The 56,049-nt window shown below is 40.5% G+C and carries 66 protein-coding genes and 1 tRNA gene (1 of these 67 only partly in view); 55 read left to right on the top strand and 12 right to left on the bottom strand.

Annotation, left to right across the window (positions count from 1 at the left end):
* The 31 genes from rplV to AACZ73_RS00185 form a co-directional block, all read left to right on the top strand.
* Positions 1–236, top strand: the 3' portion of a protein-coding gene (gene rplV, locus AACZ73_RS00335) for a 50S ribosomal protein L22 (protein ID WP_339874419.1). It extends 157 nt beyond the left edge of the window; 236 of the gene's 393 nt are visible here — the last part of the coding sequence; the start codon falls outside the window, past its left edge; the stop codon is at positions 234–236.
* 9 nt (positions 237–245) lie between these two features.
* A complete protein-coding gene (rpsC, locus tag AACZ73_RS00330) occupies positions 246–977 on the top strand; it encodes a 30S ribosomal protein S3 (protein WP_057939453.1) in 732 nt (243 codons plus the stop codon).
* A gap of 23 nt (positions 978–1,000) precedes the next feature.
* Positions 1,001–1,423: a 50S ribosomal protein L16 gene (gene rplP / locus AACZ73_RS00325; RefSeq protein WP_086500277.1), complete on the top strand. Its 423-nt coding sequence runs from the start codon at positions 1,001–1,003 to the stop codon at positions 1,421–1,423.
* 5 nt (positions 1,424–1,428) lie between these two features.
* On the top strand, positions 1,429–1,611 hold the full coding sequence (gene rpmC / locus AACZ73_RS00320) for a 50S ribosomal protein L29 (RefSeq protein WP_086500279.1): 183 nt from the start codon (positions 1,429–1,431) through the stop codon (positions 1,609–1,611).
* 18 nt (positions 1,612–1,629) lie between these two features.
* A complete protein-coding gene (gene rpsQ, locus AACZ73_RS00315) occupies positions 1,630–1,893 on the top strand; it encodes a 30S ribosomal protein S17 (protein ID WP_339874417.1) in 264 nt (87 codons plus the stop codon).
* Positions 1,894–1,895: 2 nt separating this feature from the next.
* The gene (rplN, locus tag AACZ73_RS00310; protein ID WP_086500285.1) at positions 1,896–2,264 is read left to right on the top strand and encodes a 50S ribosomal protein L14; all 369 of its coding nucleotides are present in this window, start codon (positions 1,896–1,898) and stop codon (positions 2,262–2,264) included.
* 2 nt (positions 2,265–2,266) lie between these two features.
* Positions 2,267–2,611 (top strand): 50S ribosomal protein L24, encoded by a 345-nt coding sequence (gene rplX / locus AACZ73_RS00305; RefSeq protein WP_339874416.1) that lies wholly within the window; start codon positions 2,267–2,269, stop codon positions 2,609–2,611.
* The gene (gene rplE, locus AACZ73_RS00300; protein WP_339874414.1) at positions 2,604–3,164 is read left to right on the top strand and encodes a 50S ribosomal protein L5; all 561 of its coding nucleotides are present in this window, start codon (positions 2,604–2,606) and stop codon (positions 3,162–3,164) included. Before rplX ends, rplE begins: the two co-directional genes overlap by 8 nt.
* 2 nt (positions 3,165–3,166) lie before the next feature.
* Entirely contained in the window at positions 3,167–3,436 is a 270-nt protein-coding gene (gene rpsN / locus AACZ73_RS00295) for a 30S ribosomal protein S14 (protein WP_086539683.1), read from the top strand.
* A gap of 81 nt (positions 3,437–3,517) precedes the next feature.
* A complete protein-coding gene (rpsH, locus tag AACZ73_RS00290) occupies positions 3,518–3,913 on the top strand; it encodes a 30S ribosomal protein S8 (RefSeq protein ID WP_057939445.1) in 396 nt (131 codons plus the stop codon).
* Positions 3,914–3,922: 9 nt separating this feature from the next.
* On the top strand, positions 3,923–4,480 hold the full coding sequence (gene rplF, locus AACZ73_RS00285; RefSeq protein WP_339874413.1) for a 50S ribosomal protein L6: 558 nt from the start codon (positions 3,923–3,925) through the stop codon (positions 4,478–4,480).
* Positions 4,481–4,486: 6 nt separating this feature from the next.
* Positions 4,487–4,837: a 50S ribosomal protein L18 gene (gene rplR / locus AACZ73_RS00280; RefSeq protein WP_310108608.1), complete on the top strand. Its 351-nt coding sequence runs from the start codon at positions 4,487–4,489 to the stop codon at positions 4,835–4,837.
* Positions 4,838–4,843: 6 nt separating this feature from the next.
* Positions 4,844–5,362: a 30S ribosomal protein S5 gene (gene rpsE, locus AACZ73_RS00275; protein WP_310108611.1), complete on the top strand. Its 519-nt coding sequence runs from the start codon at positions 4,844–4,846 to the stop codon at positions 5,360–5,362.
* Between the two features lie 5 nt (positions 5,363–5,367).
* Entirely contained in the window at positions 5,368–5,547 is a 180-nt protein-coding gene (rpmD, locus tag AACZ73_RS00270) for a 50S ribosomal protein L30 (RefSeq protein WP_057939441.1), read from the top strand.
* A 2-nt stretch (positions 5,548–5,549) separates the two neighbouring features.
* Positions 5,550–5,996 carry a 50S ribosomal protein L15 gene (rplO, locus tag AACZ73_RS00265; protein ID WP_339874410.1) on the top strand — a complete coding sequence of 149 codons (447 nt, stop codon included), beginning with the start codon at positions 5,550–5,552 and terminating at the stop codon, positions 5,994–5,996.
* Between the two features lie 4 nt (positions 5,997–6,000).
* Positions 6,001–7,320: a preprotein translocase subunit SecY gene (gene secY, locus AACZ73_RS00260; protein ID WP_339874409.1), complete on the top strand. Its 1,320-nt coding sequence runs from the start codon at positions 6,001–6,003 to the stop codon at positions 7,318–7,320.
* Position 7,321: 1 nt separating this feature from the next.
* Positions 7,322–8,095: a type I methionyl aminopeptidase gene (gene map, locus AACZ73_RS00255; RefSeq protein WP_339874408.1), complete on the top strand. Its 774-nt coding sequence runs from the start codon at positions 7,322–7,324 to the stop codon at positions 8,093–8,095.
* Between the two features lies 1 nt (position 8,096).
* Positions 8,097–8,315 carry a translation initiation factor IF-1 gene (gene infA / locus AACZ73_RS00250; protein WP_057939437.1) on the top strand — a complete coding sequence of 73 codons (219 nt, stop codon included), beginning with the start codon at positions 8,097–8,099 and terminating at the stop codon, positions 8,313–8,315.
* 7 nt (positions 8,316–8,322) lie between these two features.
* Positions 8,323–8,439, top strand: coding sequence for a 50S ribosomal protein L36 (rpmJ, locus tag AACZ73_RS00245; RefSeq protein ID WP_082632371.1), 117 nt, complete (start codon positions 8,323–8,325; stop codon positions 8,437–8,439).
* Positions 8,440–8,442: 3 nt separating this feature from the next.
* On the top strand, positions 8,443–8,820 hold the full coding sequence (gene rpsM / locus AACZ73_RS00240) for a 30S ribosomal protein S13 (protein WP_091692107.1): 378 nt from the start codon (positions 8,443–8,445) through the stop codon (positions 8,818–8,820).
* Positions 8,821–8,835: 15 nt separating this feature from the next.
* Positions 8,836–9,234: a 30S ribosomal protein S11 gene (gene rpsK / locus AACZ73_RS00235; RefSeq protein WP_057939435.1), complete on the top strand. Its 399-nt coding sequence runs from the start codon at positions 8,836–8,838 to the stop codon at positions 9,232–9,234.
* An 18-nt stretch (positions 9,235–9,252) separates the two neighbouring features.
* Complete coding sequence (gene rpsD, locus AACZ73_RS00230) at positions 9,253–9,858, top strand: 30S ribosomal protein S4 (RefSeq protein ID WP_339874406.1); 606 nt, start codon at positions 9,253–9,255, stop codon at positions 9,856–9,858.
* A gap of 39 nt (positions 9,859–9,897) precedes the next feature.
* Positions 9,898–10,887, top strand: a complete 990-nt coding sequence (locus AACZ73_RS00225; protein WP_339874405.1) for a DNA-directed RNA polymerase subunit alpha — start codon at positions 9,898–9,900, stop codon at positions 10,885–10,887.
* Between the two features lie 6 nt (positions 10,888–10,893).
* Positions 10,894–11,451 carry a 50S ribosomal protein L17 gene (gene rplQ / locus AACZ73_RS00220; protein ID WP_339874403.1) on the top strand — a complete coding sequence of 186 codons (558 nt, stop codon included), beginning with the start codon at positions 10,894–10,896 and terminating at the stop codon, positions 11,449–11,451.
* Positions 11,452–11,570: 119 nt separating this feature from the next.
* Positions 11,571–12,668: a glutamine-hydrolyzing carbamoyl-phosphate synthase small subunit gene (carA, locus tag AACZ73_RS00215; RefSeq protein ID WP_339874402.1), complete on the top strand. Its 1,098-nt coding sequence runs from the start codon at positions 11,571–11,573 to the stop codon at positions 12,666–12,668.
* 22 nt (positions 12,669–12,690) lie between these two features.
* The gene (eno, locus tag AACZ73_RS00210) at positions 12,691–13,971 is read left to right on the top strand and encodes a phosphopyruvate hydratase (protein WP_339874400.1); all 1,281 of its coding nucleotides are present in this window, start codon (positions 12,691–12,693) and stop codon (positions 13,969–13,971) included.
* A gap of 104 nt (positions 13,972–14,075) precedes the next feature.
* The gene (locus AACZ73_RS00205) at positions 14,076–14,363 is read left to right on the top strand and encodes a septum formation initiator family protein (RefSeq protein ID WP_339874399.1); all 288 of its coding nucleotides are present in this window, start codon (positions 14,076–14,078) and stop codon (positions 14,361–14,363) included.
* Positions 14,344–14,895 (top strand): hypothetical protein, encoded by a 552-nt coding sequence (locus tag AACZ73_RS00200; RefSeq protein ID WP_339874398.1) that lies wholly within the window; start codon positions 14,344–14,346, stop codon positions 14,893–14,895. Before AACZ73_RS00205 ends, AACZ73_RS00200 begins: the two co-directional genes overlap by 20 nt.
* Before the next feature lie 19 nt (positions 14,896–14,914).
* Positions 14,915–15,760: a serine O-acetyltransferase gene (locus AACZ73_RS00195; protein WP_339874397.1), complete on the top strand. Its 846-nt coding sequence runs from the start codon at positions 14,915–14,917 to the stop codon at positions 15,758–15,760.
* A complete protein-coding gene (cysM, locus tag AACZ73_RS00190) occupies positions 15,747–16,622 on the top strand; it encodes a cysteine synthase CysM (protein ID WP_339874396.1) in 876 nt (291 codons plus the stop codon). The genes AACZ73_RS00195 and cysM overlap by 14 nt, the downstream gene beginning before the upstream one ends.
* Before the next feature lie 239 nt (positions 16,623–16,861).
* The gene (locus AACZ73_RS00185) at positions 16,862–17,398 is read left to right on the top strand and encodes a pyridoxamine 5'-phosphate oxidase family protein (RefSeq protein ID WP_339874394.1); all 537 of its coding nucleotides are present in this window, start codon (positions 16,862–16,864) and stop codon (positions 17,396–17,398) included.
* A 64-nt stretch (positions 17,399–17,462) separates the two neighbouring features.
* On the opposite strand, the gene AACZ73_RS00180 is transcribed toward AACZ73_RS00185, so the two are convergent.
* The 10 genes from AACZ73_RS00180 to AACZ73_RS00135 form a co-directional block, all read right to left on the bottom strand.
* Positions 17,463–18,569: a DUF5009 domain-containing protein gene (locus tag AACZ73_RS00180; protein WP_339874392.1), complete on the bottom strand. Its 1,107-nt coding sequence runs from the start codon at positions 18,567–18,569 to the stop codon at positions 17,463–17,465.
* A complete protein-coding gene (locus tag AACZ73_RS00175; protein ID WP_339874391.1) occupies positions 18,566–19,273 on the bottom strand; it encodes a class I SAM-dependent methyltransferase in 708 nt (235 codons plus the stop codon). Before AACZ73_RS00175 ends, AACZ73_RS00180 begins: the two co-directional genes overlap by 4 nt.
* Positions 19,274–19,326: 53 nt before the next feature.
* Positions 19,327–19,818, bottom strand: coding sequence for a VOC family protein (locus AACZ73_RS00170; RefSeq protein ID WP_339874390.1), 492 nt, complete (start codon positions 19,816–19,818; stop codon positions 19,327–19,329).
* Positions 19,819–19,835: 17 nt separating this feature from the next.
* The gene (locus AACZ73_RS00165; RefSeq protein ID WP_339874389.1) at positions 19,836–20,294 is read right to left on the bottom strand and encodes a DinB family protein; all 459 of its coding nucleotides are present in this window, start codon (positions 20,292–20,294) and stop codon (positions 19,836–19,838) included.
* A 23-nt stretch (positions 20,295–20,317) separates the two neighbouring features.
* Positions 20,318–20,617 carry a chaperone modulator CbpM gene (locus AACZ73_RS00160; RefSeq protein ID WP_339874388.1) on the bottom strand — a complete coding sequence of 100 codons (300 nt, stop codon included), beginning with the start codon at positions 20,615–20,617 and terminating at the stop codon, positions 20,318–20,320.
* A 1-nt stretch (position 20,618) separates the two neighbouring features.
* Positions 20,619–21,527 carry a DnaJ C-terminal domain-containing protein gene (locus AACZ73_RS00155; RefSeq protein ID WP_339874386.1) on the bottom strand — a complete coding sequence of 303 codons (909 nt, stop codon included), beginning with the start codon at positions 21,525–21,527 and terminating at the stop codon, positions 20,619–20,621.
* Positions 21,528–21,869: 342 nt separating this feature from the next.
* Positions 21,870–24,164 carry a BamA/TamA family outer membrane protein gene (locus AACZ73_RS00150; protein WP_339874384.1) on the bottom strand — a complete coding sequence of 765 codons (2,295 nt, stop codon included), beginning with the start codon at positions 24,162–24,164 and terminating at the stop codon, positions 21,870–21,872.
* Complete coding sequence (locus AACZ73_RS00145; protein ID WP_339874382.1) at positions 24,154–29,205, bottom strand: translocation/assembly module TamB domain-containing protein; 5,052 nt, start codon at positions 29,203–29,205, stop codon at positions 24,154–24,156. Before AACZ73_RS00145 ends, AACZ73_RS00150 begins: the two co-directional genes overlap by 11 nt.
* Positions 29,206–29,374: 169 nt before the next feature.
* Positions 29,375–30,742 (bottom strand): metallophosphoesterase family protein, encoded by a 1,368-nt coding sequence (locus AACZ73_RS00140; RefSeq protein ID WP_339874379.1) that lies wholly within the window; start codon positions 30,740–30,742, stop codon positions 29,375–29,377.
* 69 nt (positions 30,743–30,811) lie between these two features.
* A complete protein-coding gene (locus AACZ73_RS00135; protein WP_339874377.1) occupies positions 30,812–31,417 on the bottom strand; it encodes a hypothetical protein in 606 nt (201 codons plus the stop codon).
* Positions 31,418–31,642: 225 nt separating this feature from the next.
* Here AACZ73_RS00135 and AACZ73_RS00130 point away from each other — a divergent pair, with 225 nt between their 5' ends.
* From AACZ73_RS00130 to AACZ73_RS00075, 12 genes are all read left to right on the top strand, one after another.
* A complete protein-coding gene (locus tag AACZ73_RS00130; protein WP_339874375.1) occupies positions 31,643–34,021 on the top strand; it encodes a TonB-dependent receptor in 2,379 nt (792 codons plus the stop codon).
* Positions 34,021–35,187: a PepSY-associated TM helix domain-containing protein gene (locus AACZ73_RS00125; protein ID WP_339874373.1), complete on the top strand. Its 1,167-nt coding sequence runs from the start codon at positions 34,021–34,023 to the stop codon at positions 35,185–35,187. Before AACZ73_RS00130 ends, AACZ73_RS00125 begins: the two co-directional genes overlap by 1 nt.
* A gap of 343 nt (positions 35,188–35,530) precedes the next feature.
* Positions 35,531–37,903 carry a TonB-dependent receptor gene (locus tag AACZ73_RS00120; RefSeq protein ID WP_339874371.1) on the top strand — a complete coding sequence of 791 codons (2,373 nt, stop codon included), beginning with the start codon at positions 35,531–35,533 and terminating at the stop codon, positions 37,901–37,903.
* 61 nt (positions 37,904–37,964) lie between these two features.
* Positions 37,965–39,200 (top strand): DUF4374 domain-containing protein, encoded by a 1,236-nt coding sequence (locus AACZ73_RS00115; protein WP_339874369.1) that lies wholly within the window; start codon positions 37,965–37,967, stop codon positions 39,198–39,200.
* A gap of 102 nt (positions 39,201–39,302) precedes the next feature.
* On the top strand, positions 39,303–39,632 hold the full coding sequence (locus AACZ73_RS00110; RefSeq protein WP_339874368.1) for a DUF6686 family protein: 330 nt from the start codon (positions 39,303–39,305) through the stop codon (positions 39,630–39,632).
* A gap of 113 nt (positions 39,633–39,745) precedes the next feature.
* Complete coding sequence (locus AACZ73_RS00105; protein WP_339874366.1) at positions 39,746–40,438, top strand: nickel uptake transporter family protein; 693 nt, start codon at positions 39,746–39,748, stop codon at positions 40,436–40,438.
* Positions 40,439–40,588: 150 nt separating this feature from the next.
* Positions 40,589–40,915 carry a hypothetical protein gene (locus AACZ73_RS00100; protein ID WP_339874364.1) on the top strand — a complete coding sequence of 109 codons (327 nt, stop codon included), beginning with the start codon at positions 40,589–40,591 and terminating at the stop codon, positions 40,913–40,915.
* Between the two features lie 2 nt (positions 40,916–40,917).
* Complete coding sequence (locus AACZ73_RS00095; RefSeq protein WP_339874362.1) at positions 40,918–41,214, top strand: hypothetical protein; 297 nt, start codon at positions 40,918–40,920, stop codon at positions 41,212–41,214.
* A gap of 9 nt (positions 41,215–41,223) precedes the next feature.
* Positions 41,224–42,858: a PepSY-associated TM helix domain-containing protein gene (locus AACZ73_RS00090; RefSeq protein ID WP_339874360.1), complete on the top strand. Its 1,635-nt coding sequence runs from the start codon at positions 41,224–41,226 to the stop codon at positions 42,856–42,858.
* 177 nt (positions 42,859–43,035) lie between these two features.
* The gene (locus AACZ73_RS00085; RefSeq protein ID WP_339874358.1) at positions 43,036–43,413 is read left to right on the top strand and encodes a hypothetical protein; all 378 of its coding nucleotides are present in this window, start codon (positions 43,036–43,038) and stop codon (positions 43,411–43,413) included.
* A 106-nt stretch (positions 43,414–43,519) separates the two neighbouring features.
* Positions 43,520–43,993, top strand: a complete 474-nt coding sequence (locus tag AACZ73_RS00080) for a hypothetical protein (RefSeq protein ID WP_339874356.1) — start codon at positions 43,520–43,522, stop codon at positions 43,991–43,993.
* Positions 43,994–44,100: 107 nt separating this feature from the next.
* Complete coding sequence (locus AACZ73_RS00075) at positions 44,101–44,640, top strand: hypothetical protein (protein ID WP_339874355.1); 540 nt, start codon at positions 44,101–44,103, stop codon at positions 44,638–44,640.
* Between the two features lie 40 nt (positions 44,641–44,680).
* Here AACZ73_RS00075 and AACZ73_RS00070 read toward each other — a convergent pair whose 3' ends face one another.
* Positions 44,681–45,244, bottom strand: a complete 564-nt coding sequence (locus tag AACZ73_RS00070; RefSeq protein WP_339874353.1) for a Crp/Fnr family transcriptional regulator — start codon at positions 45,242–45,244, stop codon at positions 44,681–44,683.
* Positions 45,245–45,420: 176 nt separating this feature from the next.
* Between AACZ73_RS00070 and AACZ73_RS00065 the strand changes: the two genes are divergently transcribed.
* Positions 45,421–45,975, top strand: a complete 555-nt coding sequence (locus tag AACZ73_RS00065) for a porin family protein (RefSeq protein ID WP_339874352.1) — start codon at positions 45,421–45,423, stop codon at positions 45,973–45,975.
* Positions 45,976–46,029: 54 nt separating this feature from the next.
* Here the strand turns inward: AACZ73_RS00065 and ruvC are convergent, their stop codons facing one another.
* Entirely contained in the window at positions 46,030–46,605 is a 576-nt protein-coding gene (ruvC, locus tag AACZ73_RS00060) for a crossover junction endodeoxyribonuclease RuvC (RefSeq protein WP_339874351.1), read from the bottom strand.
* 21 nt (positions 46,606–46,626) lie between these two features.
* Here ruvC and AACZ73_RS00055 point away from each other — a divergent pair, with 21 nt between their 5' ends.
* The 11 genes from AACZ73_RS00055 (at position 46,627) to AACZ73_RS00005 (ending at position 56,003) form a co-directional block, all read left to right on the top strand.
* On the top strand, positions 46,627–47,727 hold the full coding sequence (locus tag AACZ73_RS00055; protein ID WP_339874349.1) for a glycosyltransferase: 1,101 nt from the start codon (positions 46,627–46,629) through the stop codon (positions 47,725–47,727).
* Between the two features lie 33 nt (positions 47,728–47,760).
* A complete protein-coding gene (locus tag AACZ73_RS00050) occupies positions 47,761–48,012 on the top strand; it encodes a hypothetical protein (RefSeq protein WP_339874347.1) in 252 nt (83 codons plus the stop codon).
* 2 nt (positions 48,013–48,014) lie between these two features.
* Positions 48,015–49,226: a PP2C family protein-serine/threonine phosphatase gene (locus AACZ73_RS00045; RefSeq protein WP_339874346.1), complete on the top strand. Its 1,212-nt coding sequence runs from the start codon at positions 48,015–48,017 to the stop codon at positions 49,224–49,226.
* Position 49,227: 1 nt separating this feature from the next.
* The gene (locus AACZ73_RS00040; protein WP_339874344.1) at positions 49,228–49,854 is read left to right on the top strand and encodes a polysaccharide deacetylase family protein; all 627 of its coding nucleotides are present in this window, start codon (positions 49,228–49,230) and stop codon (positions 49,852–49,854) included.
* A complete protein-coding gene (locus AACZ73_RS00035; protein WP_339874343.1) occupies positions 49,851–50,960 on the top strand; it encodes a glycosyltransferase in 1,110 nt (369 codons plus the stop codon). Before AACZ73_RS00040 ends, AACZ73_RS00035 begins: the two co-directional genes overlap by 4 nt.
* A complete protein-coding gene (locus tag AACZ73_RS00030; protein ID WP_339874341.1) occupies positions 50,957–51,733 on the top strand; it encodes a TatD family hydrolase in 777 nt (258 codons plus the stop codon). The genes AACZ73_RS00035 and AACZ73_RS00030 overlap by 4 nt, the downstream gene beginning before the upstream one ends.
* Complete coding sequence (locus AACZ73_RS00025) at positions 51,730–52,797, top strand: asparaginase (RefSeq protein WP_339874340.1); 1,068 nt, start codon at positions 51,730–51,732, stop codon at positions 52,795–52,797. The genes AACZ73_RS00030 and AACZ73_RS00025 overlap by 4 nt, the downstream gene beginning before the upstream one ends.
* A 99-nt stretch (positions 52,798–52,896) precedes the next feature.
* A tRNA-Ser gene (locus AACZ73_RS00020) sits at positions 52,897–52,983 on the top strand.
* 358 nt (positions 52,984–53,341) lie between these two features.
* Positions 53,342–54,556 carry a site-specific integrase gene (locus tag AACZ73_RS00015; RefSeq protein ID WP_233753818.1) on the top strand — a complete coding sequence of 405 codons (1,215 nt, stop codon included), beginning with the start codon at positions 53,342–53,344 and terminating at the stop codon, positions 54,554–54,556.
* A 69-nt stretch (positions 54,557–54,625) separates the two neighbouring features.
* Positions 54,626–55,597, top strand: a complete 972-nt coding sequence (gene rhuM / locus AACZ73_RS00010) for a RhuM family protein (RefSeq protein ID WP_339874339.1) — start codon at positions 54,626–54,628, stop codon at positions 55,595–55,597.
* Between the two features lie 130 nt (positions 55,598–55,727).
* Positions 55,728–56,003 (top strand): AbiEi antitoxin N-terminal domain-containing protein, encoded by a 276-nt coding sequence (locus AACZ73_RS00005; protein ID WP_339874338.1) that lies wholly within the window; start codon positions 55,728–55,730, stop codon positions 56,001–56,003.
* Positions 56,004–56,049: the final 46 nt, after the last annotated feature.

The following is a 56,049-nucleotide window of genomic DNA, read 5'->3' as shown; positions in this document are numbered from 1 at the left end:
CCGCTATAGCCAACTGGCAGGCGAAAAACCCTGATGCCAAATTGGAAGAAGCTGACCTTTTCATCAAAACTGTAATGGTGGATGAAGGAAGATCTCTTAAGAGATTAAGACCAGCTCCTCAAGGTAGAGGACACAGAATCCGCAAGAGATCAAATCATGTAACCCTAATTGTTGATTCTTTCAATGAAGAGGCTGTTACCGCTGATGTAGTAGAAACAAACGAAAAGGCAAATTAAGAACAGACTATGGGACAAAAGATCAACCCAATAGGATTTAGACTTGGTGTAGTCAAAGGCTGGGATTCCAACTGGTACGGTGGGAAAGACTTCGCTGAAAAACTGCACGAAGATCAAAAAATCCGTAAGTACGTCCTTGCCAGAATTCCTAAGGGAGGTATTTCTAAAGTGATTATTGAGCGTACGCTTAAAAGAATCACTCTTACGATACATACTGCCCGTCCAGGTGTTGTAATTGGTAAAGGTGGAGCCGAAGTAGATAAACTGAAAGAAGAGCTTAAGAATATCACCAATAAGGATATTCAGATTAATATCTTCGAGATCAAGCGTCCTGAGTTGGATGCGAAATTGGTAGGTGAATCAATCGCTCAGCAGCTTCAAGCAAGAATTTCTTTCAGAAGAGCTATGAAGCAAGCTATAGCAGCATCCATGAGAGTGGGAGCGGAGGGAATTAAAGTTAAACTTTCTGGACGTCTAGGCGGAGCCGAAATGGCCCGTTCTGAAATGTACAAAGAAGGAAGAATTCCTCTTCACACGTTGAGAGCAGATATTGATTACGCATTGTCAGAAGCCCTTACGGTTTACGGACTTATCGGAATCAAAGTATGGATCTTCAAAGGTGAAGTGTACGGTAAAAGAGACCTTTCTCCTAATCAAGGTGCAGCTAATGAGCCAAAAGGTGCTCGTAATGCAGGCCCTAAGAGAAATGACGGTCCAAGACGAAGAAAAAGAAATAACTAATTTTCACCCATAAGTGAGAACTCATGTTACAGCCAAAAAGAACTAAATATAGGAAAATGCAAAAGGGCCGTGTCAAAGGCATTGCACAAAGAGGGCACACGCTTTCTTTCGGCAACTTTGGCATCAAATCCCTTGAGCCAGGATGGATCACATCCCGTCAGATCGAGGCAGCTCGTATCGCTATGACGAGAGCAATGAAAAGAGAAGGACAGGTTTGGATCAGAATTTTCCCTGACAAGCCTATCACTAAAAAGCCCGCAGAGGTTCGTATGGGTAAAGGTAAAGGTGCTCCTGAGTATTGGGTGGCCGTTATCAAGCCAGGAACGATCCTTTTCGAAGCTACAGGCGTGAGCCTGGAGACAGCTCAGGAGGCGTTGAGACTTGCACAGCAGAAATTGCCTGTAAGCACCAGATTTGTTGTTCGTAGAGATTACGCTGAATTATAAGCACTATGAAAAATACTGAGATCAATTCACTTTCAAACAGTGAAATCGCCGAGCGACTAGTCGCTGAGCAGGAGAATCTAACCAAACTTAGGTTTGCGCACTCGATATCTCCTATAGAGAATCCGAACAGAATCCGCGAGACCAAGCGCTTTATCGCAAGATTAAAGACTGCATTGGCTGCCAAATAACTAGCTAAAAAAAAGATTATGGCTACGACAGAGAGAAATCTTCGAAAAGAAAGAGTTGGTAAGGTGGTAAGTAACAAGATGGATAAGTCCATTACTGTAGCAGTAGAACGTCGCGTTAAGCACGCTATCTATGGTAAGTTTGTTGCCAAAACAACCAAATTTATGGCTCATGACGAGACCAACGAGTGTAACCCAGGTGACCTCGTGAAAATAAGCGAAACTCGTCCGCTGAGTAAAAACAAGCGTTGGAGAGTAGTTGAAATTATTGAAAGGGCTAAGTAATTATGATCCAACAAGAATCAAGACTAAGCGTAGCGGATAACTCTGGTGCCAAAGAGGTACTAGTGATCCGCGTATTGGGAGGAACCAAAAAGCGATATGCTTCCATCGGCGATAAAGTCGTAGTGACAGTAAAATCAGCGCTTTCTTCCAGCAGCATGAAAAAGGGTACCGTGTCAAGAGCGGTTATCGTGCGTACTCGTAAAGAAATAAGAAGAAAAGACGGTTCTTATATTCGCTTCGAGGATAACGCAGCTGTGTTATTGAACAACAACGATGAGCCAAGAGGCACACGAATCTTCGGCCCAGTGGCTAGAGAGTTGAGAGAGAAGCAGTTTATGAAAATCGTTTCATTGGCTCCTGAAGTATTGTAATCATGGAAAGAAAAATGAACAAGCAAACAAAGCTTCATATCAAAACCGGTGACACCGTTAAGGTTATCGCAGGTGATGACAAAGGCAAAACAGGAAAAGTACTTTCCGTAGATAAGCAAAAAAGTAGAGCAATCGTTGAGGGTCTTAACATGATCACTAAACACGTAAAGCCTACTGCTGCTAAGCCACAAGGTGGCATTGATAAGAAAGAAGCTTCCGTGCATATTAGTAACCTTATGCTTGTAGATCCTAAATCTGGTGAAGCCACTAGAACAGGTCGCAAGGCAGGTGAAAATGGTAAATTAGTAAGATACTCTAAGAAAACTGGGGAGGTGATCAATGGCTAATCCAAGAATCAAGCAAAAATACGTGGACGAAATCGTCCCTGCCTTGAAAGAGAAATTCCAATACTCTTCAATAATGCAAGTTCCTAAGTTACAGAAGATCGTACTCAATAAAGGTATCGGTGCAGCTGTAGCGGATAAGAAATTGGTTGACCAAGGTGTAGAGGAGCTTTCTTTGATCACTGGTCAGAGAGCAGTATCTACTATTGCAAAGACTTCTGTATCCAACTTTAAGTTGAGAGAAGGAATGCCTATCGGAGCCAAAGTTACTTTGAGAGGACAGACAATGTATGAATTCCTAGACCGTTTGATCACAATCGCACTTCCACGTGTAAGAGATTTCAAAGGTATTTCTGATAAAGGTTTTGACGGAAGAGGTAATTACACACTAGGTGTGCAAGAGCAAATTATCTTCCCTGAGATCAGCATTGAGAAAGTAAACAGAATCTCTGGAATGGATATCACATTCGTCACTTCTGCTAAAACAGATGAGGAGAGTCTTGAATTGTTTAAGGCTTTCGGAATGCCTTTCGTTAAAAAAACTAAAGAAGAATAGTTATGGCAAAAGAGTCAATCAAAGCTCGTGAGAGAAAAAGAGAGCGTCTGGTAGCCAAGTATGCTGATAAAAGAGCCGCGCTGAAAGCAGCCGGAGATTATGAAGCACTTGATAAATTGCCAAAGAACGCATCACCGGTAAGACTGCACAACAGATGTAAACTTACTGGTCGCCCTAAAGGCTACATGAGAAAGTTCGGTATCAACAGGGTAACCTTCAGAGAAATGGCCTCAGCAGGCAAAATCCCTGGAGTCACTAAGTCCAGCTGGTAAAATAACGACAGTAGTTTTTATTATAAAAATCAATTCGTAACTTTGCACGCCCAAAACGGGTGTAGCTAGACTATAAATACAATGACTGATCCAATAGCTGATTATCTGACTAGGTTGAGAAATGCCATCAAGGCTTCTCACCGAATCGTAGAAATCCCTGCTTCTAACATCAAGAAAGAGATTACAAAAGTATTGCACGACAAAGGATACATTCAGAATTACAAGTTTGAAGAAAACGGTCCTCAGGGATCCATCAAAATTGCTCTGAAGTTCAACCCTGTTACAAAGCAAAACGCTATCGTAAGCTTGAAGAGAGTTAGTACGCCAGGTTTGAGAAAATATGTGAAACATACGGAGCTTCCAAGAGTAATCAACGGCCTTGGGATAGCAATCGTTTCCACCTCTAAGGGTGTGATGACAGACAAAGAAGCCCGCACTGAAGGTGTAGGTGGAGAAGTTCTTTGCTACGTATACTAATTTACTATCATGTCTAGAATAGGTAAAAAATCAATAAATATACCCGGCGGTGTTACTGTAGACGTCACAGCTCATGGAACTGTGACTGTTAAAGGTCCTAAGGGTACTCTGGTTCAGGATGTGAATCCCGATATTCAGGTGAAAGTAGAAAACAACGAAATAGTTGTTGCGCGTCCTACCGATTCCAAAAGACACAAGTCTATTCATGGTCTTTACAGATCTCTGATCAACAATATGGTGATCGGCGTTTCTGAAGGATATAAGAAAGATTTGGAGCTTGTGGGTGTAGGTTATAAGGCTTCTAACCAAGGTCAGATTCTCGAATTGAATCTTGGTTATTCTCACAATATCTACTTTGCGCTGCCTGAAGAGGTATCGTTGAAGACGGAAACTCCTAAAGGTAAAAATCCAATCATTACTTTGGAGTCAATTGATAAAGAATTGATTGGTCAAGTTGCTGCAAAAATCAAATCACTTCGTAAGGTTGAACCTTACAAAGGAAAAGGTGTGCGCTTCATTGGTGAACAAGTTAGACGTAAGGCTGGTAAGACTGCCGGTAAAAAATAATAGGTTATGGCATTTAACAAGAATTCCAGAAGACTTAGAATCAAGCAGGGTATCAGAAGGAAAATTTCCGGTACAGATTCCAGACCTCGTTTGTCAGTTTTCAAAAGCAATACTGGCATATATGCGCAGCTTATTGATGACCTTAAAGGTCAGACTGTAGCCCAGGCTTCTTCCAAAGAATTGGGAGCAAAGGCTAACACTAATGTATCAGTATCCAAAGAAGTAGGTAAGAAACTTGCGGAAAGAGCTGTTGCAAACGGAGTAGATTCCGTAGTATTTGACAGAAATGGCTACTTGTATCATGGGAATGTGAAAGCTTTGGCAGAAGGTGCCAGAGAAGGAGGCCTTAAATTTTAATAAGCTATGTCTCAACTAAGAAGAAAGCCTATCAGGGCTACAGATACAGATTTAAAAGAAAAAGTAGTAGCTATCAACCGAGTAGCCAAAGTGGTAAAAGGTGGTAGAAGATTCTCTTTTTCTGCAATAGTTGTAGTAGGAGATGGCCAAGGTGTTGTCGGTTACGGATTGGGTAAAGCCAATGAGGTAACAGATGCAATCACTAAGGGTATCGAAGATGCAAAAAAGAATTTGGTGAAAGTGCCAATCTTAAAGGGAACTATCCCTCACGAGCAAATTGGTAAATTCGGAGGAGGATTCGTTTTGATCAAGCCAGCAGCAGCAGGTACAGGCGTTATCGCAGGTGGTGCAATGCGGGCAGTTTTGGAGAGTGCAGGCGTAACAGACGTACTAGCTAAGTCCAAAGGATCATCCAACCCTCATAACGTGGTTAAAGCTACTATTGAAGCTTTGGTTCAGCTAAGAGATGCTATCGCTGTTTCACAACAGAGAGGCGTTAAAATGTCTAAAGTATTTAACGGATAATTATCATGGCTAAGATCAAAATCACGCAAACGAAAAGTACCATTGATAGACCAAAAGATCAAAAAGCAACTATTACTGCTCTTGGTCTGGGTCGCATCAGCAAATCAGTGACCGTAGAGAATACGCCACAGATTGCAGGTATGGTAAATAAAGTTAATCACCTTGTAAAAGTGGAGGAAGCTTAATTATGAAACTGCATACATTAACACCAGCTGAAGGATCTACCAAAAACCGCAAGAGAATTGGTAGAGGTACAGGTTCAGGTAGAGGTGGTACTTCTACAAGAGGTCACAAAGGAGCTAAATCAAGGTCAGGTTATAAGTCTAAACTAGGTTTTGAAGGTGGTCAAATGCCACTTCAGAGAAGAGTTCCTAAATTTGGATTCAAAAGCTTGAACCGTATTGAGTTCAAACCAGTAAATTTGGATACATTGCAAAGCCTTGCCGAGCAATACAATCTTGAAGTAGTAAACATGGAAGCTATGGTTTCTCATGGTATTGCTTCTAAGAATGACAAAATCAAAATCCTCGGTGGAGGTGAATTGAAGTCCAAATTAGACGTAACCGCTCACAAATTCTCCGCATCTGCTTCTGCAGCTATTGAGAAGGCGGGTGGAACGGTAAACACAATTTAATTTAATGAAAAAGTTTATTTCGACAGTTAAGAACATTTTCTCTATCGAAGACCTTAGAGTTAGAATCATGAATACGATCGGATTTTTGATCATATTCAGATTAGGGTCGTTCATAGTTCTTCCAGGTGTTGATCCTTCTCGTTTGGATGGGGCTCCTGAAGGAATATTTGGATTGATAGATACCTTCCTAGGTGGAGCGTTCAGTAACGCGTCTATCTTCGGTCTGGGCATTATGCCTTACATATCTGCTTCCATTGTGTTGCAGTTATTGACTGTCGGAGTACCATATTTTCAGAAGATGCAAAAAGAGGGTGAATCTGGTAGAAAAAGAATCAACCAGATCACTCGGGTTTTGACTATCCTAATTACAATAGCACAAGGTATTGGATATGTGTCCGCTACTATTATGCCTACTGGAGCAGTGATGGTTAGCTCAACCTTATTTATGTTTAGTTCTTTGGTTTTACTTTCTGCCGGCACCATGTTTTGCATGTGGCTAGGAGAGAAAATCACAGAAAAAGGTATAGGTAACGGTATCTCAATGCTTATTATGATTGGTATTATATCAAGATTCCCTGGAGCTATCATAGCGGAGGGGCTTGAGAAAGGTACCTCAGGAATGTTGCTTCTTCTTATCGAGGCTGCTGTATTGTTCTTTGTAGTGGTTGGGGTGATTGCCTTGACAGAAGCTACCAGAAGAATTCCTGTACAGTATGCTAAGCAAGTAGTAGGCGGTAAAGTGTATGGCGGTCAGCGACAGTACATACCTATCAAGGTAAATGCTTCCGGAGTTATGCCAATTATCTTTGCCCAATCTTTGATGTTCGTACCGGCTCTTATTGCGCAGATCTGGGCATCTGAGAATGACATTGCCAATTATATTGGTGCTACGTTCAGTGACTTCACATCATGGCAATACAATTTGCTTTTCGCACTGATGATCATTCTTTTCACTTTCTTCTATACTGCGATTACAGTTAACCCTGAGCAGATAGCTGAAGACATGAAGAGAAATGGAGGATTTGTTCCCGGTATTAAGCCAGGAGCACCTACATCGGAATTTATCGACGGAATCATTTCGAAGATTACACTTCCGGGATCTATTCTCTTAGCTGCGGTAGCTATTCTTCCTGCTCTTGCGATTATATCCGGCGTGGGTGGTGAGTTTGCTCAGTTCTATGGTGGTACTTCTTTACTAATTATGGTAGGGGTAATCATGGATACATTGAGACAAATCGAAAGTTACCTGTTAATGAGACACTACGAAGGTATGATGAAAAGTGGTAATGTGAAGAATAACCCTTCTAATTACCAAGTTGCCTAAGATGATTAATTACAAGACTTCGGAAGAAGTTAAGTTAATAAAAGAAAGTGCCGATATACTAGCGAAAGCCCACGGGGAAGTAGCGAAACATATCAAGGAAGGGGTAAAGACCTCTTTTCTAGACAAAGTTGCTGAGGAGTTTATCAGGGATCATCACGGCGTACCTTCATTTAAGGGTTACAATGGATTTCCTGCTTCACTATGTATTTCTGTGAATGAAGTAGTTGTACATGGTTTTCCCAGTGAATATGAATTGAAAGATGGCGATATAATCTCAGTAGATTGTGGAGTCTTTCACCAAGGTTTTCATAGCGATTCCGCTTATACGTACCCTATTGGTGAGGTCTCTCCTGCTTTAAAAGCATTATTAAAGGCCACCAAAGATTCACTTTACATTGGAATTGAGCAAGCTGTTTTTGGAAAGCGGATAGGTGATATAGGTAATTCCATCCAAAAGTTTGTAGAGGCTAAAGGCTACACGGTAGTCAGAGAGCTAGTCGGACATGGATTAGGTAGAAATCTACATGAAGGGCCAGAAGTTCCCAATTACGGAAAGAAGGGAAGCGGTCCATTACTGAAAGACGGAATGGTGATCGCCATTGAGCCCATGATCAATCTAGGTACACGAAATATTGTACAAGAGCGGGATGGTTGGACTATTCGTACTGCGGATAGAAAGCCTTCAGCACATTATGAGCATACAGTAGCGATATTTGAAGATAGAACAGAGGTGTTAACATCTCATAAATACATAGAAGAGAATTTTAAATTCTAATATGGCCAAGCAAACATCAATAGAGCAAGACGGTACGATTAAAGAGGCATTGTCTAATGCGATGTTCAAAGTGGAACTAGAGAATGGACATCAACTGATCGCCCACATATCTGGTAAGATGAGGATGAATTATATAAAAATTCTTCCTGGTGATCGAGTTAAATTGGAACTGTCTCCCTATGATTTGAGTAAAGGCAGAATTGTATATCGATATAAATAAGACTGAGATGAAAGTAAAAACATCTATCAAAAAAAGAAGTGCTGACTGCAAGCTTATCCGTAGAAAAGGGGTATTGTATGTCATCAATAAGAAGAATCCTAAGTTTAAACAAAGACAAGGTTAAATTATGGCTAGAATTGCAGGTGTAGACATACCAGACAATAAGCGTGGCGTAATCGGTCTTACCTATATCTTCGGAATAGGTAGATCTGCAGCCAAAGCTATCCTGACCAAGGCCGGTATCTCTTTCGATAAAAAAGCAGGTGAGTGGGACGACGATGAGTCAACTGCTATCCGTAACATTATTGCTGAAGAATTCAGAACCGAAGGTGTATTAAAGTCAGAGATCCAGTTGAACATCAAGCGACTACAGGATATTGGTTGCTATAGAGGTTTGAGACACAGAAAAGGACTTCCAGTTCGTGGTCAGCACACCAAGAACAACGCCAGAACAAGGAAGGGTAAGAGAAAAACAGTTGCTAACAAGAAGAAGGCAACTAAATAAAACCTGATTTAGATTATGGCTCAGAAAAGAAACGATAAAGCAAAGGGTAAAAAAAGAGTAGTAAAGGTTGAAGCTGTAGGTCAAGCTCACATCAGAGCATCCTTCAACAACATCATCATCTCTCTTACCAACAATGCAGGTCAAGTAATATCTTGGGCTTCTGCCGGTAAAATGGGTTTCAGAGGTTCAAAGAAAAATACTCCTTACGCAGCTCAAATGGCGGCGCAAAACTGTGGACAGGTAGCATATGACTTAGGTTTGAGAAAAATCGAAGTATTTGTAAAAGGTCCGGGATCTGGTCGTGAATCAGCGATCAGAACATTGCAAAATGTAGGATTGGACGTGACTACGATCATCGATGTGACTCCAATGCCGCACAACGGTTGTCGTCCTCCTAAGCGTAGAAGAGTTTAATTATAAAATTGTAATACAATGGCTAGATATACAGGTCCTAAAGCAAAGATTGCCAGAAAATTCGGCGAAGCTATAGAAGGACATAGCAAAGCACTTGCAAAGAAAAACTACCCTCCTGGCATGCACGGAAGAGGTAGAAGAAAAAAGCAATCTGAATACGCAATCCAACTTGCTGAGAAGCAAAAAGCAAAATACATCTACGGAGTATTGGAGAGACAATTCGCGAAGATGTTTGATATTGCTTCCAGAAAAACTGGAATCACCGGAGAGAACCTTCTTCAGCTTTTGGAAGCTAGATTGGACAACACGGTATATAGATTGGGAATTTCCCCTACCAGAAGAGGTGCTAGGCAACTAGTTTCCCACAAGCATGTGCTTGTAAACGGTGAGGTGGTTAATATTCCTTCGTTTACACTTAAGCCAGGTGATGTAGTTTCTGTAAGAGAAAGATCCAAGTCTCTAGAAGCAATCACTAGTAGCTTAGCAGGTAGAGGTGCTAATAAATATTCCTGGTTAGAGTGGGAAGGCACATCATTGACCGGCAAATTCGTCAGTGTTCCAGGCAGAGATGATATTCCTGAGAATATCAAGGAGCAACTCATTGTCGAACTTTACTCTAAGTAATATTTTAATATTTTCAGCTTTTAAAAAAGAACGAGATATATGTCCATACTAGCATTTCAAATGCCCGAGAAAGTGGTAATGGAAAAAGCCGATGATTTTCATGGCTTATTCACTTTCAAACCACTCGAAAAAGGCTATGGAGTTACAATCGGTAACGCCCTGAGAAGAATTTTGCTTTCTTCATTGGAAGGTTATGCCATCACTGCCATCAAGATTCCTGGTGTAGTGCATGAGTTTTCGACCATCGAAGGTGTAGTTGAAGACGTTACAGATATTATTTTGAACCTAAAGCAAGTGAGATTCAAAAAGGTGCATGAAGCATTTGACGGAAAAATCACTGTAGAGATTAAAAATCAGTCTGTATTCACTGCAGGGGACATTGCTAAGTTTACTTCTTCTTTTGAAATCTTAAATCCAGAGTTGGTGATTTGTCATATAGACGATACCAAAAACTTTGAGATCGAATTGACGATGGATAAAGGAAGAGGGTATCTACCAGCTGAAGAATCCAAACCAAAAGAGCAAGTTTTCGGTACTATCGCTATCGATGCAGTTTTCACACCTATTAAAAATGTGAAATACAGTGTTGAAAATACGCGTGTAGAGCAGAAGACTGACTTCGAAAAATTGATCTTGGAAGTATCTACTGACGGTTCTATCCACCCGGAGAAAGCCCTTCAGGAATCTGCCAAAATCCTTATCCAACACTTTATGTTGTTCTCTGACCAAACTATGGTTCTTGATTCAACTGGAGTAGCGGAGCCGGAGCCGATTGACGAAGAATTCTTGCATATGAGAAAGCTTCTTAAGACGTCTTTGAGTGATCTTGACTTATCAGTTAGAGCGTTCAATTGTCTTAAAGCTGCTGATGTGAAAACATTGGGTGACCTTGCCAAGCTTGAAATTTCTGATATGATGAAATTCAGAAACTTCGGTAAGAAATCCCTAGCTGAGCTAGAGCAACTTATCCAAGAAAAAAGCCTGACCTTCGGGATGGATATTTCTAAGTATAAACTTGATGAAGAATAAATAATAATGAGACACGGTAAGAAATTTAACCACCTTGGAAGGAAGGCCGCTCATAGAAAAGCAATGCTTTCTAATATGGCAACTTCGCTGATTCTTCACAAGCGTATCTCAACAACGCTTGCCAAGGCAAAAGAATTGAAGAAGTATTTGGAGCCACTGGTAACAAGAGCTAAAGAAGATACTACACATAATAGACGTATGGCTTTCGCTTATTTGAAAAATAAGGAAGCTATCATCGAACTGTTCGGTGAAGTAATCGCTAAAGTAGCTACTCGCCCAGGTGGATACACAAGAATTATTAAAACTGGTTTCAGATTAGGTGATAATGCAGAAATGTGTATCATCGAGTTGGTAGATTTCAACGAATTGATGTTGAAAGATGCTCAGCCAGCTAAGAAAACTACTAGAAGATCTCGTAGAGGTTCAGGTAAGTCTACTACAGCTGAGGAGACTAAATCAACTGCTGCACCTGCAGCAGAAAAAGCTCCTGCAAAAGATGCCGAGGAGCCAAAGTCTCCTGAAGCTTCTGCTGATTCCGCTGAAGAAGAAACTGATAACAAATAAGTTGATCGGTGGATTCACGATATTGAAAGGATTGGACATTTGTTCAATCCTTTTTTTATACCCTTTTCATTTAACTTCCTTCCCAATAAATATTTAACTTTGGGCAATTACTAAGCAAAATGATCAAACAAAAAGCAACTTTACTCTTGGCCGATGGAACGGTCTTTCACGGTTCTTTAATTGGTAATCCAGGGACAAATGGTGGTGAGATTTGCTTCAACACCGGAATGACTGGCTACCAGGAGATCTACACAGATCCTTCCTACACCGGACAAATCATTGTTACTACTACATCTCACATCGGTAATTACGGTGTGATCGATACAGAAGTAGAGTCTGATCATCCTACTATTGGTGGAATCGTCGTAAATACATTTTCAGACGTGTTTTCCCGACTGGATGCTTCAGGCTCGCTGCAGGATTATTTAGTAAAAAATGGCATTACTGGAATAGCAGATGTAGATACCAGAAAATTGGTAAGACATCTTCGTTCAAAAGGAGCTATGAATGCAATTATCAGCTCCGAATTTGAAGATGATCTCGATGGCCTTCAAGCGAAACTTAATCAGGTTCCTGACATGGACGGACTTGAGCTTTCTTCTACAGTTTGTACGCAAGAGCCTTATTTTTATGGTGATGAGAATTCATCAATAAAAGTAGCTTGCATGGATTTCGGGATTAAGAAAAACATACTCCGCAATCTTACTGACAGAGGAGTTTATTGCAAGGTTTTTCCAGCCAAAGCAACGCTCTCAGAAATGGAAGAATGGTCTCCAAATGCCTATTTCTTATCCAATGGCCCTGGAGATCCAGCAGTAATGGAATATGCGGTAAAAACTACTAAGGATATTTTAGAAACGGGAAAGCCGGTTTTTGGAATATGTCTAGGTCACCAGCTTTTGGCTGAAGCCTGCGGAATTTCTACCTATAAAATGCATCATGGACACCGTGGGCTAAATCATCCTATAAAGAATCTGTTGACTGGGAAAAGTGAAATTACTTCTCAGAACCACGGTTTTAACATAAACCGTGAGGATACGGAGCAGAATTCAGACGTGGAGATCACTCACGTACATTTGAATGATAACACTGTTGCCGGAATCCGTCTGAAAAACAAGCCAGCTTTTTCAGTACAATACCATCCGGAATCCTCTCCTGGACCACATGATTCCCGCTATTTGTTTGACAATTTTATTTCTTTAATCAATAAAAATTAATACCCTTAAACCTTTTAAAACTATGACGTTGATTCAATCAATTCATGCAAGACAAATCCTCGATTCAAGAGGAAACCCTACCATAGAAGTAGATGTTTACACGGAAAATGGCGCGTTTGGTCGTGCAGCTGTGCCAAGCGGTGCATCTACAGGTATCAATGAAGCAGTAGAGCTTCGTGACGGAGATAAAGGTGCTTACATGGGCAAAGGGGTGACTAAAGCAGTTGCAAATGTAAATGATATCATTGCATCCGAACTTGTTGGCTTCGATGTGTTTGAGCAAAATATGATCGATCAGATCATGATTGAGCTTGATGGCACTCCAAATAAAGGTAATCTGGGTGCGAACGCAATTTTAGGAGTTTCTTTGGCAGTTGCTAAAGCTGCAGCTATGGAATCAAATCAGCCTCTTTACAGATATGTAGGTGGTGTCAATGCAAATACTCTTCCTGTACCAATGATGAACATCATCAACGGTGGCTCTCACTCTGATGCGCCTATCGCATTCCAGGAATTTATGATCCGTCCAGTTGGTGCTCCTACTTTCTCAGAAGCGATGAGAATGGGAACTGAGATCTTCCACAATTTGAAGAAAATTCTTCATGACAAAGGTCTAAGCACTGCTGTAGGTGATGAAGGTGGGTTTGCACCTAATTTCTCTGGCGGAACTGAAGAAGCTCTTGGAAGCATCTTGGACGCAATCGCTAAGGCTGGATACAAAGCTGGTGAAGATGTTACAATCGCATTAGACTGCGCTGCTTCTGAATTCTTCGTTGATGGCAAATATGATTATACCAAATTTGAAGGCTCTACTGGAGTAGCAAGAAGCAGAGAAGAGCAAGTTACATACCTAGCTGAGCTTACTGAAAAATACCCTATCGACTCTATCGAAGATGGTTGTGCTGAGGAAGATTGGGAAGGTTGGGCTATGTTGACTGCCAAAATAGGTAACAAAGTTCAATTGGTTGGTGATGATCTTTTCGTTACCAATGTGAAATTCCTTCAGAGAGGAATTGAAGAGAAGTCCGCGAACTCGATCCTGATCAAAGTAAACCAAATCGGTACATTGACTGAGACAATAAATGCAGTTAATCTAGCGCACAAAGCGGGTTTCACAGCAGTGATGTCTCATAGATCAGGTGAAACTGAAGATTCAACTATCGCGGATCTTGCAGTAGCATTGAATTGTGGACAGATCAAAACTGGTTCTGCATCACGATCTGACCGTATGGCTAAATACAATCAATTGCTTAGAATTGAAGAGCAATTAGGAGACTCTGCTATTTTCAACGGCAAACTTTAAGCTGATATATTAGAACTACTTCTATTTAATGACAGCTTGCTCTAGGCAAGCTGTCTTTTTTTGTATCATTTTTGTACCTTGAGACTCAATTATCATCAATGCATATGAGTAAATACGTTAAGTATACCAAAAGCTTCTACTTTCTTGGACTTGTCTTTTTTATAGCTTGGATGGTTTTTATTGATTCTAACAATGTCGTTAATCAGGTTAAGTTGAGTAATAAGCTTGGACAGCTGGAGGATCAAAAGGATTTTTACCTGGAAAGAAAAGAGAAAATCAAGGCCGAGCGAGAGGAATTGATGAGCAATCCTGAACTCTTGGAGAAGTTTGCCCGTGAGAAGTACTTAATGAAGAAAAATACTGAAGATCTCTATGTCATTGTTGAAAAGTAAATACCTGCATTTATTTTTTCTGGGGTTTATCCTGTTTCAAACTTCCACATTTGCGCAGCGTACAATTTATGAGGGAGATTCTATTCCCCTCAAAGACAGATTGTATTATGGAGGAAACTTCGGGATGCAGTTTGGTACGCTTACTTTAATAGATTTTTCTCCTTTGGTGGGTGTAATGCTCACGCCTAAATTCTCTTCTGGCCTAGGAATAACCTACCAGTATTTTAATGACAAAAGGTATGCAGGAGGAGAGACCTCTTCTTATGGAGGTAGAATATTTAGCAGATACAATATTTTCCCGAATATTTTCGCTCATGCAGAATATGAATCTATCAACTTTGATAATTACAATCTGTTTACGGATCGTTTTGAAAGGATTTGGTCAAAATCTCTATTCTTAGGGGGAGGTTATTTTGCTCCTTTCGGCTCTAGAGGTGGAGCAAATTTCACTTTTCTCTACAATGTATTGCATGATAACCTTCGTTCACCATATAACGAACCTTATGTGATACGTGTGGGTTTTGTGCTATAGATATATTTAATTTACTTTCATGGATTCTTTTATTTCAAAACTTTATAAAGCACATCAGGACTGCTCCGAATGCCCATCACCCAAAGTCATCCAGCAGTTCTTTGAAGATGTTCTTGGGTTATTGTTTCCAGAATTTACAGTTGAGAAGATTAATGACAAAGCGCAGATAGAGGCTTCCCTTACTTTATTGAAAGGTGATCTATCCTCTATCCTAGAAAGAAACCCACATTTACATAGCGGAATCGGTTCGAAGCTGGCTGATAGTTTTTTTCTAAATCTTGAGCTGATCTTTGATTGGATAAATCAGGATGTGGATGCAATGTTTGCCGGAGATCCTGCAGCCAAATCCAGAATGGAGATTTTAAGAAGCTATCCAGGCTTTTACGCAATATCAGCCTATAGAATAGCTAATTCCCTGCATAAGCTTGGAATCAAATTAATTCCTCGGATGATTACTGAATTTGCTCACAGCCGCACGGGGATAGATATTCATCCTGCAGCAACCATAGGTCAATATTTCTGTATAGACCACGGCACAGGAGTAGTTATAGGAGAAACCACGAGAATCGGCAATAATGTGAAAATCTATCAAGGTGTTACTTTAGGCGCATTGAGCGTGGATAAAGCAGATGCTGATAATAAGAGACATCCGACAATTGAAGACGATGTGGTAATCTATTCCGGTGCAACAATTTTGGGTGGAAATACCATTATTGGTGAAGGGTCTGTGATAGGAGGGAATGTTTGGCTAACAAAAAGTGTAGCTCCAAAAAGTAAAGTATATTACCAAACCCAAATGTATCACGCAGATACCGCTGTTACTGATATGTATGTTTTCAAAAACGATCAAGATGAAACTATTTGAACTAATAGGAAATACTCCACTAATACAACTTGATCGAATTCCAGTAAATCCAAAGGTTAAAATTTTTTGTAAGCTTGAGGGGCAAAACCCTGGCGGAAGTGTAAAAGATCGTGCGGCCTACAATATGCTTAGAAGTGCTATGGATCGTGGAGAAATTAAACCAGGTGACAAGCTCGTAGAGGCGACAAGTGGAAATACAGGTATTGCATTGGCTATGGTTGCCAAGGTTCTGGGTCTGGAGATGAAGTTGATCATGCCTGATAATTCTACCAAAGAACGCGTCATTTCTATGGAAGCTTACGGTGCAGAAGTGATTTTGACTCCAGCTGCTAAGACAATTGAATATTCCCGAACTCTTGCGGAGGAGATGAGCAAAGAAGGTTACTTCATGCTGGATCAATTTGCAAATCCTGATAATTATCTCGCACATTATAAAACTACCGGTCCAGAAATATGGGAAGATACGGATGGCGAAGTCACCCATTTTGTTTCGGCGATGGGTACTACCGGGACGATCATGGGAGTTTCTAAATATTTAAAAGAAAGGAATCCAGACATTCAGATTGTCGGTACTCAGCCTACAGATGGATCGAGTATTCCCGGCATTAGAAGATGGTCCCCTGAATTCTTGCCTAAGATTTTTGATCCGAGCAGAGTGGATCAAGTAATCGATGTAAGCGAAGAACAGGCTACTGAGATGACTCGAAGAATGGCTCGGGAAGAAGGGATACTTGCAGGTATGAGTAGTGGCGGAGCACTTTACGCTGCCATTGAACTTTCCAAAACGCTCAAAGAAGGGGTAATTGTATGTATTACCTGTGATCGCGGAGATAGATATTTGAGCTCTGATCTCTTTGGATAATATTACATACTAGGAATCATTTTCCCCGATTGAGGTAAATTTGCTATAACAATCTGCAATGATTTTTTGCTTCTTATAAGGGGAGTTTTTTTGTAAATCGGCCTCCTTTGAGTTGTGAAGGCTATTTTTAAGAGCTTTGTGCCGATTTGAGTTTAAAGAATTTTCTTGGGCAGAGGGTTTGTAATATTTCAATCACACCTACGATAGGTTTTAGATTGAAAGATTAAACGAACTATACCATGAACTCAATAAACGAAAATCAAGAAGAAAATAATAGAGAGGATCTTGCCGGTCAAAAAGCTGTAGAGAAGATCCGCGATCTGATAGATAAATCAGGTTCATGTTTTTTTGTTACTTCCACTACTTTAAATAATTCTCATAAATCCCGACCTATGTCAGTTCAAAAAACTGATGATGAAGGCAACATATGGTTTTTGAGCGCAAAAGATAGCATGAAGAATATGGAGCTTGCTGCGGATACTGATGTAACTCTATATTTCCAAGGATCATCTTATTCAGATTTTCTTGAATTAAATGGTCATGCATATGTCACCGATGATCGTGCAAAAATTGAAGAACTTTGGGACCCGACTGTAAAAGCTTGGTTTACCGAAGGAAAAGACGATCCAAGAATATCAGTTATACAATTCGTGCCAGACAGTGGCTATTATTGGGACAACAAGCATGGAAATGCAATAGCAGGAATCAAGGTTCTAATTAGCGCCATGTCCGGAAAAACGATGGATGACTCCATTGAAGGAACTTTAAAAGTGTAAGGGGGCACTTTAAAGTTCTGAGGTGATCTGTAAAGCGGATCACCTTTTTTTATGTTTGGTGACACTATATCTTAAAGAAAATCTTCTTCTTATAGAGGGAATAACATAAATACCACATACTTGCCCAAGTTAAGCATGCCGTTATAAGGTGCATTATTTTTTCCCCAATGCCTAACGGAGATAATATCCCCCCACTAAATATTTCTACAAATCCGAAGAGCCAACTGTGCCCTAATAATTCTGCGAAGAGATAGATAAATATAGAGTTCATACCAACTACTATAATCGGGAAAATCCATGATTGGCTTTTTTTCACATCGACAAGCCAGTAGAAATATGCCAAGGACAAAATAGCCCAGCCTCCTGAAGCAAATGTAAAAGCAGTGGTAGCTATCCGCTTAACAATAGGAGTGATGCCCGATAAATCCATCCCATATCCGATCGCTAACGCAATACCTCCAGTAATAATAAGAATCCTGAGTTTTTTGCTGTCCAACTTAGAAGAAAGTAACAGATTGCCACACATTGCACCCCAGATGGTGTGTGCTGCTGTCGGGATACAGTTTATAGCCACCCATCCACCATTATTGATTTTTCCCATCAAAAGCATATCGGTATAATTCCCAAAGTTGCTTCCATGCTCGTAAGGCACTTCAGGATTGTATAGGCGGTAAATGAGTTCGGTAAGGATAAGCAAGCTGATGGAAACTCCAAGCTGTACTTTCCAAGGTTGTCTGATCAATAAAAAAGTAATAAGAATGGTAAATGAGAGCTGGGTTAATACATTCCAAAGCTCAAACACAAACTTACCGGCATATACGCAGTGGAGACCAGTTCCAAAAAGAAAAAGCAGTAAGCATCTCTTCAAAATATGTTGGGACACTTTTTTTCTATCCCCAGAATTTGTCATTCGTTTGTTAAGGGAAAATGGCATTGCAACTCCCACTATAAACATGAAAAATGGCTGGATCAAATCCCAAAACCGCAAGCCATGCCAAGGATGATGAGTGAACTGCATGAAAAACATATGAGCTAAACTTCCTTCGGCACTGGCTTCTAAAAGTGATTCATAGATTAGCGCAGCCTCGGCAACTAGCAGACACATTACAAGGCCTCTATAGACATCAAGCGATTGAAGTCTTTTTTGAAGGTTGGTTTCACTGCTTATCATTTTATTCCTCCAAAAGCTCCAAAACACATATTTTTATGAAGGATTTCTACCCGGCTAAAACCTACCTTCTTCATTAGATCCAACTGGTAATTCATGGATCTGGGCGAATCCTCTTTTTCTATATAAGCTAAAACTTTTTGCCTGTAATCTTTTCCGCCCACACTTTCCAAATAATCTCCATAACGTTCCCAAGTAAATTCATTTAAGGCATCAGTGTCTTGGGTGATTAGATCAGAAATCATTAAACAACCTCCAGGTTTAAGTAGCTTAAAGAGCTTAACGAAGGTGGTTTCCCAGTCTAGATCGTCCCGCAAATGATGCAAGACTGCACCTGCTAAAATAATATCAAAGGAAGCGTCCGGAAGTAAAATGTCCCGAATGTCATTTTGGAAAATTGAAACATTTCCACTGGTCGCTGCTGATACCCGCTCCATAGCTTTCTCCAGCATTTTGCCACTGAGATCCAAAAGCGTACAATTTAAATTAGGGATTTTATTGAGCATCATCAGCGAATAGTTGCCTGCTCCACATCCTACATCCAAGATTGATTCGGAATTTGGTACTATTCTTTTGGCAGCTTCGGTGATGAGTTCCAAAGATATTTTGGCATCAATGGTAGCCACTTGACCAGTGTCAAGATTTGAAAATCGTTCTACATCGTTATCGAATCTTTCACGAATGTCTGCGACACTGGACTTATTCATATACATAGTTTTTGGGCTTGAAAAATATTTCTAAGGTGATTTTGTTAGTTCTATTATAGATGTTGATCAAATAGAATCATATTTCCGTCAGGATCCTTAATCATAAAACTAGCCGGGCCTGTACTATTTTCATCTGCCGGATTTATAATTATTTCTCCAGTAGATTTAAGGTACTGCTGGATTGTCCTCACATCCTGATATCCCTCTACTTCTTCAGCATTTTCATCCCAGCCAGGGTTAAAGGTCAAAATGTTGTCCTCAAACATCCCCTGAAATAAACCGATCAAAGTACTCTCATTTTTCATGATGAGGTAATTGTTTTTTAGGTCACCTCCGAAAACCGAGAACCCGAGCTTTTCATAAAATTCTTTGGATTTACTAAGGTCTTTGACACTAAGGCTGACTGAAAATGCTCCTAATTTCATGTCGGGAAGATTTGGAATTTTTGCTGAAGTAATCTGGTCTTTTCTGAGTATAGAATTTAAGGAAAATCCCAGGCAGAATGATGTCATTACTGCAATTGTAAAAAGTGAAAGCCGGTTCATAGTAAAACGTTTTAAGGTTATCTAACAAATTTCAAAAGGCTTATCATTGTACCCAGATGCATCGCTTCGTGATAATTATTGAAGGTGATCGCATCCTCTGCGCTAGCCAAATGAAAACCTTTGGAGGTGGTGTAAGGTGAATATTGGTTTAGTTTCCCCGACTTAAGGTCGGACTTTGTCTGCTCAATCGGCTTGATCAACAGCTCTTTGAAAAGCTCCACGGTATCCTGGGGTTCTGGAATTGTCGGCTTGGTTCCAGGCTTATATTTTTGAAATAAATCATCTGAAATCCTCAAAGGCTGATTTGCTAATCCATAGACAAGGCGCTGTTGTACTGCGATGACATGACCAATATTCCAAAGCAGATTGTTGTTGAATCCTTTGGGTACAGTATTCAATTGCTCTAAGTCATTATGAATAAGAAATTTAAGGTAAATGTTACGGTTGTTTTCCCAGATGTGGAAGTCGTTGGTCATAAGTTAATTTGGGTTAGTAGGTATTAATTATTAAGCTCGTATCGTTTTAGGCGATTTTTGGTGGCTGCGAGTTCATTCTTCAGATTATCAACTTTGCGAAGCAAATTGAATATTACATCTATGCCCGCCGGGTTGACTTCAAGGTCTTGATGGATTCGTATCATTCTTTCCAAATCTCCCACTTTTTCCTCAGGGATAAAGCGACTATGTTCCACGGTATGAATCTCTATCAGACCCAGACTGTAAAGTGAATCTACAAATGACACTTCGATTTCATAATGTGTACAAAGCGTCTCTATTAAAATCAATTCTTGCTGTGCCATCTTATCTTAGTTTTTGGAGTTCTTCAAACAACTTCTTCTCTTCCGCTGTGAGGTTGGAAGGATTTTTTATGGAATAGGTAAGGATCAGATCACCGAACTGCCCTTCCATTTTATACACAGGAAATCCTTTGCCTTTCAGTCTGACTTTGGTTCCAGTTTGTGTTTCTGAGGAGACCTTAAGTTTTACTTTGCCATCGAAAGTATCAGCTATAATCTCTCCACCAAGCATTGCAGTATAGAGATCCAAATCCACTGTAGCGTATAAATTGTCTCCCTCACGGGCGAACTTCGTATTGTTTTTGATCACAAATTGGATGTATAAATCACCGTTGGGCCCACCATTTATTCCTGGCGCACCTTTGCCTTTGATTTTGATTGTCTGTCCGTCTTCTATTCCCGCAGCAATTGTGAGTCGGATATTTTCCCCGTTGACGGTGAGCACTTGCTTATGTGTTGTGTAAGCGTCGTGAATACTTAGCTCCAGTTGGGCATTAAAGTCCTGTCCTTTGAATCTAGTGCTTCGACTCCCTTGTCGGAAGCCACCACCCGATCCACCAAACATGGACTCGAAGAAATCCGAATAGTCAGCTCCTCCGAAACTTTCTCCACCAAATCCAGCGCCTGGATTACTTTGACTTCTCTGCTGTCCTCCTGCTCCAGCGCCTGCTTGCTCAAACTGATCAGCATGCTTCCAGTCCTGGCCATACTTATCGTATTTCTTCCGCTTTTCAGGATCACTCAGCACCTCATTGGCTTCGTTGACTTCCTTGAATTTATGCTCAGCTTCCTTGTCATCAGGGTTGACATCGGGGTGGTATTTTCGTGCTAGCTTTCTGTATGCTTTTTTGATATCAGCCTCCGAAGCACTTTTATCTATGCCTAGGATGTTGTAGTAATCTATAAATGCCATAGTTTGACTTAGAATTTATTTTGATTTGAAAAAATAGGTTTAGAATATCCCAGAAGACTTTCTATTTATCAATATACTGAGAATGATTTTAGGATGGTAAATCAGATTGCTTTTCCTACTGGATTTTCCCTACAAATCACTAGCTCCTCGGAAGGGATGTTATAATAGTCCGAGATATAAGAAGTTAAGAGTTTATTTAAATATTCAGAAATATTAATATTCACAGGTCAGTAGGCCAGAGGTAGAACTCAAAAATCTATACTGTAGAATTTAAGTGTTCGTATTAGGAGACGTTAGCCAAATTCATCGATTCCATTAGGATTAGTAAAGCTGATGCAATCTTTAGAAAGGGTATCCAATGGCGAAATTGAAAATCAATTTTTCTCTTCTCCAAGTTCTGCTGCCTATATCAAATGTGTTGCCCCAACGCTCTCCTTCTTCCAAATAAGGGACACGTACTGGTGTAGCAAGATCAAACCGAATAACAAAAAACTGAATATCCACTCTAAAACCAACTCCGGTACCTACAGCAAGTTCGTTCCACCAAGTCTTTGAGAATTTTCCTCCTGGTAGTGCTTCATTATCATTCATCAGCCAAATATTTCCTGCATCCATGAATAGAGCACCTTTCAAGATCGAAACGATTGGAAAGCGGTATTCAACATTAGCTTCCAGACGTATATCCCCGGATTGGTCAAAATATGAGTTGACGTCAAAATTCTCAGGTCTGTAAGTTCCAGGACCGATAGATCGGATACGGAATGCTCTTACGCTGTTTGGTCCTCCGGAAAAGTACTGCTTCACATAGGGTAGAGAAGAAGAATTACGGAAGGGAACACCTAATCCTCCAAACAGACGTGTAGCAATTGTTTGGTTTTTGTCGATATTCCAGTGATACCTTAAGTCCAAATCCACTTTTCCGTATTGCGCATATTCCAGTCCCAGAAACTTTCCGTCATCTTTACCAAACGCTTTGTCCACCAAGCTAAGGGTGTTACCTGCAAAGTCCAACCCCACTCCCAAGAAATATCCATGAGTTCGGAATCTATCATTCAGCTTATTGTAGTTAAAGGTGTAGTTGATTCCTGCAATGAAGTTCTGTTCGAAGCTTCTCTTCAAAAAAGGATTAGCATCCAGAATCTGGTCAAACTCAGGAGAAGTCTTGCTCAAATTGACTAGGCTGAGACTGATTGGATTGATTTCGTGGTAAGCATAAGGATTTGCATTCCAGAAATAGCCATAATTGGCCGACACAGAATTAAGATTATATAGTCCTCCTCTGCTGAGGTATTCTACTCCAACGCCCATTTTGGTTTTGGGAACAGAATAGCTGAATTTCTCGGTGATGGGTATGAAAAAGATCACTCGTGGAAAAATCAAATCTGCATTGAAGCCAAGTTCTAGTGATGTCAGACCTTTCCTGTCTTCCCCACCGGCTATCTGAAATTCATATCCAATTCTCCCGGTTAGATTTAAGGTTTCCCCGCCCTTGAATAGATTTCTATTACGGTAAACAAGATTCAAAGCTGGTCCTGCAAAGTTGTTTGATTTGGATACAGCAAGAAGTTCTGCCCGCAAAGATCGCTTAGTCATAGGAGACAAATAGAAGCTTGCTTTAAGATGTCCCAGCGAGTCATTTGTTGAAAGTTCTTCATAGCGAAGATTTACAAATTTATAATTCCCTATCGAACTTAGCCGATTGCTAGATAGTCGGGATAGGGTAGGATCATATCGCTGTTCGTTTTCAATTAGAATATACTCATTAAGGAGCTTGGGTTTAAATACCAGATTTCCTTGAATGAAATTCTTATCATCATAGGTGATAGTATCCAGCTTTTCTCCATCTTCATCAATGGAGTAGTTTGGGAATACATTGATGGTGTCAATTTTGTAAGGAATAATACCGTTTGCAGGGACATTTTTCTTTAATCTCAGGTAGAGCTTAAAGTGCCGCAGGCTGTCAGAAATGTTGGTATCTGCCTCAAAGATCAGGAAGTCGTTGTTGAAGTTGTAATAACCTTTTTCTTTCAGAGTGGAATCTATTCGTACCCTCTCTGCATTCAGCAGGTTTAGGTCAAACCTACTTCCGGAATCCAATGCAGTTTCCTGCATCATCGCAATTATTTCCTTGTCTATCTCCATACTATCACGCGCTATCACTACTTCTGTGAGAGTATAGGGTTCAGAGATGTTTGCAGTATATTCTACTTCAGCAAATTGATTTTTTCTGTTTACTTCGGAGTTGCTCGAGCTATAAAAGAATCCTCTGTTTTCAAGTCTGTTCAAGATCAGCTCTTCCGTTCGGGATGGATCTACCTGACTAAAATACACTGGCTCCTCACCGAGTTTTTTATTGAGAAAGCGGTTGATAAAACCAGGTTTTTCCTGAGTGCCTTTATAATGGGCCCAAAGACCAACATACATTCCCAATATTTTGCTATTAGGTTCTGGACGGAGTAATTCTTCCAGTTCTTCCTCCACATCGTCCAGCCCCTTAATTTTCACATCCGTATTGACTTTTAGCTCAGCGCCTTTGTAAAGAAACACGCCTTCAGGAATGTACTTTTTTACACTGCAGCTTAGGATACCTGCAAGTAGGAGTATGGGTAAAGTAGATATGAACCTATTAGTCTTCATTTTCTGGCTCTTCTTTGGCGTCCTTTTTATCTTTTTTTCGCTCGGCTCTTTTCTCCTTCTTGGATTTACCTTCCAATTCATCTATGGGATTTTTCTTCTCCTCTTCATCTTCAGGATTTGGTGCTCTCCACAGATCAGGGAACTCATTGAATTCACGGTTGAAAATCAACCCACCTCCAGTTACGATCAATTGTCCATCGATAATACTTTCAAATTGGTTTTTTCTAAAAGCGCGGATTCTCCATCTGCCGTCCTCAGTCAGCAAGTATTCGAAACTGATATTTGCCAAAATGGAGTTTGCCTGTTCTGAGCTCTGAGAACTTCCTTCCAAATCAACCTGGCTACCAATATGCACGACGAGTCGATCATCGAACAGCGTTTGCTGAGCATTGATGTTAAGATCAGTCCGGTTTTTCGCACTTCCTGATTGGTAATCCTGGTAGCTGTCCACGTCGAAACCTACCTGAAATCCACTGTCTCCAAATAGTTTGCTGGAAAGTGCATTCATCTGATCGGAAAGTATCTGACTCACACTATTTCTGGCAATCGCCTCCGCCCCGCCAGTAGATCCATCACTTCCTGAAGAAGGGAAAAATCTATTTAGCACCAAAAGCGAGAATACTTGCTTATTTAACTCGTCTTCTTGTTCATTAATCTGTAGCACGCGAGAGTATACATTTCCTCCAAAAGCACCTCTTTGATTTTCGGGCATGTCAAGCGTAAAAGAAATTTCCGGTCTCAGCAATTCCCCTTTCACATTCAGGTAGACTAGGAAAGGAAGCTGCTGCTGATACTGAGATAGCGCTTCATTATTGCTACCGGTCAGTTGGGCAGACATTAATTCTGAAGCTCCCGTTTCCACCTTGTAGATAGCTTGTATGTCCAAGGAAGCATCCATTGGGTCTCCATTCCAGGTAATTCTGCTGCCTGGATTGATTTCAAACTTTCTACTGACCAAATTGTAGAGGGACATTTCATAATGTCCTCCTGTGATTTCATAATTCCCACTCAGAGTGATCCTTCCGTTTGGATTGATATCCATTTGCAGGTTGGCATCACCCGATACTTGAAGATTGTCACCTGTAGCAGGATCGATTACAATGGTGAAAAGTGCTTCAGGATCGATATTGAGCAATGCTCGAATATCAAATCCTGAAAATGCACTGGTAGTCTCTTCCGTTTGTCTGGTAAGAATATCATCAGGTTCTTCTTTATTGACAAAAAGAACGACGCCTTCTCTTTCCACCAAATCAAGCTGAGATTCAGGGATAATCACAGTCAGGTCTGTATTATTTCTAACCCCCAGTTCTGCTTTGACGATTGGTAAGTTCAAGTCACCTTGAATACTTACATCAGCATCCAGGGAGGTTTTACCATAAATCAAATCATTCTCTTTATCGGTGGAATTTACCGCCATGAAGTTCTTGGCAGTGAGTTGCAGGTCAAAGGATGGATTAATATAACTCTCAGTAAAAACAGTTCCGTCGATTTCAAATGTGTTATTTTCAGTATCACGGATGGTGAATTGATCGAAATAAACTCCGTCATTATCCACTCCTATAGTTTCATTGGAAAGGAGATATTTCGTACTAAGTTGTGCTGGGACAAATGAGGCTTCATGAAAGTTAAACTCCCCTTCGTAAAGTGGTTCGATGGTAGTGCCGTTGGCGGTGATTGTTCCAGAAAGATATCCGGCACCATCTAGAATTTGGTCTTGGGATAGTCCTGCTATTTTATTCATTTCTATCTTATTCAGATCCATTTTGATGTCAAAATTTCCCCCAGCTTCATCAGCTACAAATTCTCCATTTAAGTCAAAATCAACCCCGTCATCTTTCAGGCTAAGTGCCAAAATGTAATTGCCAAGACTTTTGGCGGTAGCCTCCAAATTCATATTTCCCAGAGGTACATCCAGCACTTTTAAGCTGTCTACTTTCAGCTGCCCCATCAGACCAGTAGCGCCAAAAGGATTTTCCACCACCAGGCGACCATTCATGAGTCCGCCAGCGATTATTTCTTCGGGATTTAGTAAGCTGGTGAAAGTGGAAAGTCTAAATCCATTAAAAACCAGCGCAATATTTTCGTCAGTAAAGCCTTCCACATTATTGACCATGGAGAGTTCCTGATTGGATTTGGCAAATTTGAAGTCTTTAAAGTCCAGACTTTCGCCGGAATATTTCACGAGGTTTTGCTCAGGCACATTCCATTGCTCACCTTTTAAAATTAAATCTATAGAGGAGACATGGTAGCTCAATGTATCACCTGATAGCCCTATATCTGACGATACATGGTAGGTTCTTTCTTCATCTTCGTAGGAATGGAAATCAAAGAATAAACGTGAATCTGCAAGCTGACCTGTGATGAAAGTTTTATCCATGCTCAGTGGTCCTGAGGTCAAATCCTGAAAACCAAAATATAGGCGAAGCACATCTTTATTTGATCGGATCCTAAGCCCTAAACTATCCACTTCTGTCCCTGAATAATTGACGTAGGGGAATTCGATTGTAGCGGTCAGGGAATCTATATTTTGATAATAATCAGCTTTAATACTTGCTGAGTCAAATTGCTCCAATCCTTGCAAAAGAACTTCTGTTAACAGAGGATCATCCGAAATCTTCAAGTCCAGATTCATCACAATATTTCTGTCATCCGTGTAAATGGAAGAATCCAGTTTGTCCAGATATTGGCGGAAATGAGCCGTTAAAGCTTCAGTAAGTTCTGTTGGATTAGTGTTGGTGCGCACATATCCATTTATCAATTTGCTGGCGATGTCCACGCTGGTAGAATCTTCCCGAACACTTGCGTCAGCAGAGATTTCACCTAAAGGATAGTTTCTCTGATCGTAGAGAATCGTACCATCCTGAAGTAATGCTTTTAAATCAAATTCCTCCAAATTTCCTTCGAAATTAGCATCAAGTTTTAACTTGGCTCTTGAGCTTTTGGCAGTCAATCCGAGTGCGTAGAAGTCTGCTCCTGTCAAATCTAGATTGAGATCAACGATAGAGTTGACCGAATCAAGGTCTACTTTTCCTACTAATTCATAGTCCAAAAATTCCGATTCTAATGCCGATCGAATACTACCAGCGCCATCTACTAGCTTTCCGTCCAATTTCAAACCTGAATAATCAGATCCATACAATCTCAATCGACCAAATGTGGAGGAGAGTTCGGCGTTAAGATTGTTCAAATTTGATCCCGTCCCGTTCGCTACGATCTCAAAAGTAAGAGTGTCAAGTTCAGGTTGCTTAAGGAGGTTTCCCAATTGCAGTTGATTGACTTTTAGATCTGCGTCGAAAGCAAGTTGACCATTGTTTTGATACGCTCCGTCCAGCAAAATATTTCCCATGTCCGTTTCCAGATCTAACTTTGTCACGAGATCATCCAGCTTCCCGCTTGCACTAGCTTGAAGGTTAATTTGTTCAGGAAACTGAACTCCATAATCCTCTTCTTTCACAAATCGAAGAAGTGTTTGACGGTTGGTTTTCAAGTTTAATTCTGGAAAATCAAATGCTAGAAGATCTACATCCATTGCATTTTGGACAGTTCCATTCGCATTGAAAATACTTTTGCCCCAATTGACATCCAGTGTAGAAATATCCATTGATTTCAGGTCTCCTTCTGCATTAAAATCCACCAGGATAGGATCCTTTGCCAACTCACGAATCAGCGTGTCTTGTGCTAAAGTTGGATCGAAAAAATAGCTGTCACGGACATCCACCTTGGAGTCATTTACTACCAAATCGAACTTCAGAGTTTCATAGTTATCAATTAGATCTTGTATAGAAGGATATTCAATAGACACTTCTGCATCCAGTTTACTTCTGTTAGTGACGAGTAAAAGGTTGTCCAATTCACTGGATTCATTTCCTGCCTCCAGGTCAAATTGAAATTCCTTAAGCTCAAATCCGCTGCCTTCCAAGAAATGAAATTCCTGAAGGTTTGCTCCGACAGTTTCATCCTTTAGGAATAAATCTTCTACATCAAAAGTTAGATTAGCAATAGAAATTGCTTCAGGATTGAACTTGCCTTTTGTGATCGCAACGTCTTTAGATTTGTATTCTATGTCTGTGGAGTCAATGCTAATTCTCTCAGCAGCTACATTCCAAGCTGGCCATTCAAATGGAGTTGAGGAAGACGTGCTGCTTGTATCGACTGGCGAAGCTTCAGAAAAATCATGGAATAAGATTGAAGAATTTTCCAGAGCAATTCTGGTCAATTCAATTGTCTGAGTCTGAAGATTTGCTTCCGGGAGTTCTACTATCAAGTTGCCGATGACAACCTGAGCTTCCTGATTATCGGGCATGCTCATGTAATCTGCTGACACGTTATTGAGCATCAGATCATCCAAGTTCAGAATAGGCATTGGAGTTTCTTCTGTCGATTCTTCAGAAGGCGGAAATGGTTTAGTCTGATGATATTTGATACGAGCGTTTTGGAGCGCAACTTCTTTGATGTCAAACTCATACTTTTCCAGGTCAAGCCCAGGTATCGTCACATCAAGTTGTCCCAGCAGAATGAATGCGTCAATGCCTAATACTTCATCTAAATAAGTGATATCAAAATCCCGAAGAGAAATCGGGGAAAGTTTTATATTGAGTGGTTCTGAAGCCGTGGTGTCGGCTGGTACAGTTTGCGTGGAATCCGCAGCTTGAGAAGCAAAAGCCTCAATTAAGAAGTCAAAGTTGAACTTCTCAGTTTCCTCACTTCGGGTCACACGTGCAACCAACCCTTCCCAGTCTAGCTTTGTGACGCTGATTTTACCGGTGCTGAGGAGAGGCGCGAAAGCTACCCCTGCTTCTAAATTTTTAGAGTATACCAAGGTGTCACCTTGGGTGTCTTCTAAGTATAAATCTTCAAGGTAGATGTTTCCTGAAAAAGTAATGAAAAGCCGTTTTATTGATACTTCAGTGCCTGTTTTACCCGAAACATAGGAGGTTGCTTTATTCACAATTATCCCCTGACCCCAAGGGCTACGAATAAATAGAATCAGAGCACCTACTATCACCAGAATTACGGCAATGGTAATACCCAGAATCTTCAAAAATTTACTGAAAAAGCGTTTAATGGGATTGAGCGTTAAATAATGTCAGTAAATGTACTTTTCTTTACATTACTTATTAGGCAATAAATAAGCCAGATTACCGATTTTTACATTTACCATTACCCCAGTTAAACTAGGCTTGTTAAATCACAGCTATAATTCTAGTTTATCAATTGCCTTTTTTATAAGTCCGCATATACTCAGCCATTTCTTCCGGGGTCATTTTGTTCTCAGAACCAGGAGTTAGTTCTATGGCTTCTTGGATGGCTTTGTCAGCTCTGTCGATAAATTCTTTTGGTTTTCCTTCTGATTTGATGAGGTCAAAAGCATCGTATAAATCTCCAGTGGCGGTATATGCTCCATAGCTGAGTCGATTTCCTTCTATACTTATCAACTGAAAAAGTTGGGTGTTGGAAGCTGCGCGATCCATCCACTTATCAAAGGTAAGGTTGTACATTTTTGGTCCGCTGACAGATACCACATACACTGGACCCTGTGCTGCTGGATCCTGATTGGCTACACCGGAAGGAAGATTTCTGCCTCTGCCATAGGAGTGGTCGTGTCCCTGAAGTACCAAATCAACTTTATACTTATCAAAAATAGGCTTGAAAGCTTCACGGAACTCCTTGTTGTCACGTCCAGTTCCTGAGGAATAAATCGGATGATGAAAAGTAATTACAGTCCATTTCTGTGTATTTTCTGATAGTACTTTTTCCAGCCAAACTTTTTGAGTTTCCATCGAAACCTCATTTTGAACGATCTCTTGTGAGTTTAAGGAAATAATCCGCAAATCTGAATAGTCTAAGTAGTAAACCGTTTCTGAGAACTCACTTGGACCATTTTCAGGGAAAGTGAATTGTTTCTTCCAATGATAATCCAAAACCAAAGTGCCATCTTCCTCGCTGTCGTATTCATGGTTTCCTGGCGTGCTTATACTCGGAAACATTGCATTAATAAATCCTCCGGCAAAGTTCCATTCTCCCCATTCCGAGTCAGATTGCGTGCTGTTGATAAGATCTCCAGCATGGACCATAAAGGCTGCTTTTGGAAGGTTTGAAAAAGCTTGGCGGATTACTCTTGACCACTGAGATTTGAGGTTGTTCTGCGCATCACCGAAATAGGCGAAAGTAAATGGTGTTCCTTTTTCAGGCGCAGTGGTGAATTGAAACCACTCTGACCAAGTACCTTCATTACCCACTCGATAGGCATAAGTTGTCGCTGGTTGTAATTCCCGGAAAGTCACCGAATGGTAATTTGCCTTTACGCTGTCAACCTCCAGAAATTCACTAGCTGCATCAACAGTCTGAACACTGTCAAGGTAAATTGGAGTGTTTGGTGCTAGGATAACTTGTGCTTTAGAATTCTCTACTTCTGCTGAAGTTCTCCAAGTGACAGATTGAGAAGTCATGGGATCATCTGACCAAGTCAGTATGATGCGGTCTGGGAATTCCGTCGGAATAAATTTCTGAGCTGAAAGGTTGCTGAAAAGCCCAAGGGATAGTAGTGCTGCAAAGGAAAATTTAAAGAATGACTGCATCAGGTGGAGGGTTAATACGGTGGCATTGTAAAGAAGCTGTGAATAGCTGAGTTATTTTGAAAAGTGGTGTTAAGGAATTTTTAATTCTACTTTTTTAGATAGAGTGTCTACCCGAAAACTTAATACGGAGAGAATCAATCCCACAAGTACTATCATGCATGCTGCTATCCAATTCCAGTAGGAAACCTGGATTGCGAATAGCTGCAAAGCAAGGCCAGCGAGCCAAACTAAATGGCCATTCAGATTTCTGATTTTTCTGGTCTTTATATCATATCTACTTTTTCCCTCATCGATTAATGGCCTAAAAAAATCCCGGTAGTTCCAGAGTAGAATCAAGTCAAGCAGAAGGAGAAACGCCAAGACATAAGGCGTTCCGCGCCAGTCAAGAGAAATAGTCACCATCAAAATATTGCCGATCATAGGAATCATCATGATGCTTCCCAGCAATTTGTATCGTGTAGTGACTAGCATATACCCGATGATAATCTGACTAAAAGCGATAAACCTACCATAAAGACCCAAGCCGTAAGGTTCCAATTCTTCGATCAACCATACAGGTCCTATCCATCCAAAAAACTGGTGATTGTGAAAAAGTTTAGCCATCCCTGCACCCCAAAAGGTGAAACCTAGAAAAATAGCAATTAACTGTACTACTAATTGGGGGAGCCTTTTCATAGAGATAGCTGGGTTGATGTTTAAAAATATTGATTTCTAAATAAAAACTGAATTCAAGATTCAGTATAAAACAGCTTATTCTCAAAACACTTTTTATTGATGATGAATAAGTTAGATGCATGACTGTAAATTCTTATCTATATTTCCTTAGATTAATTCTAAATAAATCTTGTTTAGAATTAATCTAAGTAATAGGTTTGTGGAATATTTGAAAATCAAATCAAGATGAATCGAAGAATTCTACTACTCACCAGCCTATTTTTCCTTTGTATTTTTGGCGCTTACTCCCAGTCTGCCAGCATCAAAGGATTCGTTACTACCTCGGACGATCAGCCAATGGAATTTGTGAATGTCGGCATCAAAAGTCTGGCAAAAGGAAATGCAACTGACAGAAACGGATATTTTGAAATCAAAAATATAGCACCAGGGAACTACACGGTATATGCTTCTTTTGTCGGGATTGTAACCCAAGAGAGAAATGTAACTGTAAACCCAGGGGAGTCACTTTCTGTGAATTTCACTTTGGCAGAAAGCTCCACAGATTTGGCAGAAGTAACCGTGACAGACCAATCTTCCAACAGATTTTACTCAGATAGTAACTTCACCATTGCAAAACTGCCCTTAACAGATCTTCAGAATCCTCAGGTTTACAATTCTATTTCCCAAAAACTACTGAAAGATCAAGTAGTGACTAACATGAATGATGCGTTGAAAAACGCAACAGGGGTAACTAGACTTTGGGAATCTACAGGCCGTGGAGGAGACGGTGCGGAATACTATTCCATGCGTGGTTTTGCAGTGCAGCCAACTATGGTGAACGGTATGCCAAGCTTGAATAACGGCGGGCTGGATCCAGCTAACGTGGAAACTGTAGACGTAATCAAAGGCCCATCCGGGACACTATATGGTAGCTCTGTGATCTCTTACGGAGGTTTAATTAATATTACTACTAAGCGCCCAACTGATACTTTTAAGGGCGAAGTTGGATTCATCACGGGAAGCTATGGTCTGAACAGAATCACAGGCGACGTGAATGTGCCGCTAAATGAAAATGCATCCATGCGTGTAAATACCGCTTATCAGTCTAATAATACTTTTCAGGATGCTGGTGGAAGAAACTCCTTTTTCATTGCTCCATCTTTCAAATTTCAGGCAAGCGAAAGACTAACTTTCTTGATCAACACTGAGTTTTTGAATTCAAATTCGGTGAATGCTCCGATGATTTTCTTAAATAGAAATAATCCGCTTTCTTTCTCATCCATTGATCTGTTTGAGCAGAATTACGAGAAATCTTTCACGGGAAACGAACTGAGCATAAATAACTCTTCCTACGCACTTCAAGCACAGGCTTTTTACAAGCTTTCCAATTCCTGGACTTCCCAGACTGTCGTTTCCAGAAGTTCAACGAAGACTGACGGATATTATCATTATCTATTCGATGGCAGTGACGGAGATTCATTTTACAGATATATTTCTGATCGTAATGGACAGACATTGACTACTGACATTCAACAAAATTTCATCGGGGATTTCCAATTGGGTTCCATGAGAAATAAGATGATCGTAGGGCTGGATTATTACGATGCAGATCTATTGAACAGTAGCACAGGGTGGGTAGGAAATGGTGTAGTGACTCTTTCAGACGGCGCTGATACAGGTGTGTTGACCCAAGCTGGTGTGGATGATTTGTTGAAAGACTCCTTCGAAGGAAATTCCACCGGTAATACACGTATCATGAGTGCCTATGTATCTGATGTGATCGAATTGCTTCCTCAACTTTCCGCAATGGCAAGTGTGAGAATTGACAACTTCAAAAATGAATCATGGGGAACTGATTCGGAAGAAAATACACAGACTGCGGTTTCTCCAAAATTCGGGATTGTGTATCAGCCGGTGAAAGATAAGGTCTCTATATTTGGTAACTACATGAATGGCTTTGTCAACATTGCTCCCGCGACCGTAAGCAATGTAGACGGTACCAACACTAGACTTAAGACTTTTGATCCTGAAAAAGCCAACCAATTGGAATTTGGTGTAAAAACCAACTTATACAAAGACAAGATTTCAGCTACTGCCAGCTATTACAATATCACAGTGTCTAACAGGGTGATGACTGATCCTACTAATATTAACAACTCCATTCAAGGTGGTGAAGTAGTAAGTAAAGGATTTGAGTTCAGTGTAATTGCTACTCCGGTTGTAGGATTGAATGTGGTGGCAGGATTTAGTAAAAATGACGCTGAAGTAACGGAAGATTATCCGGAAAGCGGTTACTTGGGGCTTCGTCCTGAGGAAGCTGGACCGGAGAATTTATTCAACTTCTGGGCAAGCTATTCGTTCTCGGCTGGCGCTCTTAAAGGATTCGGTTTAGGATTTGGAGGTAATGCAGCCAGTGAATATCTAACTATGAATAGAGCAAATATCGGTAGCTTTGCGCTTCCGTCTTATCAGGTGTTCAATGCCTCACTTTCTTACACGGGTTCCAAGTATTTCTTGGCTTTGAAAGTGAACAATTTGACAGATCAGAAATATTACTCAGGATGGTCTACAGTGACTCCTCAGAATCTTCGGAATGCATCTATTAGCCTTAACTATAGATTTTAATGAATCTAAAGAAGACAATAAATAAACTACACCTCTGGCTCGGACTTTCGTCCGGGCTCGTCGTATTTATAGTGGCAGTGACTGGCTGCATCTATGCCTTTCAAGCAGAAATCAAGGATCTGACTTATTCTTTTATGTCAGTTGAGCCACAGGAAAAAGCTGTTTTGCCGCCAAGTGAGATCAGTGGAATTGCGCAGGAAGCTTTTCCTGAGGGACATCTTCATGCCATACTATATCCTACGGAGGAGAAATCAGCGCAAGCTATTTTCTTCAGCTATGGTGAGGGTCATGATCATTATCAAACAGCCTACATCAATCCCTACACAGGGGAATTGCTTAAGCTAAAAGATGAATATGCTGACTTTTTTCGTATCGTCTTGGATGGACACTTTTACCTTTGGCTACCACCTGAGATCGGTCAGCCAGTTGTAGCCAGTTTCACACTAATTTTCCTTTTTATGGTGATCTCTGGCTTGATCCTTTGGTGGCCAAAGAAAAAGAAGAATCTAAAGCAAAGCCTAAAAATCAAATGGTCTGCTAGATGGAGGAGAAAGAATTATGATCTGCATCAAGTCCTTGGCTTTTATGCGATGACTTTCGCGTTGGTCTTTGCGATCACCGGCTTGGTTTGGGGTTTTCTATGGTTTAGAGATGGGGTTTATTTCGTTGCTTCCGGAGGTGAAAAATTTGTAGAATATTACGATCCAGTTTCAGACTCCACGCAAACTTATCAGGGTGAAATCCCGGCTTTGGATGCTGTATGGATGAAAATGAATGCAGAATATCCTAATTCTGATTGGATAGAAGTTCATCCTCCAGGATTCGAAGGAGCGGCAATCGCTGCAAACGCGAACCCAGATGCTTCCACTTATTGGAAGGCAGACTATAGATATTTTGATCAGAATACGCTGGAAGAACTTCCTGTAGACCACTTTTATAACCGCTTTGAAGAGGCTACGGTAGCCGAGAAGATCATGCGGATGAACTACGATGTACACGTGGGTGCTATTGCAGGATTGCCAGGTAAGATTTTGGCATTTTTCCTCAGTGCGATTATCGCCTCACTTCCGGTGACTGGATTTTTAATCTGGTGGGGGAGGAGAAATAAGGCGAAGAAAGAACAAGTGGCTCAAGTCAAAGCCAAGATGGTGTTGACTGAAGCTTGATTGCAAGTTTGAGTTTGAAAAGGTTGTAAGGTTTTACAGCCTTTTTTTGGTATTTGATTCTTTTGAATTCAACCCTCTATAAGTAAGGAAAGAAAGTTCCTTTTTTAATTATCGTCTGAGGGATTATACTCTAAACTGTAATAGTCATTTTATTTTCAAAAAACCGAAAAAAAACTGATCAGATTTTTGTCAGACTGGCTCTCATGGCTTAGATTTGTTTTAATTTAAAATTAATCTAAATAACAATAGAGAGAAGCTTCATAGCTTATTAAAAGATGAAGCCATACGGCGGCAACCGTATGGCTTCGGGTACTAAACTTTCTAATTCTCCAATTAAAAAGCGATGCAATATAACAAAATATTGTCCATTGTATTTTTGTGCAGTTTTTTCGCCTACCCGGCATTTGCGCAGCAAAATACCAATCTCAATGGTCTCGTAGTCGATAAGGACGGCAATTCCGTTCCCGGTGCTCTGATCAAAATCTCACCGATTTCAAAAGGTCTGCTCACAGACGCCGATGGCAAATTTTCCATCAATCTTTCTTCAGGTAAAAGTTATTCGCTCGAATTCTCATTCATGGGATTTGTCAATCATACCGAGAAGATCACTTTAGGTTCCGAGACCAAAACACTCAAAATTTCGCTTGCTGATGATACCAATGACCTGGAAGAATTTACTGTTTTGGGGAAATCTGAATTAAGGGAAATCGAAGAGCGGGCTTTTAATGTGGAAGTGGTCGATGCCCGAAAACTTCACCATACCAACCTTGATTTAGGCCATGCTTTGGACAGGGTCTCTGGGGTACGTGTGCGGGAAAGTGGAGGGGTAGGGTCTAGAATGAATTTTTCCCTAAACGGCTTCTCAGGCAAGCAGGTCAAATTCTTTATTGATGGCATTCCAATGGATGATTTTGGCTCCTCTTTCCAGCTGAACAATATTCCAATTAATCTGGCCGAGCGGATAGAAGTGTACAAAGGAGTGGTGCCAATTGGTCTTGGTGCCGATGCATTGGGTGGTGCGGTGAACATTGTCACAAAAAATGTCCAAAAAAACTATGTGGATGTCAGCTATTCCTATGGTTCATTTAATACACACCGTACAGTCATCAATACCGCCTATGTTGCGAAGTCCGGTTTCACTTTCCAGCTGAATGCTTTCCAGAATTATTCGGACAATAATTATTGGGTGGATGTGGATGTAGCGGATATAGAGACAGGGAAATATTACCCGGATCAGCATGTACGCAGATTTCACGATACTTACCACAACGAGACCGTGATCGCCCAACTTGGGGTGCAAGGTAAATCGTATGCGGATAAGCTTTTGGTAGGTCTGACTGCCGGGAAAAATTACTCAGAAGTGCAGACAGGAGCGAGGCTGGTTACGGTTTTTGGGCAGTGGTATCGTAAGGGAACTATCCTCATGCCCACATTTAAATACCAGAAGAAAGACTTATTTGTCCATGGCCTGGATGTGAATGTGAATGCCAATTACAATTTTGGCTCAGAGCAAAATATCGACACGGTCAATCGGCGCTACAATTGGTTCCAGCAATACAAAGAATATGATGTGCCTGGAGGAGAAAGGTCCTACACACTTTACAAATTCAATAATAACAATGCAGTACTGACGGCAAATGCGCACTACAAATTTGGCGAGATTCATACCATCGCTATCAGCAATGTGTTCAATAGTTTTAACAGGATGGGAAGCGATGCGCTAAATCCTGAAAATGACCGATACGAGGAACCGCGAAAAAGCCAGAAAAACATTACAGGGTTAAGCTATCAGCTGAGCTGGGAAGAAAAGGCAAGTATCTCCGTTTTTACTAAAATCTACAATCAAACCAACTATTTCACCATGTCTTACAACCCATCCGGGGAGTATGGAGATGTAGCTTACCGAAACGAGCGGGAGAATTTTACTTATCCGGGATTTGGCTTGACAGGATCCTATTTTATTACCGGTAATCTTCAGGCCAAGGTCTCATTTGAGAAGAGCTATCGGCTTCCTGAGCCTGAAGAACTCTTTGGTGATATGGTTAACCTTCAGGGAAATCTCGATCTGAAGCCAGAGAGCAGCTACAATTATAATGTGGGCATGAGTAGTTGGAAACAGCTTAACCGGGATCATAGAATTGATATTTCAGCCAATGGTTTTTACCGGGACGCCAAGGACTTCATCCGTCCAAGGCTGAACAATAACCAGACCATGCAGGTGATGGACAATCTCTACAGCGTCACGAATATCGGCATAGAGGGAGAAGTGCGATGGACATATAAGTCTATGCTCTCAGCTGGCGCAAATATCACGTACCAAAATCTCCGCAACAATACCGAATTCGAAGAGGGACAGACTATTCCGAGTGTTGTCTATCGGGATAGAGTACCCAACATGCCTTACCTCTTTGGGAATGGTGATGTCAGTGTGATGTGGCAGGATGCATTTGGAAAGGGCAATGACCTCAACTTCGGATACAATCTACTTTATGTCCATGCTTTTTATCTCTACTGGCCAAGCTTGGGCAGCGAGAAGTTTGACGTGCCGCAACAGCTTTCCCACGATATGAACCTCACTTATACGACAGGGCTGAAAGGCAGACTTCAGCTGATCGCTGAGTGCAGGAATATTTTCGACAGCAAACTTTATGACAACTTCAGCTTGCAGAAACCAGGACGGGGCTTCTCAGGCAAGATCAGATACTTCATTTATTAATTCTTTCACAATTCTTTTTCCTGAAAACCTCGGGAATCATTAAAACACAATTACAAATCTTATGAAAACCAACTTTAACTATTTCTATGCTTTTGCGGCAGCCCTCATAATAGGATTTTCCAGCTGCGACTCAGACGATCCAGAACCAGGACCGGTAGCGCCTTCTGGGGAAAGCAGATTCATTATCGCTTCTACTCCCCTTGCCTCCGATGGGGTGGCGGATTATTTATTAACGGCCGAAAGCCTGACCGAAGGAACTGTAAGTACGGTGGGCAATGGCGTCGAGCAGGATGGGACGTATCGTTACTATGTGACCCACAAAAACAAGTTTTTCAGTATGCTTTACGGTCAGGGAAATCCGGGGGCTGTGACGACGTACGAATTGAATGGGGAAGGTTCATTAGAGAAATTGTCAGATTTCCAGTCGGAGACTGTTCAGGCTTTTGGTGCGATGAACGATGACATCGTGATGGCTAAAATATCAAGAAGTGCTACCGATCCGGTGGGTTCCTGGTATAGATTGGATGCGGATCAGCTACAGATTGTTGCCGATGGCAAATGGAATCAGGAGGAAATTGCAAACAACGGGGAGCGGGCATTTTTTACTTGGGTGACTCAGGTGGGAGATAAGCTTTTTGCGCCTTATTTCAGTATGAAAGCCTGTTGCAATGACAGTTTTGGGACCAATTTCCCAGACAGTGCTTGGATCGCCGTATTTGATTACCCAAGCATGGAATTGAATAAGGTGATTAAAGATGACCGCACCAGCTTTATCGGCAGATATTTTCTTTCAGGTCTTGAGGTCGACGAATTGGGTGATACCTATGCTTTTTCAGGCTCAGTAGCTACTTCGAATGGAGCAATGACTTCCACTCTTCCTTCTGCTTTCACTAGAATCAAAGCTGGGCAACTGGAGTTTGACCAGTCCTATTATTTCAATGTGGAGGAGCTTGCTGATGGCTATTACATCACCGCAAAAACTTATGCTGGCAATGGGAAATTCGTCGTCACGATGAATAAAGAAAAGGGTGCTTACACCACCGGAAATCGCTTTGGTGTGGCTGATGTCTATGACAAAACTTTTACCTGGGTGACTGGTGCTCCTTCGGAATCCGAAATCGTGAGCGTAACCATCAATAATTATTCTGCCAAAAATGGACTTGCATACCTCGGCATTACTACTGAAACGGGAAGCTGGGTTTATGAATTCAACGCCAATACGGCCACTGCCAAACAAGGTTTGAAAGTCGAAGGTGGAGTGATCACAGCGATCAGCAAACTAGATGTAGCAGAGTAAAACCAGAAAAATTAAGTCCTGGGAAATCAGCTCCATTCGGAAACTAAACCAACCACGCTTTTATCCCAGGCACCATTTTATTTTCATTCAAACCAAACGCTTATGTCAGTTTGCAGAACAGAAATTATCTATCAAAACGAAGATTTTGTTTTCACCAAATGCTCCGATTGTGACCGGATGGGACTAATGTACAAGCAGGCGATGATCAGCTTTGACGAGTTCAATTTCAATGCTTTTTGCAGATACATGGAGCTGATGGAGTTTGAATTTGAAAAGTATCCCTTTTTCGATGGACTGGACCGGGTAGTGATAGAGACCTACCATCCCGACGTACAGTTTACACTGCTGGAAGAAGAATTTTATCGACTGAAAGCAAATGTTATTGAAGCCAATGCACAGCTTCACTTACTGGAATTAATCCGGAAGATGTAGATGATCGCATGGGTAATAAATGTATTGCCAGCTTCTGGGGAAGTAGGAAAATCATAAACATAGAATTAACCCTTGAGAACTCTGTGATCTCAGCGGTTTTAAAACCTTAAAAAATGAATACACCGAAATTAAAATCACTTTGCCTAACGATGATGCTTTTTATGCTTGTCATCGGAGTAAAGGCACACGCACTTTGGATCCACACTTCATCCAAAAGCGAAATAGGTAAGGAACATCCTTATAAAGTTTACTACGCCGACTATCACGAAAATGCCATCGAGCCTGTGGCAAAATGGTATTCGGATGTGAAGGAGTTTGAACTTTGGTTGATCAGCCCTTCGGGAAAGAAAACCAAGCTTGACCCTACTGCCACGGAGGAGTTTTTCGAAGGAAGTTTTACGCCGGAGGAAGAAGGGGAGTACAGAATGCAGATTTCCCATACCGCAGATCCTGGTGATAGCAAAACCGCATATCAGTTCAATGCCTATGCACAGATTTGGGTAGGAAAAGGAAAAGCACCATCACTTCCAGAGACTGATTTGGCTTTGGTAAGGAATGTTAAATCCACCGACTTAAAAGTGTTGTACAAGGGGAAAGCCTTACCAGAGGGGGATATAGCTATCCTCGGCCCTAATGCTGTTTCGCAGGAATTGAAAACAGGAAAAAGGGGGAAAGCAAGTGCTAAACTAAATGCACATGGTCTGTATTTCGCTGAAGCCACTCATACCGAAAAGCTTCCTGAAAATGATCCTTCCGGTCTGCAGGCTATCTGGAGATGTGCTACTCAGGCGATTGAGATTAATTAAATAGGTATTGATTGGGTCACTTTTAAATCTGCTTTTTGAACTATGAGCTTTCTTTTTCCAACTCACATTTTTTGCATCAAAGAGACCAACCTTGCAAGGTTTCTTTGATGCCCTTTTTTAATCCATCCTATTGTTAATTAAAACCAATTCATGATCACATTAAGCATTTTACTCACCTGGTTAGGCTTCGAGTTCTTTTATCAAACTTCCAAAAAAGCGGAACTACACAGAGCTGAAAAGTTGTCCAGTTGGTTTGGCGAAAATGAAGAACCTGCTAAAATCTTTGGGGCAATTCTCTTGGGAATCGCTCTATCACTTTCCGTCATTCAATTCGGAGTAGGTTCCGGAATCTTCGCTTTTCTATGCATCCTCATGCTTATCGGAAGTCTAGTAGTCTTGATCTCACCGCTTCGCACAGTAAAACTATACTGGGTAATAGTTGGAATAGCTTTCCTCTTTCTAATTGAAATTCTTTGATAATGCCTGCTAACAAAAAATACTTAACACCTACTTTTCTTCATCGATTTGGTCGAATCACTGCTGGTTTCGTCGGTGGATATCTGGTTACCGTTTCATTCTTTCTTGCGCTTTCATTCTACTTCGAGAAAGTCTCTGTGCTATTCACCTTAGTATTTGGAGGATTTTTGGTTTGGGTAGGTCTGATGATCGTCGCCTTCATCGCCAAAAGCGGCTGGAAAATCTGGGGGATTTACCTTCTGCTCACACTTTTCTTTTCAGCAATTGTCTACCTCAATCAACCTATACCTTCCCTATAGTTCAACTCTATGAGTAACAGGATTTACAATATTCTATTCCATACCCACACCATTTCCGGAATCATTATAAGTGTGGCTTTGTACGTGATTTTCTTTGCGGGTTCCTTCTCTTTCTTCCGGGATGAAATCGTGAGTTGGGAACGTAATGAGCCACTGGCTCAAGGTTGGATGCTCGGAGAAATGGACTTCGATCAGGTAATGGATACGCTGGGGAAAGACAAACCGCTATTGGGAAGTACGATCGCTTTCAACCAATACTACGATGAGCAGCGATTATCTGTCACGGTGACTCCGCCAGTAGATGAGCAAGCAAAGGAGGGAGAAAGAAGAGGACGTCGTGGAAATTTCATTTATTTAAATACGCAGGATTTTAAAACCTATGATTACCAAAGTTCTTATTCCCTTGGTGAGTTTTTATATAGGCTTCACTTTTTCGCTCAGCTAAATTTCTTTGGGCGATCCGGCTATTTGCTGGCAGGTTTGGTTGCCTTCTTTTTTCTTTTTGCAGTGATCACAGGAGTTATTGTCCATTGGAAAAAGATCATCAGCAACTTCTATGTTTTCCGACCAAACAACAGCATCAAGAATCTTTGGACAGATGCCCATACGGCTCTTGGAATTTTGGGTTTACCTTATCAGTTTATGTTTGCACTGACGGGAGTATACATAATAATCGGGTTGACGATCATGTCTCCGGCCATTATTTCGTATGCCTATAGTGGTGATCAGGAGAAAGCTTACGATGATTTTGGATTTAATCCACCAAAATTTGAAGCCGCTGGGAATCCCTTGAACACGGATTTTTCCATTAATAAATTTCGTGATCTGGCCAAGCAAAAATGGCCGGAGTTTGTGATGAATCGAGCCACCATCTTCAATTTTGGAGATGAAAACATGCATGTGCTTTTTGAGGGAAAATCCACTTTTGAAAGCAAATTTGCCAGTTTGGGGAATGTGATTTATAAGGTTTCCACTGGCGAAATAGTGCAGGAGAAAAGTCCAATGGAAGGTGTGTCCTATCTGGATGGAGCTAGAGCGGTGATTGTCCGGCTTCACTTTGGAGACTATGGAGGGATAGCTGTCAAGCTTATTTATTTTGGATTGGGAATTCTGACTTGCTTTGTGATTATTTCCGGAGTGATGATCTGGCTGGTCGCCCGGGACAAAAAACATGTTTCTCCAGCAAAGAGAAAGTTTAATGCTTGGCTGGTTTGGTTTTATTTGGCAGGCTGCCTGAGTATGTATCCAGTGACTGCTTTCACTTTTTTGGCGGTAAAATTAGGGCTACAGGATGCTGATGCAGATAGAATGGAGTTTATTTTCCAAACCTATTTCTGGTCTTGGCTCGCATTTACCTTGTTATTCACCTTCCTTAGAAATAACACAATTACAAATAAATACACGCTTCTTTCGGGTGGATTGATCGGCCTGCTTATACCGATTGCAAATGGATTTGTGACTGGAAATTGGATCTGGGTGACTATAACAAATGACTATTCTGATATCTTTTTAATTGATGCGTTTTGGTTGGTGACGTCAGTAACAACAATTTTGATAGCATGGAAAATCAAGTCCAAGAAAATAGAGGAAGAGCCAAATAGCGGTGCTGTTAAATCAAAAACATCAGCTGTAGCAATGAATTGATTTTTTGCAGTTGGCCGAGCGTAATTTGGACTCTGCTAACTGCCTTTTTTCATTGCAAGATGAATTTGTTGGTGATCTCAGAGGTGAAATTGTTTGCGAAAATGAACCTATTGGGTTTACTTTTCATTTATTTTTGTGCTGCATTTTCTTGGAAATGATTGAGCTTAGGTCTCTGGGATGAAAAAACTTAATTCACTTATATACCTTTTTTATTATGTACTGCTTTGGGTGGTCCTGCCATCTACGGGGTTGGGAACGAGGGTATTTGCCAAAGAATTAAGCCATCAGAATTACCATAGTATTACCAATCGTGGCACTAGCTTTTCTGATTTTCAACACTGTGTCAATCCGGATTGGAATAGAGTAGTTAGCCGTGAAGCCGATAAGAATTGGCTTAGTGAAACTGGGCATTGGCCTGTTCTTTTTTCAGCTATTTTCAAGCCACAGTTAGTATTTTCAAAGGATTACCTAGTCAGTCAGATTTTTTCAAATGCACCAGTTATAGGTGCGTTTACTGCTACAAAAATAATTTTCCCCTTTCATTATTTCTGGTAAAACGGATCGCAACTACAGTTGAAATTGCAAAAATCCTTCTGACTTCAAAGGTCAGCTAGGATTGATATTCCATATTATCCATACAAAAATAATGAATGAACTAACAATGATAATCCTATCAGTGGCTCTGGTAGGAATGGTCTGCTTGCCATTAATAATTAGCCATTTTAAGCAAAAGAGTAAAGGCAATCTTCTAAAGGAAAAACTCAAGTCAATAGCACAGGCAGATCACTTGAAATCAAGTGATTTTGAGACTTGGAGAGAGGCATATTGTATAGGTTTGGATCAGTCAAACAATCGATTGCTATTTATGAATTCGTTTGAAAATGATTTACATATTCAGAAAATAGATTTAAACCATGTCCGTCTTTGTCGCCCTATCCGGGACTTCCGAGAATTGAAAGAAGGAAAGGATAGGAGACAGATCATCAATAAAGTCAGCTTGGTGTTGGATCAATACGATGAGCATAGAAGACCATTCTCAATCGAATTATATGATGAAGAAAAAAGTGATTATATGATCAATGAATGGTATCTAGCCCAAACGTGGTCAAAGAAAATAAATGATCTGAAAAATTAATAAGAAAAGGGAGGCGTTAGGCCTTCCTTTTCTGCTTTCTTGGACTGCTAGGCTTATTCCTTTGTATGAAAATTTCCTATTTTGGTTCTTCAAATCTTTGTGAACAAATGGCATCAGCAAGTGAACTGGCTCCCGGGAGCAAAATAATTCATCCGAAGTTCGGTACAGGAATGATCCTCTCCGCAGATGATACGTATTACACAATTTACTTTTACAGCACAGAAGAAGTCAAAACTCTAGCGAGGGATTACGAAGGATTTACCGTGGAGGAAGCCAAGGTTCCTGATTTTCCCATGCTTACGATGAAGGACGTGGAAAGGGCAATTCGAGAAGCGTTGATCCAGACATCTGAACGTGCCCCGATTGTACCGCTAGGAGGAAAATGGATGGGAGGTATGGTGATTTTCGAACCTAATGATAGCGCCTTGCAAGCGAAGGAGATACCGATGTCGACTTTTTTCCATAAGATTGTAATGGTGCGGGAGAAGCTTCGAGTGCTGGAGCAGAATATCAACAATCATCCCAAGTTGGATGACGAAGACCGCATTAATTTACAGCAGTACATTACCAGATGTTATGGCTCGTTAACTACGTTCAATGTGCTATTCGCATATAAGGAAGACCAATTTAAGGGAAGCGGAAGTTGATCCATAATATTAAATTTAAAATTTCGACGCAGCTGCATTCTTAGATTTTAGCTCTGATCCTGCTCAAGGTCTCTATAGTCATGTCCAGAAAAGAGGCGATTTGACCGACAGATGCCTTATGGATTACCTTTGGTCGGTATTGCATCAGTTCAAGATATCTTTCCCTGGCTGTCTTAAATTTGGTAAAGATCTGTTGCTCTTCTAGGACAATATAATATTGCTCCAAAATCATTCTGTAAGCACGCTCGAGTTCTGGGAATTCTAGAAAGCATGTTTGAAGATTTTCGTAAGAAATTTTGAAAACCCTGCTTTTCTCCATCGTTTCGATATTTTCATAAGAGGGTTTTCGGGTGATGAAAGAATGCATGGCGGTGACAAATTCCTCATCCAGGGTAAAAGAAACAGTAATATCACGGTTGTCCCGGATGTAATAACTCCTCGCCGAGCCCACTGCCACAAAATATAAGTACTTGCTTACATGACCTTCTTTTTCAAGCAAAAAGCCCTTTTCAACTTCAAATTCTTCCAAATGTCTTGCAAAAGCTGCTTTTGCTTCGTCACTTGTGGTAGGGAATTTGCTAAAGAGGCTTAAGAAATTTTCCATTAGTTCGTTACTAAAAAGTGATTTTGACGTAGGAAGAATATTTACGTCTCTTGATATTCTACAGTTAATTTAAAAAGAAGCGTAGTAAGACCTGCTTCAAAATTGAAAATATCTTAGCTTTTAATCCTTAATTCACTCTATTCTCTGATTATATTCTATCCACAAATTAATATTTTATGAAAAAGCTTTTGGTTTTATTCTTTGTCCTAGGACTCTTCAGCACAGCAAATGCGCAATTTGGCGTAAGAGCAGGCTTAAATAGCGCTAATTTCACTGATTTCGAATCGGATCCTAGAGCAGGATTTCATGTAGGTGCATACTTTAGAAAAGATTTGGGCTTAATTTCCATTGAACCTGGGCTGCAATATTCTCAAAAAGGACATGAACGAGTTGGAGCAACAGGTTCTCCAGCTGTGAAGAATGAGAGATTGAATTATGTCGATTTACCCGTTTTGCTTAGGGTCAATTTTCTGCCTTTTTTAAATGTTTTCGCAGGGCCGCAAGGTTCAGTATTGGTTTCCAGAAAGCTCGAATATGTAGATGGAAGTACAGAAACGACCACTGAGCCGATCAAGGGCTATGATATAGCTGGAGTTGTAGGTGTTGGTGCTAAGTTACCACTTGGTCTAAATGCACAAGTTAGTTATGATATTGGATTACAGAGTGCAAATTATTACAACCAAGATGTCAAAAATAATGTCTTGAAGTTATCAATTGGGTATGATTTCTAATCATCCTGATCATTAAGCAAAACATAAAAAAATCCGGTAAGTAACCGGATTTTTTTATGTTTTCAGGCGATCCGGATTTTCTTCAATAAATGACTTCCAGCCAGCATTTCTTCCCTTAGTCTGTATTCTTCCCTCATGGAAATGGTGACAAAGTGCCACAGCCAAAGCATCAGTCGCATCCAGCATTTTAGGTAGTTCTGTAATAGAAAAAAGTGTCTGAAGCATTGCAGCTACTTGTTCTTTAGAAGCATTTCCATTTCCTGTTACAGACTGCTTTACTTTTTTAGGGGAATACTCGGTGATAGGAATGTCTCTAGCCAAAGCTGCCGCCATGGCAACTCCCTGGGCCCGACCAAGCTTCAACATGGATTGCACATTTACTCCAAAAAATGGAGCTTCTAAGGCCACGCTGTCTGGTAAGAATTCCTCTATGATGCCTGTGATTCGTTCAAAAATCTTCTTGAGTTTCAATTCATGCGTTTCATACTTTTTGAGATGAATTACGCCGTATTGTAAAAGTTTGTACTTTTTGCCTTCTGTCAAAATCACCCCATAACCCATCACGTTCGTTCCCGGGTCTATACCTAAAATGATTTTTTCCTTTGATGCTTTTTCTTGTTCTTTGCTCACCCCCGCAAGTTAGCCCAAAACATGCTAAGTTTTTACCTAATCTGGTCTCTGAGTTACTTCGCCTTGCTTTGGTGGATGAGCAGATTTTGGAGTGAGCGGCATAACTTTGATGTGGAAAATCCTTTGCTTCGATCCGTCACGCTTATTGTTCCTTTTAGAAATGAGGCAGCGAATATTCCTGATCTGGTTTCTAATCTTTTGAAAATTAGCTACAAAAATCTTGAGATTTTACTGGTTGATGATCACTCCGATGATAACTCAGTTGATTTGCTGAGAAAGCATCTAAAAGATAAACTTGAGGTTAAAATTCTTCGGAGTCTGAATAAAGGAAAAAAGAGTGCGTTAGAATATGGTGTGAATGCTGCTTCCGGGGAGATTATTATTTGTACCGATGCTGATTGTAGTTTTCCTGAATTATGGATTGAAAAGATGGTAACTCCATTTCAAAATCCTGCGGTGCAATTAGTAGCTGGGGCAGTTATGGTGCAAGGAACTGATAAGTTTCTTCATGTTTTTCAGTCTATTGATTGGGCGAGCATTTTGTTGACGACCAATTATTCTTTTGCAATAAAAAGGCCTTTAATGTGCAGTGGTGCAAATCTGGCTTACAGAAAAGAAGCTTTTTTGCAAGTGAATGGATATGAAGGAAATCGGGAAATCAAATCGGGTGATGATGAATTTCTGCTAAAGAAAATACATATAACCTATGGAGAAGAATCTTGCTTTAATTTCTCCTCATCTGAGGTGCTAGTAACCACTAAACCTGAAGTCAGTTGGCATGCCCTGATTAATCAGCGCGTGCGTTGGGCAAGCAAATGGAGGGCACACTTCTCTGTTTTACATGCGCTGTCGGCGATTCTAGCATTTGGTTCACAATTGGTTTGGCTAGGAAGTCTATTTCTAATTCCTTTTGGTAAAAAGGGTATGTTGGTATTTGGGTTGGTTTGGTTGATGAAGGTGAGTGCTGAAAAGCTAAGCTTGGGGAAGGTGTTGGAAAGTATTGGCAGGAAGCCTACAATTTTGTCAATTTTGAAAACTTCTTTTGTTCATCCGATCTATGTATTGCAGACAGGAATAGGAGCTGTGAGAGGAAAATTCATGTGGAAAGGTAGGGAGAACTAGAGAAGTGTTAATTTAGAATCTGAAAATTGGAACATGAACGATCAGGAATTTGACTTGATGGACGAGCTTTATTTCGTCCAGCCTTACAGCTATCTTTTGGAAACCTTAAATTGGGAGGAGAAATCGCTATTGTCCACCTTGCAATCTCTTTACTCCCAGGGTTATATCAAGTGCCTGGATGATCCGGATACAGAAAGATTCGGAGAAGTTGATGTTTTGAAGGAAGGCAAGAAATTATATTTTTTGGCGACAAAAAATGGTTTGATGGCACATAATACACTTTAGAATTGACCACAGAAATACACAAATTTCAACGAAAAGAACTGCAGCTTAAATCTCTGCTTGAGATTACCCAAGCGATTAATGAAAATCAATCTGAAGCAGTTTTGCTGAATATTTTCAAATTCACCTGTTTGGTTCACTTGAATATTAAAGCATTAATACTCTATGTGGCAAAGGAAGGTGCATTTGAAAATAAGATTTCTCATGGTGTAAAGGGTAATGTACCTGTGCTCATTTCTGCCGATCAGGTTCTGGACGAAAAAACCACCGGAGAATTGAGGATGGAATTGGAAGAGGAATATTCCTTTGAGGAATTAGAGACTTACCTGCCGGTATATCACAAAGATAAAATGCTGGCAATTCTTTTTCTTCGGAGAAAGGACCAAAGCATGGAATTGGACTTAAACTTCACGCAGGCATTGACCAATATCTTGGTGGTGGCATTGGAGAATAAGCGATTTGCACGAAAGCAATTGGAGCAGGAAATTTTAAACAGGGAGGTCACTATTGCTTCTCAGGTACAGCAGATGCTTTTTCCGGCAGAACTTCCAATAGATAAGGAGCTGAAGGCAAAGGTGACTTACCTGCCTCATAGTATGGTGGGTGGAGACTACTATGACCTGATCCGCAAGTCCAAAGATGAAGTTTACTTTTGCATAGCGGATGTTTCCGGCAAAGGGATTTCCGCAGCTTTGCTGATGTCCAATTTTCAGGCAGCGCTCCGCACATTATTGCGCAGCGACGCAGATCTGGAAATGGTCGTAAAGCAGCTGAATTATACCCTATTCGAAAATACCCATGGAGAACGCTTCATTACCTTTTTTCTGGGACACTTTAATTTTAAAACCCGGGAGCTAACGTATGTCAATGCCGGGCATAATCCGCCTTTACTTTGCCGAGAGGAAACAGACAATTGTGAGAGTTTGCATGCAGGTACTACGATTTTAGGAGCATTTGATGAATTACCTTTTCTGGAAATAGGAAAGCGTGAGAACCTTCATGATTTTTCGCTACATCTTTATACAGATGGATTGACGGAAGCCATGAATCCATTTGAAGAGGAGTATGGTGAGGAACGTTTTGAGAAGTTTGCAGACAAAAATAAAGGCTTGGATCCGGACGATTTTCATAGGAAGTTTTTAAAGAAAATCAGGGACTTTTCTAAAAATGCCCAATTGCGGGATGATCTGACTTTGCTGAGTTTAAAGTTTCAATAGTATGGTTTGGCACACCGTCCCTGCTTTAGTTCAGCAGCTTTTCCCAACTCGACTTTGGAGAAAAGATTCAGAAGAAAATACAGTTTACCTGACTTTTGATGATGGACCTGTGCCTGGAGTTACGGAATACGTTTTGGAACAATTAGGTAAAAGGAGGCAGAAAGCTACATTTTTTGTGGTTGGCGATAACGTTCGTAAGAATCCGATTCTTGCAAAAGAGATTATCAGTCAAAACCATAAAATAGGAAATCACACATTTAATCATCTGAATGGGTGGAAAACCAAAAAGCACCTTTATCTGGATAATATTGAGTTATGTGATAAAATACTCGAAGATCAGTTAGGAGTAAAGACAAAATTATTCAGGCCGCCCTATGGAATGATCAATCAAAGTCAGGCGCTAGAGGTTTCCAAATTTCACCAGATAGTAATGTGGGATATGCTGTCTGGGGATTATGATCAAAGGTTAAAGTCTGAATTGATTTTAAAAAAATCTATCAAGCATACCAGACCAGGATCGATTGTGGTATTTCATGATCAGCTAAAGACAAAAGAGGTCTTAAAGAAAATTTTACCTCAATACTTAGACTTCATACTTGAAAATGGCTGGAAAACTGGGTTGCTATGATCAGTTGGTTTTTTATCGGAATACTAGGCTTAATCCTCATCCAGTTTGTCGTAGCGATTGTTAGAATTCACTTTTTCTGGAAGGACCATGCTGTAAAAAATGAACTGAAAACCCCACACGTATCCATTCTAGTGGCAGCACGAAATGAAGAAAAGGATCTTCCAGATCTTTTAGAATCCTTGGGGAAACTCGATTATCCATCCGACCGAATCCAGTTTTTATTTGTTGATGATCAGAGTACGGACCGAACAATGGAGATATTGACCGATTGGTGTGGTAGAAATTCTAATAGTACTTTACTGTCCATTCAACCTTCGCAGTCGGCATTCTATAATGATAATGGGAAAGCAAATGCATTGGCATTTTTAAGTGAAAAAGCGACAGGTGATTATTATTTCTTCACTGACGCAGACTGTGAAGTAAACCCAAATTGGATTAGGGAAGGGATCAATTCATTCAGTGGAAACACAGGGATGGTAATAGGGATTACCCAGGTGAAAACTTCAGGCTTATTTGGAAGGTTTCAGGAGATCGATTGGTGGCTGACGTTAGGCTTTGTGAAAGTAGCGACGGATTTGAATATGAAGACCACCGGGCTGGGAAATAATATGGTGATAAGCAAAGAGGCATATAAGAAGTCCGGGGGATTCAAGAATTTGCCCTTTAGTCTTACAGAAGATTTGGAAATATCAAGAGCTATTTCTCGGCAAGGCTTTAAAATAGCTCATCAGGTGAGTCCTGGAATGCTGGTGTTTACAAATCCAGAATCAGGGTTATTTAACTTGCTGGACCAAAGAAAGAGATGGATGGGAGGAGTGATGACTTTGCCTTTTTATTGGAAATTAATTTTGGCACTTCAGGCTGCGTATTTCGTGGCCTTATTAGGCTTAATTCTGTCAAATCCACTTTTGGGGACAGGTCTGGGATTAATGAAAATAATTTTACAAGGAATATTTTTAAGTAATATAGCCAAAAGGGCAGGTGTGAAAATCAGTTGGTTATACTTATTGGTTTTTGATTTTTATAATTTCAATACTACCCTACTTACTATTCTTTACTATTTTTGGCCTTCCAAAACAATTTGGAAATCCAGAATATACCCATGAATTACATAGAGACGCACGCCCATATTTATTCGACCAAGTTTGATTCTGATCGGGATCAGGTAATACAGGATATCAAAGATGCTGGTATAGAGCGGGTTTATATGCCTAATGTCGATGTTTCTACGATCGATGCCATGCTTGCTTGCGAGGAGAAATACCCAGGCTTATGCATTCCCATGATGGGTCTGCATCCCTGCGATGTCAAAGAGGATTTCAGAGAGCAATTGGCTACTATGGCAAATTGGCTCGATAAGCGCCAATTCGGTGCTGTAGGTGAAATTGGGCTGGACTTATATTGGGACAAGATATTTTTTGAGCAGCAGAAAGAAGCGCTAAAAATACAGATTGGTTGGGCAAAGGATAGAAATTTACCAATAGTCTTACACTGCAGGGAATCTATGGATGAGACAATAGCCATCGTAAAAGAAGAGCACGATGGCAGATTAAAAGGTATCTTCCATTGCTTCAACGGAAATTTGGACCAAGCTAGGGAAATTATAGAGATGGGATTTCTACTAGGGATCGGTGGAGTAGCAACCTTCAAAAATGGAGGGCTGGATAAGGTAATCCCGGAAATTAACCTAGCGCATATAGTTTTGGAGACGGATGCCCCATATCTTGCACCGGTACCCTTCAGAGGTAAAAGAAACTCTCCGGCATATTTGCCTATAATTGCCGAGAAAATCGGTGATTATCTTCATCTTTCCAAAGAAGAAGTTGCATTACAGACGAAACAAAACGCCCTTAACCTATTCAGTGAGATTGCATCATGAATTATAAAATAGTCCGACTAAATACTGCACTTCGAACGAGCAAGACTTCTTCTGTGCTTATCATATATACCGGTGGCACACTTGGGATGGCCTATGATGAGACGGGAGCTTTGGTTCCGTTTAATTTTGGACAGATATTGGAGAAGATCCCGATTCTCTATACGATGGATATTGCCATTACGGTGATTTCCTTTCCTGAGCCTATTGATTCTTCCAATGTCACGATGAGTCACTGGAAGGATATGGCTTATATTATCTATGAGAATTATGATAGTTATGATGGGTTTGTAGTGCTTCACGGAACGGACACCATGGCCTATTCTGCTTCTATGTTGAGTTATATGCTTCAGGGACTGAATAAACCTGTGATTTTTACTGGTGCCCAACTACCGATCTCAGCGATGAGATCAGATGCACGTGAAAATCTAATGACCTCATTGGAGATTGCCACAGCAAAGATCAATGGAGAGCCAATTGTACCTGAAGTATGTATATTCTTCAATCATCTTCTCTTAAGAGGAAATCGCTCCAAGAAAGTGCAGAGTGTACATTTTGATGCTTTTGAATCTGAAAACTATCCTCCTCTCGCCGAATCGGGAATTGTGATTGATTACAATACTCAGGCAATTCGGCCACTGGAATCACATAAGAAACTGGTGAACAGAAATTCACTGGACAATAATGTGCTTATTCTAAAACTATTTCCTGGGATAACACAAAATGTAATTGATTCCATCTTAGGTATTGATGGATTGAAAGCTATAGTACTGGAAACTTATGGATCAGGAAATAGCCCTAGCGAGGAATGGTTTATGGATTCACTTCAAAAAGCAATCAAGAAAGGGATTATAATTCTAAATGTATCACAGTGTAATGGTGGGCGAGTGATTCAAGGAAGATATGAGACAAGTAAGGAACTTCTGAATGTGGGCGTTATCAGTGGTACGGATATGACTACCGAAGCAGCAGTGACCAAGTTGATGTTTTTGCTAGGTCAGGAAACCCGGCGATCAGAGATTATTGCTAAGCTGAATGTGCCGTTAGCTGGAGAGATGAGTGCATAATTGCTATTTCACAGGGTATTTTTCAGGATTATTTGGAAAGGGCACTAATAATAATTTTCTTTGCACTCCGATTCAGGATATTGGGTTGGAAAACAATCTAGAGAGGTGGCCGAGTGGCTGAAGGCGCACGCTTGGAAAGCGTGTATACTCGTGAGGGTATCGAGGGTTCGAATCCCTTCCTCTCTACTAGTAAAGAATTGAATATCAATAGGTTACAGGTTTAAAAATCTGTAACCTATTTTTGTTTTTACCTTAAATATTAGCAAATAATTGATTTTCAGATATTTACGTTTATAAACGTTAAGATTTTCCAGAAAATGCGAAGGCCTGTAATGAGTTGTGTTACAGGCTTTTTTGTATTCAAACCCTCAAAGTTTTCACAATTGCCTGTAATTCCAGTGCGTCATTCGTGTAGTTCACCTACTTCGAAAAAAAAGACGCACTGAGATCTGTATTATTCTTTGAATATCAACTAGTTCAATATTTAAACCTCTTGTGGATTAGAGTCTGTTTTTCGAGTTTTATTAACCTAAATCAGTGCGTTATGTTAGAAAAAAGCTTCGGATTGCTCTTCTTTTTGAAGCAATCCAAAAAAAACAAGAATGGAGAAAAGTACATCTATCTCCGAATTACCGTCGATGGAATTCCTAAGGAGTTGTCAACCAAAAGATTATGGCAACTTTCTAAATGGAATGTGTCTGCCGGTAGGGCTTTTGGGAATTCTGAAGAAGGAAAGACCCTTAACTCCTATCTGGACACTCTTTATTACAAAGCCTTACAGGCCAAAAAGCAATTATTGGATCGGGATCAAGAGGTCACAGCAGAAGCAATCAAAAATATACTGCTGGGAGTGTCTGAAAAGAAAAAGATGATCATGGAGATTTTCAAGGAGCACAATGAACAAGTGGAAGCTCTTTTAGATAAAGAATTCGCTCCGGGCACCTTGCAAAGGTATCGTACCTCTTATGACCACACCAAGGCCTTCATGAAATGGAAATATAAAAAGGAGGATATGGATATACATGCCTTGGATTATGAATTTATCTCTTCCTATTCCTTTTGGCTTAAAACTGTTCAGAATTGCAGCCATAATACCACCATGAAGTATTTGGCTAATTTCAAAAAGATCGTTCTAATTTGTCTTAAAAATGGCTGGCTAGACCGTGATCCTTTTATCCGTTTTAAAATGGCGAAAAAGGAAGTTCATCGTGTCTATCTAACATCAGAGGAGATTGCTATTGTTGAAGCAAAAAGATTTCCGACGGAGCGACTACGGCATGTCAGGGACATTTTTCTATTTAGTTGTTATACTGGCTTGGCATATATTGATGTCAAGCGACTAACTAGATCTCAGATAGTAATCGGAATCGACGGAGAGAAGTGGATCTTTACCAATCGGCAAAAGACTGATACTCCCACCCGTCTTCCATTGTTGCCAAAGGCACTTAAGCTTGTTGAGAAATATAAGGACCACCCCTTGTGTGAAGATGGATCGCATGTCCTGCCAGTATTGAGCAACCAAAAAATGAATTCGTACCTCAAAGAGATCGTTGATGTGTGTGGGATTGATAAGCCCTTAACCTTCCACATCGCCAGACATACATTTGCCACGACTATCACTTTGGGAAATGGAGTTCCTATTGAAACGGTGTCCAAAATGCTTGGACATAAGTCTATCAAACAAACGCAGCATTATGCCAAAATCTTGGACACGAAGATAAGTTTTGACATGAAGGCTCTAAGAGAGAAGCTTCAATGAATCTAGACTGACTTCTTTTTAAATGAAGAGACTGAAACCCAAAAATGAAACTTAAATTGAACAGTAACAATGGAAAATAAAATCGAAATATACCAAGCAGAAAATGGGCAGACTCAGATTGAGGTAAGATTTGAGAATGAAACTACCTGGTTGACGAACAGCCAGCTAGTAGAGCTTTTTAAATCCAGTAAAGCAAACATCAGTGAACATATCAAACACATTTTCGAATCTGAAGAACTGGACAAAGACTCAACTGTTCGGAATTTCCGAACAGTTCAAGTGGAAGGCAAAAGATCAGTTGAAAGAGAAAGAGTACATTATAACCTAGATGTAATAATCGCTGTCGGTTATCGGGTTAACTCCAAAAGAGGCACACAATTCCGTCAATGGGCAACCCAACGGCTTAAAGACTTCCTTGTGCAAGGCTATGCAATAAATGAACAGAGACTTTCTCAGAAGCAACAAGAAGTCCAGACCCTTAAAGACGGAATCCGAATCCTAAGCCGGGCAATAGAACAAAAGGCACTCGATCAGAATTTGGACTGGCTCAATCATTTTGCCAATGGATTGGAGTTACTCGATGATTATGATCATGAGAACTTAGATAAGAAAGGGTTAAATAAAAGACAGGCAAACTATCCAGGGTTAGTTGACTACAAAGAAGTTATCCAGTCAATGAAATCAGATTTTGAATCCGGTGTGTTTGGAAAGGAAAAAGACGGAAGCTTTGAAAGTGCAATTGCACAAATCAGTAAAGGTTTTGGTGACGAGGATTTCTATCCGACCTTGGAAGAAAAAGCCGCTACGCTTCTATATCTGATTGTCAAAAATCACGGATTCGTCGATGGCAACAAACGGATTGCAGCAGCTTGCTTCCTTCTCTTTTTGCAGTCAAATGATCTATTGCATAATAGTGAAGGCCATTCTATAATCAGCAATGATGCATTGGCAAGCCTGACCTTGTTCATTGCTTCCAGCAAACCTGAAGAGATGGAAACGGTAAAGAAACTGGTGATCAGTGTATTGAATAGGAATTTGTAATTGAATTCTTGGTTTACCATTTGATTTTATAACGGCGATTATCGCCGTTATTTCTTATTTATATAAACAAAGAATTTATATAAATTTGTTTTTACGGTGATTATCGCCGTGTAAATTAAACTATATAAACATGGCGATTAATACTGAGAGACGTAAACTTTTGGAACAAATAATGCCTGAGACTATGATTGTTACCCGAAATTGGTTGGCAAATAAGGCTTTTTTGGATAAACATGCCATCGATAATCTAGTTAAGAGTGAGCAGCTAAAGTTACTATGGCCGGGGCTTTATACACGAGGAAAATCGCAGCTTTCTTGGCAAAGTATGGTTTATACGCTTCAGGCTGTTATGAAAACTGACTTCGTTGTAGGTGGATTGAGTGCATTGGAGCTAAAGTGCATATAGCGATCAAATTGACCCCCTATCGGCGCTGCAAATTGACCCCCCAGAG

This window comes from uncultured Algoriphagus sp. (assembly GCF_963974835.1).
Classification (GTDB): domain Bacteria; phylum Bacteroidota; class Bacteroidia; order Cytophagales; family Cyclobacteriaceae; genus Algoriphagus.
This window is presented reverse-complemented; position numbering and strand designations above follow the sequence as displayed.

Bases quoted from the DNA above. Each gene is read 5' to 3' on its own strand.
- AACZ73_RS00140 (WP_339874379.1), bottom strand. From the start codon at position 30,742: ATGCAGTCATTCTTTAAATTTTCCTTTGCAGCACTACTATCCCTTGGG.
- AACZ73_RS00080 (WP_339874356.1), top strand. From the start codon at position 43,520: ATGATAATCCTATCAGTGGCTCTGGTAGGAATGGTCTGCTTGCCATTA.
- AACZ73_RS00160 (WP_339874388.1), bottom strand. From the start codon at position 20,617: ATGGCACAGCAAGAATTGATTTTAATAGAGACGCTTTGTACACATTAT.
- AACZ73_RS00180 (WP_339874392.1), bottom strand. From the start codon at position 18,569: ATGATAAGCAGTGAAACCAACCTTCAAAAAAGACTTCAATCGCTTGAT.
- infA (WP_057939437.1), top strand. From the start codon at position 8,097: ATGGCCAAGCAAACATCAATAGAGCAAGACGGTACGATTAAAGAGGCA.
- rpmD (WP_057939441.1), top strand. From the start codon at position 5,368: ATGGCTAAGATCAAAATCACGCAAACGAAAAGTACCATTGATAGACCA.
- rpsM (WP_091692107.1), top strand. From the start codon at position 8,443: ATGGCTAGAATTGCAGGTGTAGACATACCAGACAATAAGCGTGGCGTA.
- AACZ73_RS00065 (WP_339874352.1), top strand. From the start codon at position 45,421: ATGAAAAAGCTTTTGGTTTTATTCTTTGTCCTAGGACTCTTCAGCACA.
- rpsD (WP_339874406.1), top strand. From the start codon at position 9,253: ATGGCTAGATATACAGGTCCTAAAGCAAAGATTGCCAGAAAATTCGGC.
- rplN (WP_086500285.1), top strand. From the start codon at position 1,896: ATGATCCAACAAGAATCAAGACTAAGCGTAGCGGATAACTCTGGTGCC.
- rplQ (WP_339874403.1), top strand. From the start codon at position 10,894: ATGAGACACGGTAAGAAATTTAACCACCTTGGAAGGAAGGCCGCTCAT.
- rplO (WP_339874410.1), top strand. From the start codon at position 5,550: ATGAAACTGCATACATTAACACCAGCTGAAGGATCTACCAAAAACCGC.
- rhuM (WP_339874339.1), top strand. From the start codon at position 54,626: ATGGAAAATAAAATCGAAATATACCAAGCAGAAAATGGGCAGACTCAG.
- rpsC (WP_057939453.1), top strand. From the start codon at position 246: ATGGGACAAAAGATCAACCCAATAGGATTTAGACTTGGTGTAGTCAAA.
- AACZ73_RS00040 (WP_339874344.1), top strand. From the start codon at position 49,228: ATGGTTTGGCACACCGTCCCTGCTTTAGTTCAGCAGCTTTTCCCAACT.
- AACZ73_RS00015 (WP_233753818.1), top strand. From the start codon at position 53,342: ATGTTAGAAAAAAGCTTCGGATTGCTCTTCTTTTTGAAGCAATCCAAA.
- rpsH (WP_057939445.1), top strand. From the start codon at position 3,518: ATGACTGATCCAATAGCTGATTATCTGACTAGGTTGAGAAATGCCATC.
- rplP (WP_086500277.1), top strand. From the start codon at position 1,001: ATGTTACAGCCAAAAAGAACTAAATATAGGAAAATGCAAAAGGGCCGT.
- AACZ73_RS00185 (WP_339874394.1), top strand. From the start codon at position 16,862: ATGAACTCAATAAACGAAAATCAAGAAGAAAATAATAGAGAGGATCTT.
- rpmC (WP_086500279.1), top strand. From the start codon at position 1,429: ATGAAAAATACTGAGATCAATTCACTTTCAAACAGTGAAATCGCCGAG.
- AACZ73_RS00110 (WP_339874368.1), top strand. From the start codon at position 39,303: ATGTCAGTTTGCAGAACAGAAATTATCTATCAAAACGAAGATTTTGTT.
- rpmJ (WP_082632371.1), top strand. From the start codon at position 8,323: ATGAAAGTAAAAACATCTATCAAAAAAAGAAGTGCTGACTGCAAGCTT.
- AACZ73_RS00225 (WP_339874405.1), top strand. From the start codon at position 9,898: ATGTCCATACTAGCATTTCAAATGCCCGAGAAAGTGGTAATGGAAAAA.
- rplX (WP_339874416.1), top strand. From the start codon at position 2,267: ATGGAAAGAAAAATGAACAAGCAAACAAAGCTTCATATCAAAACCGGT.
- AACZ73_RS00120 (WP_339874371.1), top strand. From the start codon at position 35,531: ATGCAATATAACAAAATATTGTCCATTGTATTTTTGTGCAGTTTTTTC.
- AACZ73_RS00025 (WP_339874340.1), top strand. From the start codon at position 51,730: ATGAATTATAAAATAGTCCGACTAAATACTGCACTTCGAACGAGCAAG.
- secY (WP_339874409.1), top strand. From the start codon at position 6,001: ATGAAAAAGTTTATTTCGACAGTTAAGAACATTTTCTCTATCGAAGAC.
- AACZ73_RS00150 (WP_339874384.1), bottom strand. From the start codon at position 24,164: ATGAAGACTAATAGGTTCATATCTACTTTACCCATACTCCTACTTGCA.
- AACZ73_RS00100 (WP_339874364.1), top strand. From the start codon at position 40,589: ATGATCACATTAAGCATTTTACTCACCTGGTTAGGCTTCGAGTTCTTT.
- AACZ73_RS00055 (WP_339874349.1), top strand. From the start codon at position 46,627: ATGCTAAGTTTTTACCTAATCTGGTCTCTGAGTTACTTCGCCTTGCTT.
- cysM (WP_339874396.1), top strand. From the start codon at position 15,747: ATGAAACTATTTGAACTAATAGGAAATACTCCACTAATACAACTTGAT.
- AACZ73_RS00195 (WP_339874397.1), top strand. From the start codon at position 14,915: ATGGATTCTTTTATTTCAAAACTTTATAAAGCACATCAGGACTGCTCC.
- AACZ73_RS00175 (WP_339874391.1), bottom strand. From the start codon at position 19,273: ATGAATAAGTCCAGTGTCGCAGACATTCGTGAAAGATTCGATAACGAT.
- AACZ73_RS00050 (WP_339874347.1), top strand. From the start codon at position 47,761: ATGAACGATCAGGAATTTGACTTGATGGACGAGCTTTATTTCGTCCAG.
- AACZ73_RS00165 (WP_339874389.1), bottom strand. From the start codon at position 20,294: ATGACCAACGACTTCCACATCTGGGAAAACAACCGTAACATTTACCTT.
- AACZ73_RS00130 (WP_339874375.1), top strand. From the start codon at position 31,643: ATGAATCGAAGAATTCTACTACTCACCAGCCTATTTTTCCTTTGTATT.
- rpsE (WP_310108611.1), top strand. From the start codon at position 4,844: ATGTCTCAACTAAGAAGAAAGCCTATCAGGGCTACAGATACAGATTTA.
- AACZ73_RS00115 (WP_339874369.1), top strand. From the start codon at position 37,965: ATGAAAACCAACTTTAACTATTTCTATGCTTTTGCGGCAGCCCTCATA.
- carA (WP_339874402.1), top strand. From the start codon at position 11,571: ATGATCAAACAAAAAGCAACTTTACTCTTGGCCGATGGAACGGTCTTT.
- AACZ73_RS00125 (WP_339874373.1), top strand. From the start codon at position 34,021: ATGAATCTAAAGAAGACAATAAATAAACTACACCTCTGGCTCGGACTT.
- map (WP_339874408.1), top strand. From the start codon at position 7,322: ATGATTAATTACAAGACTTCGGAAGAAGTTAAGTTAATAAAAGAAAGT.
- AACZ73_RS00070 (WP_339874353.1), bottom strand. From the start codon at position 45,244: ATGGAAAATTTCTTAAGCCTCTTTAGCAAATTCCCTACCACAAGTGAC.
- AACZ73_RS00205 (WP_339874399.1), top strand. From the start codon at position 14,076: ATGAGTAAATACGTTAAGTATACCAAAAGCTTCTACTTTCTTGGACTT.
- AACZ73_RS00105 (WP_339874366.1), top strand. From the start codon at position 39,746: ATGAATACACCGAAATTAAAATCACTTTGCCTAACGATGATGCTTTTT.
- AACZ73_RS00075 (WP_339874355.1), top strand. From the start codon at position 44,101: ATGGCATCAGCAAGTGAACTGGCTCCCGGGAGCAAAATAATTCATCCG.
- AACZ73_RS00135 (WP_339874377.1), bottom strand. From the start codon at position 31,417: ATGAAAAGGCTCCCCCAATTAGTAGTACAGTTAATTGCTATTTTTCTA.
- rpsK (WP_057939435.1), top strand. From the start codon at position 8,836: ATGGCTCAGAAAAGAAACGATAAAGCAAAGGGTAAAAAAAGAGTAGTA.
- rplF (WP_339874413.1), top strand. From the start codon at position 3,923: ATGTCTAGAATAGGTAAAAAATCAATAAATATACCCGGCGGTGTTACT.
- AACZ73_RS00170 (WP_339874390.1), bottom strand. From the start codon at position 19,818: ATGAACCGGCTTTCACTTTTTACAATTGCAGTAATGACATCATTCTGC.
- AACZ73_RS00155 (WP_339874386.1), bottom strand. From the start codon at position 21,527: ATGGCATTTATAGATTACTACAACATCCTAGGCATAGATAAAAGTGCT.
- eno (WP_339874400.1), top strand. From the start codon at position 12,691: ATGACGTTGATTCAATCAATTCATGCAAGACAAATCCTCGATTCAAGA.
- AACZ73_RS00090 (WP_339874360.1), top strand. From the start codon at position 41,224: ATGAGTAACAGGATTTACAATATTCTATTCCATACCCACACCATTTCC.
- AACZ73_RS00005 (WP_339874338.1), top strand. From the start codon at position 55,728: ATGGCGATTAATACTGAGAGACGTAAACTTTTGGAACAAATAATGCCT.
- AACZ73_RS00085 (WP_339874358.1), top strand. From the start codon at position 43,036: ATGAAAAAACTTAATTCACTTATATACCTTTTTTATTATGTACTGCTT.
- AACZ73_RS00095 (WP_339874362.1), top strand. From the start codon at position 40,918: ATGCCTGCTAACAAAAAATACTTAACACCTACTTTTCTTCATCGATTT.
- rplR (WP_310108608.1), top strand. From the start codon at position 4,487: ATGGCATTTAACAAGAATTCCAGAAGACTTAGAATCAAGCAGGGTATC.
- AACZ73_RS00035 (WP_339874343.1), top strand. From the start codon at position 49,851: ATGATCAGTTGGTTTTTTATCGGAATACTAGGCTTAATCCTCATCCAG.
- AACZ73_RS00200 (WP_339874398.1), top strand. From the start codon at position 14,344: ATGTCATTGTTGAAAAGTAAATACCTGCATTTATTTTTTCTGGGGTTT.
- AACZ73_RS00030 (WP_339874341.1), top strand. From the start codon at position 50,957: ATGAATTACATAGAGACGCACGCCCATATTTATTCGACCAAGTTTGAT.
- rpsQ (WP_339874417.1), top strand. From the start codon at position 1,630: ATGGCTACGACAGAGAGAAATCTTCGAAAAGAAAGAGTTGGTAAGGTG.
- rplE (WP_339874414.1), top strand. From the start codon at position 2,604: ATGGCTAATCCAAGAATCAAGCAAAAATACGTGGACGAAATCGTCCCT.
- rpsN (WP_086539683.1), top strand. From the start codon at position 3,167: ATGGCAAAAGAGTCAATCAAAGCTCGTGAGAGAAAAAGAGAGCGTCTG.